Genomic DNA, 55,323 nt, shown 5'->3' with positions numbered 1-55,323 from the left:
CTGCCACTAACGATGCAGATGAATTGTCTCACCTTAGAGTTCAGCTAGACGGAGAAACGGAAAACTTAGATCGTGAACCAGGAGAAGGGTATATGGACGAATCCGATTTTGAAAAACTTATTCAACGTGACACAGAAAGTAAACGAAACTTATTTTTAGTAGCAAGTGTACATAATGAAATTGTCGGGTTTTCAAGATGCGAAGGTAATGACTTGAAACGATTTGCCCACAAAGTAGAGTTTGGCGTATGCATCGCAAAAGAATGTTGGGGATACGGAATTGGCAAAGAGCTTTTACAGCAGTCCATACTGTGGGCAGATAGCGCGGGCATGAAGAAAATGACGCTGAATGTGCTAGAGACCAATAAAAAAGCGATTGATTTATATACAAAGTTCGGGTTTGAAATAGAAGGGGTATTAAAAAATGACAAGCTGCTGTCAGACGGCAAGTACTATAGTACGGTGATGATGGGGAGGTTTAATGGATAAGAGAACATGGCGCTGGAAAAACAGCGCCTTGTTCTCTTATTTTTTAGTTTCACGAACCCATTTGACAATATCATCAACGACATAAGAAGGAATGTTGGCTGAAACAGCATATTCATCGGGCGTGCTTTTTTCACCAGTTCCTTCTGTGAAAAAGTGGTTGAGCTTTGGATAAAGCTTAAAAGAAGTGTCGGAACGCTGAGATAAGCTTTGTTTCCAGCCTTCAAAATCTTCGGTCGTTACTTGATAATCACGCGCTCCTTGTAAAAAAAGCAGAGGCGTGTCCTGAGATTTTGCGACTTCTGCAGGGTGCCAGTGAGCTAAGTCATACCAAAAATAAGGCGAGCCAAGCAGGAATTCTTTTGGCGGCTGAGCTGGTGAAAAGCTTGGGTCTTGTAAAATGGCAAACTGCTGCTGGAAAAAAGCAAGCTGTTCTTTCGGAAGCTGATTCAGCGATACAAGATAGGCAAATTGTTCAAGCATTAACTCTGGAAGTGTGCGGCTCGGTGCCGCAAGCAAAATAGAACCGCGCACGCTTTTATCCGGCGTGTGATTTAAAATTCTGGGCATCATCATGCCGCCTTGACTGTGTCCTAGCATAAAAATATTGCGGCTGTCGATGCCTTTTTGTTTCGCCATTGCTTTGACTGCGAGTACTGCATCATCCGTTGTTTCATCATCAACGTTTATTTTACTTTCACCGGACATCTTAGCTGTATGTTCGTATGTACGCTTATTGTAGCGTAAAACGGCGATTCCTTGAGAAGCCAGTCCTGAAGCCAGATCTCGAAACGGCTTTAAGCTCATAAACGTTTCATCTTGATCAGAAGGCCCTGATCCGTGAACTAATATGACAACGGGTACATTTTGGTGTTTTGAACGTGTTGGAAGAGTAAGCGTTGCTGGAAGTCCGTAAGGTGCTTTGCCGATTGAAAGCTGTTTTTCACTGTAGTTCTTAGGGGTGTCATAAGGCGGTGTGGAAAATGAAAACTGGCGCTCCTCCGGTACGATTCGCCAATCATCAATTTGACGATTTTGACTAAATCGAACGGTTAAAGTAGCTGATACGTGTTCAAATTCAATGGGCACTTCTATATTTCGATGAACGGTATTGACTTCACCTTGTACAGACGTACCAATCTTTTTTACAGAACCAAACTGAGCCGTTAGAGCTGACCACCATGTTTTTAGGTTGTTTTCACTCATTTTGGACTGCAGGCTGCGGGAAAAGTAGCGCTTAGCTTCTTTTGTTTTGCCGTTGGCCACATTCTTTAAAAATGCGTTTGCTCGTTTGACTTCAATTTTTGCTGAGTGATGAGCAGCATTTGCCGCTGCTTCAGCTTGAACAGGTGAAGTAGACACAGGGAGTACTTGAAGCCCGAGTGCTAAAGAAACAGCGAGTGGAAAGGCAGCTTTTATTTTTTTCATACATCATCCTCCTTGGCAATTCTTGTACTCTATCAGTATACCAATTTTAGGTAAAAGGAGTCATGTCATTCTAAGATAAAAAAAGCCGATGCGTTATAAATATGGTGAAATAAAGAAGTTATATTATTCGGAAAATTTAAATATCTGAAAAAGGAGGCGCTTTTATGACCTATGATCCGCATTATCATCCATATCCATCTTACCGAGTTCCCGTTTATGCAAAAAAAGGAATGGTATCCACATCTCAGCCGCTCGCAGCGCAGGCAGGCCTAGATATTTTAAAAAAAGGCGGCAATGCCATTGATGCAGCAATCGCCACAGCGGCGAGCCTTACCGTATTAGAGCCTGCGTCAAATGGAATTGGAGGAGATGCGTTTGCGCTTGTTTGGACAAATAATCAGCTGTTCGGATTGAACGCTAGCGGACCTTCTCCGCAGTCTATTTCCATTGATGCGCTGAAGGAAAAAGGATACAAAGACATCCCTAAGTACGGAATGATTCCCGTTACGGTTCCCGGGGCTCCGGCTGCTTGGGCTGCTTTATCGAAGCGATTTGGTAAACTGCCTCTTTCTCAAGTGCTGCAGCCTGCCATTCAATATGCCAAGGAAGGCTTTCCGCTAGCGCCTACTCTCGCTAAACAATGGAAACAAGCTTACGATACGTTCAAACGAATACATACAAGCGAAGAATTTGAATCGTGGTTTCAAACGTTTGCCCCAAACGGACGAGCACCAAAAGCAGGAGAAATGTGGTCATCTATTGATCATGCTCGTACGCTTCAGCTCATTGGCGAAACAGATGCAGAAGCGTTTTATAAAGGTGAGCTTGCGGATCGTATTGATGCATTCAGCAAAAAATATAGCGGCTTTTTATCCAAGGAAGATTTGGCTGCTTACGAACCGGAGTGGGTGAATCCTATTTCCGCTCACTACCGGGGGTATGATGCATGGGAAATTCCTCCGAACGGTCAAGGGCTTATCGCATTAATGGCATTAAATATCGTAAAAGGCTTTGAGTTTCAAGAAAAAGATGCCGTGGATACGTATCATAAACAAATAGAAGCGATGAAGTTTGCGTTTGCGGACGGGGAAAAATACATTACGGAAGAAGCAAAAATGAGCGTGTCTGTTAGCGAACTGCTGTCTGATACCTATGTAAGCTATCGCCGCGGCCTTATAAAAGAACATGCCCTGCAGACTGAAGCCAGAGAACCTGTCGGAAGCGGAACGGTGTATTTAGCAACGGCTGATGAAGAAGGAAACATGGTTTCGTTTATTCAAAGCAATTATATGGGCTTTGGTTCTGGAATCGTTGTGCCAGAAACGGGAATTGCCTTGCAAAACCGCGGCCGCAATTTTTCAATGGACCCTGATCACGATAACTGTCTTGCTCCTAATAAAAAAACGTTTCATACCATTATTCCAGGCTTTCTCACTAAAAATAATGAGCCCGTAGGACCGTTTGGCGTGATGGGAGGTTTTATGCAGCCGCAGGGACATATGCAAGTCGTCATGAATACGATTGACTTTCAGCTTCATCCTCAAGCTGCTTTAGACGCACCAAGATGGCAGTGGAAAAAAGATAAAACGGTGCTTGTGGAACCAGCTTTTCCCTCACACGTAGCACAAGCGCTTGAACGAAAAGGACATAAAATTGAAGTAGCTGTTGATTCAATGGCATTTGGGCGCGGACAGATTATTTGGAGAGATCCTGAAAGCGGCGTGCTATGCGGAGGAAGTGAATCACGAACCGATGGATTTGTAGCTGGATGGTAACGTTAAAAAAACACAATAGGTGAAGGAGGAAGCCCGTACTGATTAGAGTTGGGCTTTTTTCATGTCTCAACCATATGTATAAATCTCTTCAAAGAACTTAAAACTAAAACAAACATTTACGTATGTATGGATAGAGTGAACTTAGGGGTTATGTACGGGAAATTTATATTAGACGCTGCTGCGTATCTTTATAAATTAACATAAGCAATAATTGAGCATGGTGAGAACAGCCGTCTCAAGCTGCCAATTGACATGAAGGTAGGCTAACAACACTTGGTGAAAGGAGCGAAAAGGTGATGGGAAATAAAAAGTTTGAAGTGAAATTTTTACGTGTAATGCTACTTATCGCCCTGGGGATTCTCCCTTTTTTATTTAGAAAACCACCAATTAAAGATTGGCTGCTGGCCTATGTATTTAACGCCTTAACAAATGGTATTATTGATAAATTTATTGTAACCCACGGCCTTCTTCGATATCCAACTCGCTTATTGAAAAAACAGTTTAGAATTAACGTGTTGTTCGACTTTTTGCTGTATCCTATGATATCCGTCATGATTAACCAGGCTACGTATTACGATAAAGGGTTAAAAGTTTTATATAAAATTGTGATTTTTACGATCCCGATGTTTTTTATTGAATTATGGGCTGAAAAACGAACGAAGCTCATCGAGTGGAAAACAGGCTGGATGTGGTACCACACTTTTACTAGCGTAACGTTAAAATCGTATCTTAACCGAATGCTGATTGGATGGATTCGAAAAATTGAAAAGAAGCAGGAAGAAACGAAAATACAATAGCAGAGATTCTAAAAAAGACGTTAGAGAGGTGAACAAAGGTGCATATTTCTGTCCTTCTATGGCTGATTTTTCAAAATATCCATAAGAAAACGTGGAACAAAATACGCAAGCTGTATGCTGGGGTTTTATACGTGAGCTTTTTTAATATTCTCTACTACTTTTTATGTAATGATAAATTGCTTTGGGATTTTAAATCTTCTCATCTTTCATTAAAAGTACTGCGTATTTTACACCTTATGTTCATTACGCCTCTCATGATTTTGTCGTTCTTAGCTACTTATCCGTCTACACTCGCTAAGCAGGTGAAATATATTACAAAATGGGTATGTACAGCTTCGTTTGTAGAATGGGTTGGGCTCAGGTGTAAAGGGATTACATTTAGGCACGGCTGGCATTTGGGGTGGTCAGCACTTATTTACGTAATGATGCTTATCTTCTCGAGAGGGTTTCAAAAAAAGCCTTTTGCGGTCTTACTGCTCTCGGTTTTAGCAACAGTGGTTCTCAGCGTTATCTTTAAAGTTCCCGTGAGCAAACGGATGCTAAAACATCCGCTGAAACGAATATTGACTCGGCCTTTAAAAGATCATGTGACTCAAGCTGTTGCGAATAAAGTAAAGCGAAAATGCCTGCTTCTCAAGCTGTTCTCGTAAGTTCCTGCTCTCTGTGAAGAGCAGGTTTTTTAGCTTACTGGAGGAATAACGTCCGTCAGCAGCAGAATGAAAAAAATCAGGCCCACTCCCGTAAAGCTTAAAGAAGCAAGAAAATAAGCCGTCCAGCGCAAACGAAACGGATTGTGTTCAATATTGGCCCCAGACATCAACCTCATGGAATGAGTTTTATAGTGAGAATGAGCGCTGTTGCTTCCGCTGCTTGAAAACCAAAAAGTCAAAACTGAAAACAAAAGTCCGCTAAAAAACATAAGCTCAATAAAGCGGATAGACAAGAATGATGAGCACGCATAGGTTAATCCAACTTCAATAAGCAGTGTAATAACAAAAATAAGCTGAGTTCTCTTCAAAAAATCCCCCCTTTTTTTCTCTGTATCTACTTTTCATTATACGATAATTTACATGTATAAAAAGTCTCAAAAATGCTTTTATTATGATATAATGGTAATAAATGTATTGTTGAAAGGTATTCAAAATCTGTATGCATTACGATTATAAGCTCTTTTATAATGATGAGACTTACTATATACGCTGCGCTTAGCTTCAAGTGCATAGAATGAAAGTGAGGAGTGTGTATGGACTTAGGAGAGACTGTGATTGCGATACTAGCAGCGGGAGCCCTGCTGTTATACGGGACGTTAGAGCTTTGGTTTGCGCCTCGTAATTCTTCCTTTTTTAAAGGGTGGAAGCAAAAACTAGCCGTCATTTTACCGTTATACGGAGTTACATTTGGCATATGGTTCGTGTTTTTTTCGTAACAAAAAAAGGCTTACAAAAAGGAGGAATGAAAAATGGAAATCAATTCATACCTCATTCGGTTTTCATGTATGCTGATGCTCATGTTCGGAGGATTATTTATTATACGGTATGTAAAAACAGGTGACCTTTATTTAGATCAGCTTCTTGTCTTTGGAGCAGGTTTTGTTCTGTTTATCGGCTCACTTATTTGGAAAAGAAAACATCAGCAGCAAGGAAATAGAAAAGCTTGTTAATATTACAAAATTATGACAGTATAAAACAGAGAAAAAACGTAATCTCGTAATCGTACCATTGGTTACGAGCTGCTGCTGGAGGAAAAGAAAATGAATGTACCTAATTGCCCAAGCTGTCAATCACAGTATACATATGAAGATGGAAACCTGTTCGTCTGCCCGGAGTGTGCGCATGAATGGAGGCAAGATGAAAAAACAGAAAGTACGGAAGAACAGCTTACTGTAAAAGATGCAAACGGGAACCTTTTAAAAGACGGAGATTCAGTTACCGTCATCAAAGACTTAAAAGTAAAAGGAAGCTCATCGGTTGTAAAAATCGGAACGAAAGTAAAAAGCATTCGTTTAGTAGAAGGCGATCATAACATCGACTGCAAAATTGACGGATTTGGAGCGATGAGCTTAAAATCTCAGTTTGTTAAAAAAGCATAAGAATTAAAAAAAGCCAGGATGAAGATCAACTTCACTCTGGCTTTTTTCTATGTGTTTTAACTGATAAAGCGAAATATATAGACCAATTTGTCTATTTTAGAAGGAATCTAGCTAAATGTCCCGAACTTACTTAAAGTGTCTGAGGATTTGGATATTAATGGAATGGATGTCCATTTCATGAAGGCAAAAAGGAGGGAGAAATGTGAAAAAGTTTTTAGCGTTTCAAATTTTAATTGCATTAGTAATCGGAGCTGTTATCGGACACTTCTTTCCGGACTTCGGGATGGCTTTAAGACCGGTAGGGGACGGGTTTATCCGCCTCATTAAAATGATTGTGGTGCCGATTGTCTTTTCAACCATCGTCATAGGTGCTGCGGGAAGCGGCAGTATGAAACAAATGGGGAGTCTAGGGTTAAAGACGATTATTTGGTTTGAAATCATTACTACCATCGTATTAGGAATTGGGCTGCTGTTAGTGAATTTGCTAAAGCCCGGAGTAGGCCTCGATCTTTCTCATCTTGTTAAAAAAGATATCGGTGAATTGTCTCAGTACACCGATAAAGTCGTGGATTTTAAACAAATGATTTTAAACATCATTCCAACGAATATCGTAGATGTGATGGCAAAAAATGATTTGCTGGCCGTGATTTTCTTTGCTATTTTATTCGGTGTTGCCGCTTCAGGAGTTGGTAAAGCATCCGAACCTGCAATGAAATTTTTTGAATCCACGGCTAAAATTATGTTTAAATTAACGCAAATTGTTATGGTCACAGCACCTCTTGGTGTACTAGCGCTAATGGCTGCATCTGTGGGCCAATACGGTATTGCACTTCTGCTTCCAATGCTAAAGCTAATTGGAACCGTGTTTTTAGGTCTTTTTATTATTTTATTTGTTTTATTTCCTCTTGTTGGGTTTTTATTCAAATTCAACTACTTTGAAGTATTCAAAATGATTTGGGATTTGTTTCTTATTGCGTTTTCAACAACAAGTACGGAAACGGTGCTGCCACAGCTGATGGAACGGATGGAAAAGTACGGATGTCCTAAACGAGTTGTGTCGTTTGTTATTCCGTCGGGCCTGTCGTTAAACTGTGATGGATCCACGCTGTATTTATCCGTTTCATGCGTCTTTTTAGCACAGGCTTTTAACATCGATATGCCATTAACTCAGCAATTATTTATGATGCTTATACTCGTGATGACAAGTAAAGGAATTGCGGCTGTCCCGTCAGGTTCACTTGTTGTTCTTTTAGCAACAGCCAACGCAGTAGGTCTGCCGGCTGAAGGAGTGGCAATTATTGCAGGAGTGGACCGCATTATGGATATGGCCAGAACAGGAGTCAACGTTCCAGGCCACGCGATTGCCTGTATCGTCGTCTCAAAATGGGAAAAAGTATTTCGAGCCCAAACGCCCATCCCGCCCGGGTCGCACACGGAATCTCTATAAAATGAACCCCCGCTTTAGTCCATAAAGCGGGGGTTTTTGTTTACGTTTCAAAGGTGCAGACTAGAGTGGTTTGTCATAGTCAGCCCTCCACAAAAAGAGGAGCAGCCGCTTGCAAATGTTCACAAAATGTTCACTTACGAAGAAGGAATGTAAAAAGCTATACTAAGCCAAGTAAAAAACATGAAAAGGATGAGGAATGTGCCAACAACTAAAAAAGAAAGTATGTATTTTGGAATGATGATGTGCGGAGGGATGGTGCTTGTGATGACGATGTATAATATGTTAATAAATGATGTCATCGGGCATATCACGCTTGCAGAAGGTATTTTGAACTTGGTTATCACGTTTGTAGTCGCAATGGCTGTCGAAACTTTTTTCGTTGGTCCCGTAGCAAAAAAAGTAGCATTTTCACTGCCGTTTGATAAATCGAAACAGTTAAAAGTCGTGTTGATTTTGTCATCATGTATGGTGATCGGAATGGTGCTTTGCATGTCTGTATACGGGTTAATTACGATGTCACTTACAAAAGGTTTAGACGGAGAGCCGCTTCTTTCAAGCTATGCATTGATCGTTATGAAAAACTTTATCGTGGCATACCCGCTTCAGCTTCTCATCATGGGTCCTTTAGTTCGCGGACTGTTTATGAAGTTTGTGAAAAAGAATCCGGCAGCTGCTTAAGTCAAAACCCTAAGAACGCATATTTTCTTAGGGTTTTGTTATGCAAAGCTGTTTGGTAAGAAGAGAAGAAAATTCACGTAAAGCCGCCGATACAAAGGTATCTTTTCGCGTAATAAAAAAAGTGGAAACCTTTCTATACGGTTCTGGCAGCGGAGTTAACGTTAATGAATGGTCGTGATTAGATACAATGGATTTCATCATTACAGCTACGCCCATACCTGCTTTTACACACCCAATAATCGCTTCAATTGTGCCAAATTCTAATATGCGTTTTGGAAACACGCCTTCTCTTGTCAGCAGCATTTCTAACGTATGTCGATATGCGCATCCGCTGCTGAAAGCTAATAGATTCAGATCATTTAGGCTGTAAAGAGACGGAAGAGGATGGCGGCTCACAAGTACAAGCTCTTCATTTTGAATAAATAATGTGTTTACATCCGGATGTTCACAGGTGCCTGCAACGAATGCTCCTTCAAGTTTTCGTTCTAAAACCAGCTGAATAAGAACATCGGTTGTATGTGTTTCTAGGATGAAGTCTACATCAGGGTAGGCAGTGCAATAAGTAAATAGAAAAGGCGGTAAACGAAGAGCCGCAGTAGATTCAGTTGCACCTATTTTTAAAGGCCCTATCGGTGTGTGCGCACTGCTTTGCACAGTTGCCGTGGCTTCATTGGTTAAACGAAGAATTTCTTCAGCATAACGACGCAAAAGCTCTCCGCTAGAAGTTAAAGTGACGCCTTTACCGCTTCGTTGGAATAGCTGTGTACCCAGCTCAGCTTCTAATTGCTGAATTCGCATCGTGACATTCGACTGCACGTAGCTTAAGCTTTTGGCTGCCTTTGAAATATTTTTTCCTTCTGCTACCGTTGTAAAAACAAGCAAATCTTTTATATCCATAAAATCTCCTCCTTCAGCTATCATTTTTATTGATGACTTTTATCTTTATTCCTTATTTTACATGATATCGCCGCTTCTCTACACTGAAAGTAGAGGTGGAGGAGAGAAAATGAGCAGACAAAAAGCTTCTTATAAGTGGATGATTTTATTTATTGCCACTCTTTCTCAGGCATGTGCAACGTTTGTCACCTACGGGGCGGGGCCATTGGCCGCGTTTTGGCAAAGACTATATGATTTATCGCAGTTTCAAACAGGACTGCTCGTATCAGCTGTTCAAATTGGCCCGATTTTTTCCATGTTGCTTTTTGGAAACTGGATGGATCGTTATGGAGAAAGGTGGCTTGTAGGGGGAGGATCTATTTTGCTGGGGGTAAGCATGCTTTTTGCCTATAGAGCTGATCATTATATGTATTTAACAGGTGTGCTTCTCGCAGCAGGCGTGTGGTATGGAACAGCACAGCCAGGAGGAAGCAAAGCAGTGGTGAAGTGGTTTCCTTCTCATCATAGAGGCCTTGCCATGGGGATTCGGCAAACGGGGATACCGATTGGAGGCGCTGTCGCTTCAGCAGCATTACCGCTGCTGTTTCATCAATACGGGTGGCATGGGGCTGTTCTCGTACAGGCAGCGGCAGCTATCGGAGGAGGCCTTCTTTTTTTTGTGTTCTACCGAGAGCAATCATCATCGTCAGAAAAAAAAGAAACATTTACGCTTCGTCAAAAAATCAAGCGCATTTCTCAAGATAAAACGCTCTATCCGCTGTTTTTTGTAGGTGTTTCAATGATTTCTCTTCAAATCATTATCGTTGCGCACTTTATGAGCTATTTAACGAAAGCCATAAAGATGGATTTTGCTTCAGCGGGCATCCTGCTGAGCATCACACTGTTAGGCGGAATGGTGGGGAGAATTGTTTTAGCTTGGGTAAGTGATTATGTGTATAACGGAAATCGAAGAACTCCTTTGCAAGCGACGGTTTGGATGACTGCAGGACTAACAATAGTTATTTCTTATATTGGATTTAATTTGCCTTTTTGGCTACTAACTGCTTTTTGTTTTAGCCTTGGCTTTTTTGCAATTGGCTGGTTTAGTTTGTTTATCGTGTTAATAGCAGAAAAAGCGGATGATCGTTTTATTGGTTTAACGGTAAGCATTGCGTTAACGCTCAATCAATTTGCCATCGTGCTCGCACCGATTTGGTTTGGGCTCCTTGTGGATTGGCTCCGGAGCTATGCGTTGGCTTTTAGTACGGTTGCATGTTTCATTGCTTGTGGAGGAATATGGTTAAAAAAAGAGCGAGTTCATTCATTTTTAAATAAAAACGTCACTAAATGAAAAGTGATTTAGGGCTATTTATTTAAGAATAAAGAAGACCTCGTACTCTCTAAAACGTTTCAAAGCCATACTCCCGGGTACACACAACATTAATGAGGAGGAGATAGTATGGAAGCAAAAGCAAAGAATGTTGTGGGGGTATACGAAACGGAACAAGAAGCAATTCAAGCTGTAGAGAGTTTGAAAAAAGAAGGGTATACATCAGAAGAGATATCTATCATCGGCAAACATAAAAAGACCAAAAAAGTTCAGAAAGAAACGAATACAAAAGCAGAAGGGGCAGCAACTGGAGCACTTACCGGAGGTACGATAGGGAGCTTGACCGGAATATTAGCAGGTGCCGGCGCACTTGCCATACCGGGAATAGGCCCAATTGTGGCGGCTGGTCCAATTGTAGCTACATTAACAGGTGCGGCAGCTGGTGCGAGCGTAGGAGGTCTGTCTGGTATTTTAGTCGGTATGGGAATTCCAAAACAGCAGGCCGAACAATATAATGATTCACTCAAAGAAGGCAGCTTGCTTGTTTTAGTAGACAAAGAAGATTCAGATCATGATGGAAACCCGAAAGCGCCTTTAACCGGAATGATTTTATAGAACGTATGATTTATAGAAGAAATCTGCCGCAGTGCGGCAGATTTTTTTATGCGCTGATTTTGTTTAAATATATTTAACGGACAACAATATTCCATAAGAGTTAAAAATATCAAAATATGTCGTGGTGCACCGAGTGATAATATGCCTTAAATTATAATGTAATATTATTGTAATAATAATGTATTTATTGTTTTGTTTTGGAATTGGAATTTCGACGAAAGCTTTAACAATAGGATTCATGCACGAAATACATCCGTAAATTAACTGTTAATTATTATATATAGTAGAATAATTTTCTAATTTATTTTCATGAATTACTTTTTAGCAAATTATTCATGTTTGAAAGAAGGCTAAAAAGTATATTTCAAAAGTATGTTTACTTAAAAAGTTAAGCAGGATGATTAGTAGCATCATTCATTTAGCTAAATTTCGAAAGGAGCTGCTAAAAATGAGTATTCAAAAAAGTACAGATAGTTCTAGTTTAGCGGAAGTGATTGACCGAATTCTCGACAAAGGGATTGTCATCGATGCTTTTGCTCGAGTATCACTCGTAGGAATTGAAATTTTAACGATTGAAGCAAGAGTCGTTATTGCAAGCGTCGATACGTGGCTTCGCTACGCAGAAGCCGTCGGGTTATTAACCGACAAAGTAGAGGAAGAAGGGCTGCCTGGCCGAACAGAGGAGCGAGGAGCAGGGCTTAGCTTTTAAGTCTTTTAATCATTAAAAAATCCATTAAATAAATAATAATAAGAGAAAAGAGGATGGGACATGACAACAACTGATCAAAATGAAAAACAACAAAATCAGCAGCAAGAAGAAAAAACGCAAAACTCTTTAAATCTTGCCATTTTAGGAGGCGTAGTAGGAGCGGGAATTGGACTTCTTTCGAGTCCGCAAACGAGTAAAAAAGTACTCAGCCGCTTAGGACAATCAGAAATTGTACGTGCCACAGGACAAGAGTTAAGAAGAAACGCACAGGATATTCTAACGCAGCAAGCGATGGGAGCGTTAAGACAGACGGCTACAGGCTATCTTGAAAAAGACAATTTAAGCAAGCTGCTGGCACCTAAAAAGAAAAAAGAAGATGCATCAAATGAACAGGGAGATTCGCAGGAAGAAGTCAGCCAAAGCGCAGAAATGGAAACGTCTCAGTACGAAGAGCTAAAAGAAGAAAATAAAAATATGAACGACCAACTGCAGCGCATTGAAGAGATGCTAAACAAACTCATGGACGCGAAGAAGTAAGATATCCGTCCTGAAGGGGAATTTCATGGATAAAAAAGATGTGGAGAAAGCAGCCTTAAAAGCAGGAAAAAAGATCATCGATCATACGCCTGAACCTGTTAAGGAAAAGGTAGAAGAAAAGGTTAAAGAAAAAGCGAAAGAAAAATTTGTCGAAAAAACTGAAGGGAAACTGCAGGAAAAAGCAAATGAAGCGTCAGAAAAACTGCAGGAAACAAAAGAAAAAAATGCCCAAAAGGTACACGGCAAAGGGGAAGAAGCAAAAGAAAAGCTCCAAGACGTCTTATTATCAGTAAAAGATAAGCTTAGTGATATGAAAGAAGCTGGAGAAAACTTTCAAGAAAGAGTTTCTTCTTCAGACGATAAAGAGAAGTCAAAAAATAAGCGGAAAATAAAAGGCGTAAATCAGATTAAAAAAGCAACGGATATTAAAAGCTCTACTAAGATTAAAAGTTCCACTGATATTAAATCATCTACAGATTTAAAAACAATGGGATCATAAGCGAAAGGAGAAATGAGATATGTCTATTCAAAAAAGTACTAATAGTTCAAGTTTAGCAGAAGTCATTGACCGTATTTTAGATAAAGGAATTGTTATTGATGCTTTTGCAAGAGTTTCTGTTGTAGGAATTGAAATTTTAACGATTGAAGCGCGAGTGGTTATTGCCAGTGTTGATACATGGTTACGCTATGCAGAAGCAGTAGGGCTTCTTCGTGACGATGTAGAAGAAAACGGTCTTCCTGAACGTTCAAATTCAAGTGAAGGGCAGCCGCGTTTTAGTATTTAATATGAAGTGATATGGAACCTTCCTTTTTTGAGGGTGGTTCCAGATTTTAGACTTTTAGATCTAACTATTGGAGGCTACTAAAAATGGAAATTAAAAAAATTATGCAAGCCGTGAACGACTTTTTCGGTGAACACGTAGCTCCTCCTCATAAAATTACCTCGGTGGAAGCTACTGAAGATGAAGGCTGGAGAGTTATTGTTGAAGTCATTGAAGAACGAGAATACATGAAAAAATACGCAAAAGATGAAATGCTCGGAACATACGAGTGCTTTTTAAATAAAGAAAAAGAAGTCATTTCATTCAAACGACTCGACGTCAGATATAGAAGCGCCATTGGCATTGAAGCATAAAAGATAAGATGGCAGGAGGAACGTAAAAATGACCGTCTTAACAGACAAAAGGAAAAAAGGCAGTGGAGCTTTTATACAAGATGACGAGACAAAGGAAGTTCTTTCAAGAGCGCTGAGCTATTTAAAATCCGGCTATTCCATTCATTTTACAGGTCCTGCCGGAGGAGGCAAAACCTCTTTAGCACGAGCGCTTGCTAAAAAGAGAAAGCGTCCTGTAATGCTGATGCACGGGAATCACGAGCTCAACAACAAAGATTTAATTGGCGATTTTACGGGATACACGAGCAAAAAAGTAATCGACCAGTATGTTCGTTCTGTCTATAAAAAAGATGAACAAGTGAGTGAAAACTGGCAGGATGGCCGATTGCTTGAAGCTGTAAAAAATGGCTATACGCTGATTTACGACGAATTTACTCGTTCTAAGCCTGCGACGAATAATATCTTTCTATCGATATTAGAAGAAGGCGTGCTGCCGCTGTATGGAGTAAAAATGACCGATCCTTTTGTGCGCGTGCATCCCGATTTCCGTGTCATCTTCACAAGCAATCCAGCTGAGTATGCCGGCGTATATGATACGCAAGATGCGCTTCTTGACAGGTTAATTACCATGTTTATTGACTACAAAGACATCGACAGAGAGACAGCAATTTTAACGGAGAAAACGGACGTGGAAGAAGACGAAGCGCGCACAATTGTAACGCTCGTAGCAAACGTGCGACACCGTTCTGGAGACGAAAACAGCAGCGGACTTAGCCTGCGGGCTTCGCTTATGATCGCTACCCTTGCCACGCAGCAAGACATTGCTATCGATGGAAATGACGAAGATTTTCAAACGTTATGTATCGATATTTTACATCATCCGCTTACCAAATGTTTGGATGAAGAAAATGCAAAAAGTAAAGCCGAAAAAATCATTTTAGAAGAATGTAAGAATATAGACACTGAAGAAAAGTAAAGGAGCTTGAAAACATGAGTGAAACACACGAAACAGGTATTTATATTTTTAGCGCCATTCAAACGGATAAAGACGAAGAATTTGGCGCCGTGGAAGTAGAAGGAACAAAAGCTGAAACATTTTTGATTCGCTACAAAGACGCGGCCATGGTAGCAGCTGAAGTACCGATGAAAATTTATCATCCTAATCGCCAAAATTTATTAATGCATCAAAACGCAGTAGCAGCGATTATGGACAAGAACGATACGGTTATTCCAATCAGCTTTGGGAATGTATTCAAATCCAAAGAAGACGTAAAAGTTCTTTTGGAAAACCTTTATCCGCAGTTTGAAAAGCTGTTTCCAGCGATCAAAGGAAAAATTGAAGTCGGTTTAAAAGTAATCGGGAAAAAAGAATGGCTTGAGAAAAAAGTAAACGAAAATCCTGAACTTGAAAAAGTATCAGCATCTGTAAAAGGAAAATCAGAAGCAGCGGGTTATTATGAGCGTATTCAGCTTGGGGGAATGGCTCAAAAGATGTTTACTTCTCTGCAAAAAGAAGTTAAGACAGATGTGTTTTCTCCGCTCGAAGAAGCAGCGGAAGCAGCAAAAGCAAATGAGCCAACGGGCGAAAAAATGCTTTTAAACGCGTCTTTCTTAATTAACCGAGAAGATGAAGCGAAGTTTGATGAAAAAGTGAATGAAGCGCATGAAAACTGGAAAGACAAAGCCGATTTTCATTACAGCGGCCCTTGGCCTGCTTATAATTTTGTAAACATTCGCCTAAAAGTAGAAGAGAAATAACGTGCTTCACAAATTAGTAACCGCACCTATTAATCTTGTAGTGAAAATCGGCGAAAAAGTACAGGAAGAAGCTGATAAACAGCTATATGACCTTCCGACGATTCAGCAAAAACTTATTCAGCTTCAAATGATGTTTGAGCTTGGTGAAATTCCAGAAGAAGCGTTTCAAGAAAAAGAAGATGAGCTGTTAATGAGGTACGAAATCGCGAAACGCAGAGAAATTGAACAATGGGAAGAGCTAACACAAAAAAGAAATGAGGAATCCTAGATGGGAGAATTACTGTATTTATACGGTTTAATTCCAACAAAAGAAGCAGCATCCATAGAGCCGTTTCCATCTTATAAAGGGTTTGACGGAGAACATTCACTGTACCCAATAACGATTGATCAGGTGACGGCTGTAGTTTCTAAGCTAGATGCTGACACCTATTCACAAGAAGTGATTAAAGAAAAAATGGAGCAGGATATGAGCTGGCTGCAGGAAAAAGCTTTTCATCATCACGAGACGGTAGCCGCTTTGTACGAAGAATTTACGATCATTCCATTAAAATTTTGCACCCTTTATAAAAGTGAAGAAAGTCTGCAAGCAGCTATTGAGATTAACAAAGAAAAGATAGAGAATTCACTGAAGCTGCTTCGAGGAAATGAAGAGTGGAACGTGAAGATTTACTGTGATGATACGGAGCTTAAAAAAGGGATCAGCAAAACAAATGAAAGCGTGAAAGCGAAAAAAGAAGAAATTAGTCACTTATCACCAGGAAGACAGTTTTTTGAAAAGAAAAAAATAGATCAGCTGATTGAAAAAGAATTAGAACTTCACAAAAACAAAGTATGTGAAGAGATACATGACAAGCTTAAAGAATTATCGCTTTATGACTCTGTTAAAAAGAATTGGAGCAAGGACGTAACGGGCGCAGCTGAACAGATGGCGTGGAACAGCGTGTTTCTTCTCCCGTCTCTGCAGATCACTAAGTTCGTAAACGAAATAGAAGAGCTTCAGCAAAAGCTTGAAAATAAAGGCTGGAAATTTGAAGTGACGGGACCATGGCCGCCCTATCATTTCTCGAGCTTTGCGTAAAGTGAGGAATTAACATTATGTCTCTTAAACAATCCATGGAGAATAAAGATATTGCTCTTATTGATATTTTAGATGTGATTTTAGATAAAGGAGTCGCCATTAAAGGAGACTTAATCATTTCCATAGCCGGCGTCGATTTAGTGTATTTGGATTTGCGGGTGCTTATTTCTTCGGTTGAAACGCTGGTGCAAGCAAAAGAAGGAAATCGCAAACCAATCACTTCTGAACAATTTGATAAACAAAAGGAGGAATTAATGGATGCAACCGGTCAGCCAAGCAAATGGACGAATCCACTTGGATCCTGATCAAGCTGAACATGGCTTAGCGCAGCTTGTGATGACAGTTATTGAGCTATTGAGGCAAATCGTTGAACGTCATGCCATGAGGCGGGTGGAGGGTGGAACGTTGACGGATGAACAAATTGAAAACTTAGGAATTGCACTAATGAACTTAGAAGAAAAAATGGACGAGTTGAAAGAGGTGTTCGGTCTGGATGCAGAAGATTTAAATATTGATCTTGGACCGCTAGGCAGCCTGCTTTAAGCGGTCAGTAGGAGGAACAGTATGGCAGTCGAACATAATATGCAGTCAAGTACGATTGTAGATGTGCTCGAAAAGATTTTGGATAAAGGAGTTGTTATAGCGGGGGACATCACCGTAGGAATTGCAGATGTCGAGCTATTAACGATAAAGATCCGCTTGATTGTGGCTTCGGTTGATAAGGCAAAAGAAATCGGCATGGACTGGTGGGAAAATGATCCGTATCTCAGTTCAAAAGGAGCCAATAACAAAGCGCTCGAAGAAGAAAATAAAATGCTGCATGAGCGGTTAAAAACGCTTGAAGAAAAAATAGAAACGAAACGTTAAAAACTGTACGCTACTTAAAAAACGGAGGGATTTACAATGGCAACTGAAACAAAATTAGATAACACACAGGCAGAAAACAAGGAAAATAAAAATACGGAAAACGGTTCAAAAGCAAGCAAAACAACAAGCAGCGGGCCAATCAAACGAGCGGTAGCAGGAGGTATCATCGGTGCAACGATTGGATATGTATCTACCCCTGAAAATCGAAAAAGTCTTCTTGACCGCATTGATACAGACGAATTAAAAAGCAAAGCATCGGATTTAGGAACAAAGGTAAAAGAAAAATCAAAAAGCAGTGTGGGCAGCCTGAAAACATCTGCGGGAAGCTTGTTTAAAAAAGATAAAGATAAATCAAAAGATGATGAAGAAAACGTAAATTCTTCTAGTAGCGAAACAGAAGACGATAACGTTCAAGAGTACGACGAGTTAAAAGAAGAAAATCAAACTCTTCAAGATCGCTTATCACAGCTTGAAGAAAAAATGAACATGCTTGTTGAGCTTAGCCTCAATAAAAATCAAGACGAAGAAGCGGAAGATACAGATACCGACGAAGAAGAGAGCGATGAGAACGAAGAAAACGAGCAGGATGATGAAAACGAAGAAGAAACATCTAAGCCTCGTAAAAAGAATAAAAAAGAAGCTGAGCAAGAAGAGGAAGAAGAAAGTGAAAGTGACGAAGACAGCGAGGAAGAAGAGGAAGGTTCTCGCTCAAACAAAAAAAATAAAAAAGTAAAAACAGAAGAAGAAGACGAAGATGAAAGCGAAGAAGAAAAAAAGGAAGCGAAACCAAAAAAGTCAACAGCTAAAAAATCAAAAAATACAAAAGCAAAGAAAAACACGGATGAAGAAGATGATGACACAACATCTCTTTCTAGTGAAGACGATACAACAGCCTAAGGCGTAAAGGAGGAAAGAAAGACATGAGTACAGGCCCTTCTTTTTCAACTAAAGACAATACGCTTGAATACTTTGTGAAAGCTTCTAATAAACACGGCTTTTCACTTGATATTTCATTAAATGTAAACGGCGCTGTGATTTCCGGTACCATGATTTCAGCAAAAGAATACTTTGATTACTTAAGCGAAACGTTTGAAGAAGGCAGTGAAGTGGCTCAGGCGCTAAGCGAACAATTCTCTTTAGCAAGCGAAGCGAGCGAATCAAACGGAGAAGCAGAAGCCCATTTTATTCACTTGAAAAATACAAAGATTTACTGTGGAGACAGTAAATCTACTCCTTCTAAAGGCAAGATCTTTTGGAGAGGGAAAATAGCAGAAGTAGACGGGTTTTTCTTAGGAAAGATTTCTGATGCAAAGTCAACGAGTAAAAAGAGTTCATAAAAAACGGCGGGGTGATTGCCCCGCCGTTTTTTAGTGATGTGATGAGATGTGCAGATTCTTTTTTCGATACATGAGCGGAGTCATCTTCATTTCTTTTCGAAACTGATTAATAAAATAGCTTGTACTATTAAATCCTACTTGATAGGCCACGTCCGTCACATTTGCTTCTGCTTGCTGCAGCATAACTAAGCTTTGCTGAATTCGATAGTTTAATACATAGGTCAAAGGCGATTTTTTTAACATTTTCTTAAAATATCGACAGCATTCAGAACGGCTCAATTGTCCGGCTTTGGCAATATCATCGAGCGGAATCTTTTCAGCAAAGTGCAAATGAATCCAATTAAGCATTTGCTTCATCCGCTGATTTTTGATCATTTCTTTTTCATTGTATTTCAGCTGCAAACCGTTAAGAATTAAATTTTTCCACAGTATGCTGAGTTCAGAGGCAATCTCTATTTCATAGTGGTGTAGCTGCTTATGAATCCATGTGTGTATCTTATGTATAGACTCTAACACGTTATTTCCCCAGGCTTGCTTTGGACTGATGAATAAATGTGATAGATTCGTTGCATGAATGTAGGGATAAACGTAATTTGTGAAAAGTTCTTGCGGCACAAGAAAATGAGGAGAAACATTTAAACAAATGTACACGCAGCCGTATTTGTTTATATCTTCAGTCATATGAAGACATCCGCTGTTAATAAACAGTCCGTAGCCTTGTTTGACAGTCACTGTTTTTTCATTTATTTGAAAAGACGCATCACCTTTTATAACCAATACAAATTGAAGCTCATCATGCCAGTGAAGAGGGATGTAGCCGTTTATGTGATCGCCGATTGTCGTTTGATAACATGCTACTGGCAGCTCAACGGTGCGATGGGTCGTTAGCTCTTTTAAGTTTTCATCAATTTTAAAATGGGCTGCTGGCATACATGGTCACCTCAATATATTTATATTTTTTAATGCAATATGCGTATTTTCCGCCCCGTTTTTCACTTATTATAACACTATTCTTATAATAAAAGTGAGGGATGAAAGATGAACGATCTTAGCAGAAAAAAAGGGTTCTTCTTTGTAACAACTGGAGCTATATGTTGGGGGATGGGAGGAACGGTTGCTCAAAAGCTTTTTCAAGAATTTGAAATCAGTGTAGACTGGCTTGTTTCAGTACGGCTGCTCATTGCGGGTTTTTTGCTGCTAATGATTTCATGTATAAAAAATAATCGTTCTCACGTATTTGGAGTATGGAAGAACCGAAAGTCAGCTTTTCAGCTCGTCGTTTTTGCCATAGTTGGTATGCTCGCCGTTCAGTATACGTATATGGCTTCTATTAAGCATGGAAATGCAGCAGTAGCTACGCTGCTGCAGTATTTATCACCGGTGATGATTATCTTTTATTTACTTTTGCGCAAGCAGTCTATATTTACGCGACAAGACGTCATCACTGTTCTGCTGGCACTGGGGGGCTGCTTTTTTTATTAACAAACGGCTCTATTTCTCAGCTGTCTGTTCCTGTATCTGCCGTTGTTTGGGGAGTGCTGTCAGGTGTAGCAGCAGCATTTTATACGCTGTATGCCGTGCCGCTGATCAAAAAGTACAGTTCGCTTGTCATCGTTGGCTGGTCAATGGTAATTGGGGGAAGCGTAATGAGCTTTATTCATCCTCCTTGGGAAGCGTCAAGCTTATCACCAATAACCTGCGGATATATTTTATTTGTCATTATTTTTGGCACGATGCTTGCTTTTTGGTTTTATGTAGAAAGCCTGCAAAGTCTTTTACCTAAAGAAACGAGTTTGCTTGGAAGTTTAGAGCCTTTAGCCGCTGTTATTACAACCGTTGTTTGGCTGAAAGAGCCTTTTGGTTTTTATCAATGGATAGGCACAGCTTGTATTATTGGATTAGTTCTATTACTCACACAAACGAAACAAGCATCTTCTGAGACGACACTTTCAGCATAAATAGGGGCTTGCTAAAAGAAGAAGAAAACCAATGTCACTTTGCCGCCGAATCTGTAGAAACTCGTGTGACTTTTAAAATCTTTACATATTGAATAAACACTCTTTCTTTTGTAGAGACATTTAATTTAGCAAGTCTTGATGCGTCATCTCGGTTTTTAGCAGATTCTATCACAAAAGTTCCTTTGATTTTGGCTTCATCTTTTAGAACGGAATACTGTATTTCAAATCGTTTTGCTTTCGTTTTCTGCATAGTGATTGATAAGCTCCTTTGCCTGATAGATTAATGTATTGCTATGAAATAAGCTTCGATAAAAAGGAAGAAAAGAACGTAACATATACTACTAAATGAAATGCAGAGCGGCAGTGACTTTTATCACACCACAACCTAGTATTTCATCTTTTTACCAAAAAAGATAGGGTGTTTTACCGTCGCTGCTTATAAAATCTTTTATTCTTTCTGCTTGACCTAGAGTTAACTCTATGGTTTATCTTGTAGTAGTATCATTTCAAGGAGGGGCTTTATATGAAGTATCATACAATTGCTAATACTGACTTACACGTATCAAATTTAATTATGGGAAATATGCGTTTAACAGAGCTTTCTTTACAAGAAGCAGAGAAGCTAATCCGCACAGCAATGGAAGAAGAAATTAACTTTTTTGACCATGCTGACATTTACGGTCCTGATTATGTAGGACAATGCGAAGAGTATTTTGCAAACGCTATACAAATGAATTCAAGTCTTCGTGAGAAAATGGTGATTCAAAGTAAATGCGGCATTAACGCAGCGGAAAATTACTATGACTTTTCAAAGAAGCATATTATAGACTCTGTTAACGGCAGCTTAGAGCGTTTGAAAACAGATTACTTAGATCTTTTATTACTTCATCGCCCAGATCCATTAATGGATCCTGAAGAAGTAGCAGAAGCGTTTAATGAGCTTCAAAGCAGCGGAAAGGTACGTCACTTTGGTGTGTCGAACCACAACCCAGCGCAAATTCAGCTGCTTGAAAAATATATCAACCAAAAGCTTGTCGTAAACCAAGTGCAGTTCAGCATCGCACATACGCCAATCATAGACTCTGGTATTTCTTTAAATATGGGCATCGACCAAGCTGTGAACCGCGACAGCAGCGTGCTTGAATATTGCCGTTTAAATGATATAACGCTTCAAGCATGGTCGCCATTCCAAAACGGATTTTTCGAAGGACCTTTCCTCGGCGATAAAGAGAAATTTGGAAAGTTAAACGAAGTGATTGATCGCATCGCAAGTAAATATAGCGTAACGAATACAGCGATTGCCGTTGCATGGATCACAACTCATCCTGCAAATATTCAAGTAGTGCTTGGTACTACAAATATTCAGCGTATGAAAGATGCAAGTAAAGGTTCAGAAATCAAGTTAACGCGCGAAGAGTGGTACGATATTTATAAAGCCGCTGGCAACATGGTGCCTTAAGCTCTGCAGTTCTTAAAATAAAGCAGGTAACTCCGTTCGGATATGGAACGGAGTTACCTGCGTTTTACGATAAGTAACTACTGGTTAAGCTAGAAAAAGATTTAGCAGCAGCTCAATTATTTTTGTGACGCCAAGACCTAACAAAAAGGCAATAAAACCGCCAATTACAATGGTAAGCATCATGTGAGCAGTATTCATCGTATTCATCCTTTCAGGTTTAAATATATGTTGCTTGCTGCTTGTACAAAAAAACTGCAGCATAAAGAGCTCAATGAAGAAGACTATAAAAGAATAAATCCTCGAGATAACTAGAGGTCAAGACAAACTCATCATGTTTTTCTGAGAAGTTTAAGGTGTAGGAGGAAGCAGTATGACGTATACCATTTCACAAGTTGCAAAGAAATTGAACGTTACAATTTATACCATTCGCTATTATGATAAAGAAGGGCTTTTTCCATTTTTAGATCGTACAGCGTCAGGGAATCGTATTTTTAAAGAACAAGATATTGAATGGATTGATTTAATTTGCTGCTTAAAAAGCACAGGTATGCAAATCAAGGACATTCGGACGCTTATTGAAAACTGTACGCTTGAAAATGCCGTGCTTGATAAAAGTCTGCAAATGCTGATGGATCATAAAAAAGCGGTACAAAAAGAAATCGAAGAAATCCATCACAAGCTTGAGACGATTGATTATAAAATTAAGCACCTGCCGGAAATGTATGAGCGAATTGTTAACAAGCCTTCAAACTAAACAAAAAAGGAAGCGTAAAAATGATCGAAAAAGTAGTACCTCTCAATGGAGAGAATATGCAGCAGTGCATTAACTTGTATATGAATGTATTTACAAAAAAACCTTGGAATGAGCCGTGGACAGAGAAATCAGCTAGAGAAAGGCTGATTGATTTACTAAACACACCTAAATTTATGGGCTATTTATTTTATGACCAAGGAGAGTTGATTGGAATGATTGCAGGTCACGCAAAAAAATCATACAGCGGTATGACCTTTTACGTCGCCGAGCTTTGCGTCAGCGCAAGCGTGCAGGGAAAAGGGTACGGTTCAGCTATCTTAAGCCGGTTTGAGAACGAACTTCAAAGACACGATATCAACAGCTTGTATCTCTTGACGGCGACTGGAGGAGCTGCACAGGCTTTTTATGAAAGAAATGGCTATACTGTCAATGATCAGCGCGTTGTCTTGAAAAAAACGTTTGTTTAATGTTTAGCATCTACATAGAGCAGGAAGAGAGTTGCAGAGTGACTCTCTTTTTAATTAATCTTTTTATCTATTAATATGTAGAAAAAAAGGAAGTATGAACAAGAAAAATAAGATGATGGGAAGAAGCAGACAAGAAAAGGGAGATTAAAAAATCTATTTTTTTACAATGGTTAGTCTTATTATTATTTGGTTCATAAGCACATTTAAAAACAGTGCCCATTATGTGGACACTGCTTTTTCATAATAAAGTGGAAAGCTAGCTTTTGGTAAAAAATTAGTGGAAATGAAGCTGTTCATCATTATTTCTAATGATTAGCAACCGCCAAATCCTCCCCAGCAAGCACAGCCGATGATGATTAATAAAATGAATAATACGATGATTAAAGCAAAGCCACTGCCAAACCCGCCGCCGCCGTAACCGTAACCGCCATAACCACAGCCACCATAGAAGCCCATGCATTTCACCTCCAAGTTCTGAGTACATTTTTAACATATGCCTGAAATGCAAAAGTGCTCCAAAAATATCCAATGATTTCAATGAAAATAAAAAAAGGTAAGAAAATAAAATGGACACGGTACTTTTTTTACTTTCTACATAGGATGAATCATCCCAAGATCTCATATATGAGCCCCCATGTTATAACGAAGCAGGCTAATACCACTTCCTCCTTAGCCTGCGTACATAATGAAGGAGAAGCCGAAGAATTTTTCTTCGGCTTCTTATTTTTACTATGAAATAAACACGTTAGTACTTTCCGTATACCATTCTAAGTCAGGACCGCTTTTTTTGTATGTATTAGGTACTAAAAAGAAAGCAAGCTCATTTTCATATAAACCTAGTAATTTGCTTTTTTTCGTAATTCTTTTCCCTTATTTTCAGGATAGCCAAGATATTTGCCCAAGACAGCGAATAGGTAAATGCATATTCTTGGGTGAAAGCAAAAAACAAAAAAGCGGAGATTTCTCTTATGAATTCAGAAATGCATTTTTTACCTACTATGTATTCTCAAGATCATCATCAACTTCAACACGCAGATGAAAGGTTTATTGGCAGACCGTTTGGCTTTGGCGGCTACGGTTACGGTGGTTATCCTTATGGTGGCTTTGGCGGTTACGGCTATGGCTTCGGCGGCTGCTGTTAAACGTAAATAAAAGAAAAATCCCAGAAGAAGTATTTTTCACCTCATTCTTTTCTATAAAGAAGTCTGTTTTGGAGCGTAAGGCTTTATATCCATCCACAGTTAATCAGAGCATGCACCCCACTTAATATAAAAAACCATCTGGTGATTTTCCAGGTGGTTTTTGATTTTTACATAGGGAAGAAATAAAAAATAGCGGCAGAAAGGGATAAAGAAAAGATGTTAGAATCGTGCTTTTTGTTCTTTACATTACAGTAAGAAACGCTTACTATGTGAGAAAATGGAAAATGTTAATGAAGCATTCTTTTTACATAACTTTCTGTGAGAAGTAAAAGAGGGAGAGACATAACATGATCGAAAGTCATACTATTTATTTACGCCCGTTAACTGTCAGCGATGCGCATGACAGCCTTCGGTTGCAAAAGGACAATCGCGACTTTTTTGAACGGTTTTCTATGATTCGAGAGCATTCTTTTTATACGTTAGAGAGCCAAGTAGCAAAAATTCAGCGTCACGAAGAGAATAGGAAAAACGATAAAGAATACTATTTTGGTCTTTTTCAAAAAGAGAATAATAAGTTGATTGGCACCATTAGTCTTTTTCAAGTGCTGCGCGGATCTTTACAAAGCGCGTTTATCGGCTATTTTCTAGATCAGCATCATAATGGAAAAGGGTACGCAACAGAAGCTGTAAGAGCACTTGTTGGCTATGCGTTTGAAGAGTTACATCTTCACCGCATTGAAGCCGGCGTCATGCCACGTAATTTGCCTTCTCAGCGCGTACTCGAAAAAGCAGGGTTTCATAGGGAAGGAATTGCTAGAAAAAATGTAAATATTAATGGCATATGGGAAGACCATCAAGTCTTGGCTATCCTTAACCCTAATGATGAAATAGAAGAAATAAACGAGTTCTTAAAATTTTGATATACGTTTTTACATTTAAAATTTATAATGAGAATAAGAGAATAGAACAGTCTATATTTAAATAGTAGGTGACTAAGGTAATGGAAGAGAGGAACATCAATGAAAAAGCCGTTTGGGATGTATTGCAGATGGCTAGCGAAGTAGTCGGAAGCAGGACGCTGTTTGTAGGGATTTTCGACGAACAATTTTCAGTTATGAAAGCCTTTAATAAAGAAGGGGGAAGTCTTGTAGAGGATGGACTGACGCTGCCGTTAGAGCTTGCGGTATGCAACTTAGTCACGTGTGATGAACCCCTTGTTATTCCCAATACAAAACGCGATGTTAGAACATCTAATTTAGCCATCATTGATGGTGCCCGGGTAGGTTCTTATTTAGGAACACCTATTGTGCTAGAAGACGGGAGAATGTTTGGTACTTTATGCGCGGTCGATCCGGATCCTTATCAGTTTAGCGAAAGTGAAATTCAAGGGTTAAACCGGCTGGCTGGTATTTTGTCTCATATTATTTATAAAAATCAAGCGGCTGTTTTGCCGAAAATTGAAGAGAAAATTCTGCAGCTTGATAAACTGGCGCTCGTAGGGCAGCTAGCAGCAGGATTAGCCCATGAAATTCGAAACCCAATGCAGTCGGTGCGCGGCTTTATTCAATTTTTATTTAATGAAAATGAACAGGCAGAGCCTTTTCAAAAAATTGTTCTTGATGAACTGGATCGTATGAATGAACTCATTAATAACTTCTTGCTTGTCACGCAGCCAACAGCGCCTAAAAAAGAAATCGTATCGATTGTAGAAGTTATTCATGATACCGTTGCTTTCTTGAAAAGTGAAGCTGCGCTGTATAATGTCGAAATGAACGTAAGAATAGAAGGAGCCATTCCGCTTGTATCAATCGATCCTGCTCAAATGAGACAAGTGTTTATGAATCTTTTAAAAAACGCCATTGAAGCAATGGAGAAAAAGAAACGCGGCGAAGTAAATCTTATTATTAAAGAATGGGAAGGTTGGGCTCTTATTGACATTCAAGATACCGGCTCTGGCATTCCGCTATCCATTATTAATAAAGTAGGAAATCCATTTTTCTCAACAAAAGATGGAACAGGCATGGGGTTAGGGCTTTCTATTTGTAAAACGATCATCAACGAGCATAACGGTAAGCTTGCGATTGAAAGTGATGAGAACGGGACAGTGGTGACGGTTAAGCTGCCTTTGACGCTTTAAGGTAGAACAAAAAAGAAAGGAGAGCAAACACTCATCCTTTCTTTTTTTTGTGGACCTTTTTAATATGCTGAACTGTCTTCAATCCAGTATTCATAGTCTTCCGCATCTTTTTTATTTAACTTTTTGCCGTTGATGTAAATTTTGTCCCACTCGTAAATTTGTTTATCCAAATAAACGTTAAATACAATGCGTACATGCTCTTTTTCTGTATAATCGTAGCCGGTAAATTGTACAACGTGATGACGGCCTTCTTTCTTGATGTAGGTCCATTTTGGATGATCGTTGTACGTTTCAAGCGTAATTGCTTCGTCGCCGTAGCGAACTACATCTTTAATATTCGTTTTTGTTGGTAAAAGTGATAATCCCGCTCCGACTCCAAAAGTAATCACAAGCGCTAAGATGCTTAAACCAATAGCAATTCCGATGTGAGTGCCGCCTTTTATTTGCAAATAAGCTTCTTTTCGCTGCTCCGGCTGGGCTTCGGCTCGAGCTAACACGTTTTTAGCGTGCTTATAATACCAGCGGTTGGCACATAGCCCTGTAATAAGTGAAGCGCCGCCGAACACAATTGCGTCGGACCACTCTGGTATGTCTACAAAGCACAAAAGGGAAAACCAAATTACTTCAATAAGCGTTAAAATAAAAAAGTGCTTATACATTTTTCGGTATGCAAACCAAGCGCTTGTCAGAAAAAAGGCTGCCCAGTTCCACGTGTTGTTTTTAGCTGGATTGGCTGTTTTTCCCCATTTTAAATCATAATACGACGTATTCGTTCGAACTACTTTATGCTCTTCTTCAAAAGAAACGAGTTCATTTACTGCTTGTTCTTCCATTTAAAACACCTTTCATTGGTTATAATCTATCATCTAAAATGACTCTATTATTATACATTATTTCTAGTATTTTTCTATTCTTCCTTAAATTATTTTTAAAGTAAGAATATTTGCGCTGTAGATTTTTTAACAAGAACTTTCATAAAAAAAGAAAAATATGGTAGATTTGAAGAAAAAGGAGCTGCTTGAACATGAATCGTTTAAAGAAAGCTCTGCACCAATCGTGGTCAATTCATTCAAGCACGAAGTGGACGGCTGACAATCCTGCCAAAGGACAGTGCGGCGTGACAGCTCTTGTCGTTCAAGATCTAAAAGGAGGAGATATTCTAAAAACTCCGTGTAAAGAAGGCTGGCATTTCTATAACCAGCTTGATGAACAGCGCTATGATTTTACACAAGAACAATTTCGCGAGCCTCTCCATTATGCAGACATTTTGTCCAGTCGGGAAGAAGCGTTTATAGATACGAATAAAGAGCAATATGAGGCTTTAAAGAAAAACGTAATGACCTATTTCATACATAAAAATTTCCTTTAGAAAGGAACACATAAATGAAAAGTATTGAGTATTCCATTGTTGATGTATTTGCACAGAGAAAATATACGGGAAATCAGCTCGCAGTTTTTAAAGACGCAGGAAGCCTTTCAGACAAAGAGATGCAGCAAATGGCTAAAGAAATTAATTTCTCTGAAACGACGTTTATCACGTCTTCTTCTGCAAAAGGAGAATATAACGTGCGAATTTTTACGCCTAATGAAGAAGTGCCATTTGCAGGACATCCGACGCTCGGAACCGCTTATGTTATTCGAGAAGAACTAGAAGAAAAAGATACAGAGAAGCTTATTCTTCATTATAAAGCAGGTCCTACGCCCGTTACATATGATGAACAAAAAGATGTGCTGTGGATGACACAAGGTCAGCCGACGTTTGGGAAAGTGTTAGATAAAAAACAAGTGGCGGACGTGTTAAACCTTGATGAAGCTTATATCGATATGCGTTTTCCCGTTCAAGAAGTATCCACCGGCCTGCCAGTCATCCTTGTCCCGTTAACATCATTAGAAGCAGCTAAAGAGATAAACGTAGACAAAGAGAAATATTTCAAACTGATAGAAAATACAGAAGCGAAAGCGATTATGGTATTTTCACCGGAAACCTATCACCAAGATCACCACTTAAACGTACGAGATTTTGCCGACTACTACGGCGTTCCAGAAGATGCGGCAACCGGCAGCGCCAACGGCTGTTTAGCAGCATATTTAGTTAAATACCGTTATTTTAATCAGACCGTGATTGACATACGTGTAGAACAAGGATATGAAATAGAAAGACCTTCACTGCTGTATGTAAAAGCTAGTTATGACGGAGAGGCTTTTCACATTAGGGTAGGCGGAAAAGTAGAGATGATTGCGCGAGGTGAATGGATTTTGTAACAAGCCGTTCATCTGCTGTTCACAATAAGTCCTTATCCTGATAAAAACGCAATAGGACCACGGCGTTTGGTTACACTAGTAAACAGATAGATACTGAAAGAATAAATGATGGCGGCCAAAAGGCCGCCATTTTAAATGGTTGATAAAAGGAGTGGCAGAAGAAATGATTCACATTTTACTGCTGATGATTGTATTAAGTATTTTATTTGTACTTATTAGCACGCGTTATTTAGTAAAACCAATCGTCAAGCTAACAGAAGCGACAAAGCAAGTGGCAAAAGGAAAATACAACGTTGTGCTGTACGTAAAGCGCCGAGACGAAATCGGCGCGCTTGCTTCACATTTTTCCGAAATGGCTAAAAGTTTAGAGCAGCTTGAAGAGATGCGCCAAGAATTTGTATCCAACGTGTCACATGAAATTCAGTCTCCGCTGGCGTCCATTCAAGGATTTTCGAAAACGCTCCGTTCTGCTCATCTTTCAGATGAACAGAGAAATGAATATCTGTCTATTATTGAAGAAGAAAGCCGGCGCATGTCGTCGCTCAGCAAACAGCTGCTTACGCTTGCTTCACTTGATAAAGAAAGTGAGCATATCGACAAAAGCACCTTTGACGTTGCAGCTCAAATCAAGCAAGTGCTGTTTATGACGGAGTGGAGCTGGCGTGAAAAAGAGCTGGCCATTGAAATGGATCTTCCTTCAACGATGATTTCAGGCGATCAAAAACTGCTTCATCAAGTGTGGACAAATTTGATTACAAACAGCGTAAAGTTCACGAAAGAAGGAGGAACGCTGTCTCTTCGCGTTGGTATGGAAGACACGCATTGCCACGTTGAATTTCAAGATACGGGAATCGGCATGTCAAAAGAAAGCCTTCTCCATATTTTTAATCGTTTTTATAAAGAAGATAAAGCAAGAAGCCGGACGGAAGGAAGCAGCGGTCTTGGTTTAGCGATTGTAAAGCAAATTGTCGAGATGCACGGAGGCTCGATTCACGTTGAAAGTGAAAAAGGAAAAGGCAGCACCTTTCACGTTTATCTTCCGAAAATGTAATGAGCCGTTCATCTTCCATTCATTTTCTATTTTTATACTTTAAATAGAATTAAAAAAGGAGATGAAAGAAACATGTTTTTGGCTTTACGTGAATTAAAACATGCGAAGCTGCGCTACTTACTCATTGGCGTGATTATGGTGTTAATTGTATGGCTTGTACTTTTTGTATCAGGCTTAGCAAAGGGGCTTTCCTCTGACAATGCTTCAGCTGTTCAAGAAATGAAAGGAAATTACCTTGTGCTTCAAAAAGAAGCGGATCAGCGTCTGACGCGCTCTGTTTTATCCATAAACAAAACAGAAGATATTCAACAACTAAGCGGCAAGAAAAATGCTGAGCCGCTTGGTGTGATGATGACAGCCGTTATAAATGAAGGAAAAGAGAAAAAAATAGACGCCTCGTTTTTTGCCATAAGCACAAGCGGCTTTTTAGCTCCTAACGTAACAGAAGGGAAGATGATTACGGACGATGCGAAACATGAAGCCGTGGCGGACTCTTCGCTAAAAGAAGAAGGAGTAAAGCTAGGGGATACGATAAAAGATACGGCTTCAGGAAAAAGCTTTAGGATTGTTGGTTTTACAAAAAATCAGTCGTTTAGTCACGCGCCTGTTATTCATATTAATCTTACAGAGTGGAAGACAATTGAAAGCACAGGTGCTTTTAATGCAGTGGTGTTAAACATGAACGATAAAAAAGCACATGCTCTTCAAAAAAAGGAGTCTGACATTGATGTGATTAGTAAAGATGAAGCGTTAAAAGGAATTCCTGGCTATCAAGAAGAACAAGGCTCGCTTTTAATGATGGTCACGTTTCTGTTTATCATTGGAGCTTTTGTCTTAGCCGTTTTCTTCTACGTGATGACGCTTCAAAAAATGAATCAGTTTGGCGTGTTAAAAGCGATAGGAGCAAAAACAAGTTATTTAGCACGGACAATTTTATCTCAAGTGGTTGTGTTAACTTTATGCAGTCTTGCTATTAGTATTGGATTGACATACGGAGTAGCTGCCATTTTGCCTCATTCGATGCCATTTCACTTGGATTTATCGCTAATCGCAGGCTGTTCGGCGCTGTTTGTAGCTGTTTCTGTACTGAGTTCATTATTGTCGCTATATCGCGTAGCAAAAGTAGATGCGGTTGAAGCGATTGGGAGGGCTGTTTAATGAGTGAAGAAAAATTAGTTTTAGAGAGTGTTAGCAAGTCGTTTGGAGACGGAGAAAACGCTGTAGTCGTGTTAGATGACCTATCGCTGTGTGTGAAAGCAGGAGAGCTTGTGGCGATTGTCGGTCCTTCTGGTTCTGGGAAAAGTACCTTTTTATCCATTGCAGGCGCGTTGCTTTCACCGTCTAGCGGACGCGTGATTATTGACGGAGACGAGATTAATAAAATGTCTCCATCACAAATGAACAGCATTCGTCTGGAGAAAATTGGCTTTATCTTTCAATCAGCTAATTTAATTCCGTATTTAACGGTTCGCGATCAGCTTCTTCTTGTAACGGAACTAGAAGGAAATCGAAATAAAGAAGCGAAAAAAAGAGCGGATGATTTGCTTGAAGAACTAGGGCTTGCTCATCGAAAGCATCATTATCCTGAAAGTTTATCCGGAGGAGAACGTCAGCGGGCAGCGATTGCAAGGGCGTGGATGAATAACCCTGAAATTATCTTTGCAGATGAGCCGACAGCAAGTTTGGATTCAGAGCGAGGAAGAGCAGTCGTACAAATGCTCGCAGATGAAGTAAAGCTGAGGGGCAAATCAGCTGTAATGGTTACGCATGACCAAAGAATGCTGGATTTATGTGACCGCGTTGTGTGGATGGAAGATGGAAAATTAGTGGAATCAAATAGCGTGAAAGTCTAAAAAAGTGCTGCTCTTCATTGTGCATATATTTGTCGTCTCGGTTTGGCGCCTCCATACGTTCACTTCTTTATTAGTAAATCAGTTAGTTATTCATATTCCATTTCTTTAAAAAGCGTGTAGCGAAAATAAAACAACGCTATTTAGGAAAGAAGAAAATAAGACACAGGAAATGAAAAAGCAATGAAGAAATAGTAAAAAGGTGATGAAACGATGAGAAAAAGGAGTGAAAGTAATGATTAGAAAAGTCGGTCAAATTATGGTATATGTAAATGATCAAGATCAAGCGGTAAAGTTTTGGACAGAAAAAATGGGATTTCAGGTTATGTCTGAACAAAATAATGAACAAGGCATGAAGTGGATTGAGTTAGCGCCGGTAGCGGGTGCTGAAACAACTATTATCCTTCATAACAAACAGCTAATAGCAAAAATGCAGCCAGAATTAAATGTTGGGACTCCTTCGCTGCTGTTTTTTACAGAGAATGTGGATGAATTATATAAAGAGTTAACAGTAAAAGGCGTAACAGTGGGAGAAATCGTATCGATGCCTTCAGGAAAAGTCTTTAACTTCTCAGACAGTGAAGGTAACTATTTTGCGGTTATGGAAAACGCGGATCATGCATAAAGGGAAAATAAAAAGACAGCGGGAGCGTTCATTCTCGGTGTCTTACATGTAAAGCAGGATGAGTTACTCTGCATCGTTATTATAAATCAAGGAGTGATGCCCCTCATGATAAAACTAATAGGAGAAAAAGTGTTGCTAAGAGGAGCGACATCAGAAGACGTTAATGAACTTTATTATTGGAAATACGAAGAAATATCCAAGAAGCAAAAAAGTGGAACGCCCCTTACATACCAGAAGAAAGACTCACGAAAGAAGAATATATGAATTCATGGGATAAAGAGCATGAGCTTTTTCCGGGCATTCCTCGATTCCTTGCGGTCATAGTTGATGAAAAAGCGGTGGGAACCGTAAGCTGTTACTGGGTGGACAAGCATACAAACTGGCTGGAAACTGGAATTGTTATTTACAACTCAGACTATTGGAGCGGAGGATATGGAACGGAAGCTTATCGTATGTGGATTGATTTTTTATTTGAGTCTACATCGTTACATAGGCTCGGTATGTCCACATGGTCAGGCAATATCAGAATGATGAAAACAGCTGAAAAAATAGGGATGAAAGAAGAAGCAAGAATCCGAGAAGCACGTATCGTAAACGGTGAATATTTTGATAGCATCAAAATGGGCATTCTGCGAAGAGAATGGGAAAGTAAGCGTAGTAAGAGCTGTAATAGGAAAGAATACAGAGGTGAACTAAAGCATTGATCAATATAGTCTCATTATTTAAGGCTTCTTCCTTTATGAATGGAAGAAGCTTTTCTTATGTCAATCATGTCATCTGTAAGACCTAGCGTGTATAAAATTAAAAGAAGGAACGTTTATATAGGTCTGCTCAAATCAGCTACTGTGTTAAAAACATCAGGGGGGAAATGCATGCGGGCAAAGTTTAAAAAATTTACAAAAAGAAGCCTAAAAAAGGAGAAAACGCTGCAGTTTACACTAAATGTAATCGGAATATTTATGTTTATGGGGATTTTAATCAGGTGGTGGACCGTTCCGTTCGCTGTTAGTCACGATCTCCGAATTTACTATAATTCAGATTTTCAAATGAAGCTGAGTGAGTGCAAGGAATTTCTGGCGTTCGTTTTATGCGCAGCAAGCGTGTATTTTAGTTTAGTAAACGTCTACTTTTTAGGAAAAACAGGTAAAAAACTAGTCTATACTGTTCTTGTTTTACTGGCTGTTTTTAACCTCTATATGATGCTTACACTTCTTGCTGTAGCCACACATTAAAGGCGTGCATGCAGCTTAAAAGAAAGAGGTCAAACTTCCTTTCTCTTTTAAAGTGTTTTGCGATTCTGTTATGTGAAAAACAGATAGATCTTCAAACATCTTCATTAGTTGAGCTTTCATATTACTTCCACCTTTTGATATTTTCACCTGACACATATGTAAACATTATATATGTTTTTAATTTCATACAATTCTATCAAATCCATTAAAGCAGTTTTATTTTTTAAATTCAATCGAAAAGTATTTTTATTATTTTTCCATAAACTAAACGAGATAAGCTGCTATAAGGTTTAAAGAAAAAAAGAAAACTGAAATTATTTTTTACGAGTTTAATATCTTGACGAAAAAATATTTCAGGAATAAGATAGGTTACATAAAGTAACGAGTGAAAGAAAAGTTACTTTTTAAAGATTATATTTTTCCTAACAGGAGGAAGAGATATGGAAGCGATGACTTTTGTTTTATTCGGTTCAACAGGTGATTTAGCGAAACGCAAAATTTATCCTGCACTCTATAATTTATTTGTAGACGGGAAAATCCCTAAATCAATTTCTGTTGTAGGACTAGGCAGAAGGGAGATGTCCGATGCAGATTTTCAGAAAAAGGTAGAAGAATCTATTCACACTTTTTCACGTCGCATCGAAAAAGATTCATCTCTTATGAAGCATTTTCTTTCAGCTTTTCGCTACAGCCAATTGGATGCAGCGAATGCTGAAGACTATAAAAGTCTGTTAAATCTAGTAGAAGCACGAGAAGCAGAACTAAACATTCCAAGCAACCGAATGTTTTATCTCTCCGTTGCACCAGAATTCTTTGGTACGATTGCCGAGCATATTAAAGACAGTGGCTTAGGTGCTACAAAGGGTTGGAAACGGTTAATTATTGAAAAACCGTTTGGTCATGATCTAAAGTCAGCTCGACAATTAAACGAAAACTTAAGCAAAGCGTTTAAAGAAGAAGAGATTTACCGCATTGACCACTACCTTGGCAAGTCGATGGTACAAAATTTAGAAGCGCTGGAATTCGCTAATCCTATTCTTCAATCATTATGGAATAACGAACATATTGCGAATATACAAATTACAGCAAGTGAAACGGTCGGCGTAGAGGAAAGAGCAAGCTATTATGACCATTCAGGAGCCATTCGAGATATGGTCCAAAATCATATGCTGCAAATGCTGATGATGACGGCTATGCACTTACCGGCTCGCATTAGCGCTGATGATATTCGAAACGAAAAAATAAATGTGTTAAAAGCGCTTCGTCCGCTTGTAAAAGAAGATATGGATCTAGACGTTGTTCGCGGTCAATATGAGGCTGGGAAAATAAACGGGTCTTCAGTGCCGAGCTACATAAATGAGCCCGGCGTATCACCATCTTCGCAGACGGACACGTTTTTAGCAGCCAGACTATATATCGATAATTCGCTTTGGAAAGGCGTTCCTTTCTACATTCGTACAGGGAAAAGAATGGCTGAAAAAGCGACGAGAATTGTTATTGAATTCAAAGACTCATTAAAAGAGTTGTACTTAGACAAAGGAGAAACAACATCTCCAAATCTGTTAATGATTGAAATTAACCCGCATGAAAATATTACGCTGCAGTTGAACAGTAAAAACCCATTTAATCATGGTCATATTGAACCTGTACAAATTAATTTTTCAGGCCAGCAAGAAGGAGCACCGGAAGCATATGAGCGTCTTATTGCAGATGCATGTGCCGGAGATTCTACATTTTTTGCTCATTGGAAAGAAGTAGAGCTAGCTTGGGAATGGGTTCAGCCGCTTCTTGAAGCGTTTGAGGAAAATACAGTGCCGCTTCACAAATATGCTGCTGGTTCACACGGCCCTGACGCATCACATGCACTTTTAGAAAAAGACGGTTTTAAATGGTGGTTGGATGAAGAAACAGCAAGTCAATCACGCGAAGTGCAGCCAGTTTAATACAAACAAAGCGAAAGAAGGATGACACATGAGTACCAACATAGACACACTTGCAGTTAATACGATTCGCACCCTGTCAATTGATGCGGTGAACGCAGCCAATTCAGGCCACCCTGGGCTTCCGATGGGAGCTGCTCCGATGACCTATGCGCTGTGGGCGAATCACTTACAGCATAATCCGGCAAATTCAAGCTGGTTTAACCGAGATCGTTTTATCTTATCAGCCGGTCATGGCTCAAGCTTGCTGTATAGCATGCTTCATCTAAGCGGATACAATGTATCAATAGAGGATTTAAAAAGCTTCCGCAAGCTAAACAGTAAAACACCGGGTCATCCTGAATTTGGACATACGGACGGCGTAGAAGCAACAACAGGTCCTTTAGGTTAAGGAATTGCAAATGCAGTCGGAATGGCAATGGCAGAAGCCCATTTAGCAGCAAAATTTAACCAGTCAAATTTCCCTGTCATTGATCACTATACGTATACGTTAGTAGGCGATGGTGACTTAATGGAAGGCATTTCTTATGAAGCGATGTCCATGGCTGGCCATATGAAGCTTGGCAAACTTATCGCTTTATATGACTCCAACGATATTTCGTTAGACGGGGAATTAAATCTGTCGTTTAGTGAAAATATCCAGAAAAAAGCGGAATCTGCAAACTGGCAGTATTTACGTGTAGAAGATGGAAATGACGTAGATGAAGTCACAAACGCAATCGAAAAAGCGAAGCAGCACACCGAACAGCCAACGCTCATCGAAGTGAGAACAATTATTGGCTACGGAAGTCCAAAAGTAGCGGGAACAAATAAAGCACACGGCAATCCGCTTGGGGAAGAAGAAGCAAAAGCAACAAAACAAGCCTATGGCTGGGCAGCTGAAGAAAACTTCTATGTGCCAGAAGAAGTAAAAGCTCATTTTGAAAAGCTACAAGAAAAAGGGATGAAAGCAGAAGCAGAGTGGAACAAGCTATTTGCTTCTTACCAAAAAGAATACCCTATGCTCGCTGATGAATTAGAGCGTGCCATCACGGGCGAAGCGTTAATTAAAGTGAATGATATTTTAACATTTTCATTAGAAAAAGCGATTTCGACTCGTGTTGCAAGCGGAGAAGCTATTAATTATTTCACTAAATCTGTGCCATCTATTTTTGGAGGCAGCGCTGATTTATCGCATTCCACGATGACGGACATTAAAGAAGAAGGCCCTTACGCACCTGGATATTTCGGTAACCGAAATATTTATTTCGGAGTACGTGAACACGCAATGGGAGCGGCCGGTAATGGAATGGCTCTTCACGGCGGAGTGAAGCCGTTTGTCAGTACATTTTTTGTTTTTAATGATTACTTGCGTCCAGCGATTCGTTTAGCTGCACTGCAAAAACTGCCGGTCACATATGTGTTTACCCATGATTCCATAGCAGTGGGAGAAGATGGACCAACTCATGAGCCGGTTGAACATTTGGCTTCTCTTCGTGCAATTCCCGGGCTCACAGTAATCCGTCCGTCTGATGCAAACGAAACAGCAAGCGCTTGGGCTTACGCGCTTCAGCAAGCCGAAGGTCCTGTAGTCTTAGTGCTTAGCCGTCAAAACTTGCCTGTATTTGAAGAAACAAAACAAAATATCAACGATCTATCTAAAGGAGCTTACGTACTAACCGAAACAAACGATAAGCCGGAGCTGATTTTCATCGCTACAGGTTCTGAAGTAGCACTAGCGGTCAGTGCTAAAACTCAGCTAGAGCGTGAAGGTATATCTGTACGGGTTGTAGCAATGCCTAGCTGGGAGCTGTTTAACAAACAGTCAAAAGAGTATCAAGAGCGCATCTTGCCTGAGTCTGTTTCAAAACGAATCTCTCTAGAAATGGGAATTTCACTTGGCTGGGAACGCTTTGTAGGGCCAAAAGGAAAAGTGTTAGCCATTGACACATTTGGTGCTTCAGGAACGGGAGCTGATGTGATGAAGCTGTTTGGATTTACAGAAGAAAACGTAGTAGCACAAGCAAAAGAATTGCTAAAGGCTTAAATAAGAAGATAAATAGAAGGAGCTGTTCACATGAAAGTAGGATTAGTTGGTTTAGGGAAAATGGGGATTAACTTAGGACAAAACTTATTGGATCAGCGTCATGACGTTGTAGCATTTGACGTAAATTCAAACGCAGTAGAACAAATGAAAGAGTACGGTGCTTCAGGAGTATCAAGCTTGCAGGAGCTTGTTCAGTCACTAGAAACACCAAGAGTTGTATGGCTGATGGTTCCTCATACGGTTGTTGATTCTGTTATTAGTGAAGTGACGCCTCTTTTAGCTGAAGGAGATATCGTAATTGAAGCCGGAAACTCTCATTACAAAGAGTCTATTCGACGCTATAACGAGTTAAAAGAAAACAGAATCCACTTTATGGACGTTGGAACATCCGGCGGAATGGAAGGCGCTCGTAACGGAGCTTGTTATATGATTGGCGGAGATCGTGAAGCGTGGGAAATTGTTGAACCTATCTTCCGCGATACATCAGTAGAAAACGGATATCTATACGCTGGAGAAGCAGGCAGCGGACACTTTTTAAAAATGGTTCATAACGGCATTGAATACGGCATGATGGCTGCAATCGGAGAAGGATTTGAAGTTCTTGAAAAAAGCCAGTTCGACTATGATTACGAAAAAGTGGCGAGAGTATGGAACAATGGATCTGTTATTCGTTCATGGCTAATGGAATTAACAGAAAATGCATTCTCTAAAGATGCTAAGCTAGATGACATCAAAGGAGTTATGAACTCTTCTGGTGAAGGGAAATGGACGGTAGAAACTGCTCTAGACCTTCAAACAGCCACGCCGGTTATTGCGATGTCTTTACTGATGCGCTATCGCTCGCTTGAAGATGATACGTTTACAGGAAAGGTAGTTTCCGCACTTCGAAATGAGTTTGGCGGTCATGCTGTGGAAAAGAAATAACAAGTGAAATAATGGGTATAGTAAAAAAAACTAATGGAGGAATGAAAAAATGAAATTTTTTATTGATACTGCAAACCTTGACGATATTAAAAAAGCATACAAATTGGGCGTTTTATCTGGAGTCACAACAAACCCATCTCTTGTTGCAAAAGAAGGCGTAAAGTTTGAAGATCGTATTGAAGAAATTTTAAAAACCGTTCCAGAAGTAGAATCCGTTTCAGCAGAAGTGACTCCGGATGCCGAAACAGCAGAAGACATGATTGCGCAAGCAGAAGAACTAATCAAAATTAACGGCGGGGATCAAAACATTACGATTAAGCTTCCAATGACAATCGCTGGATTAGAAGCGACTCGCTACCTTGCTAAAAAAGGCGTAAAAACAAACGTAACGCTTATTTTCACTGTAAACCAAGCGCTTTTAGCAGCTCGTGCAGGTGCAACATATGTATCTCCGTTCCTTGGTCGCCTTGATGATATTTCAGAAGACGGCGTACAGCTTGTGGCTAAAATTGCCGAGTTGTTCCGCATCCAAAATATCGATTCTCAAATCATTGCGGCTTCTGTAAGACATCCGGATCACGTTACACGCGTAGCCCTTGCCGGAGCTCATATTGCAACTATTCCATATTCAGTAATCGAGCAGCTTGTTAAACATCCTTTAACCGAACAAGGAATTGAAAAATTTGCGGCTGATTGGAAAAATGCTGTTCAAAACTAAGTAAAAGATAAAGAACGTGCACATTCTAGAAAAAGAATGCACGCGTTCTCTCATAATATCCTTAAAGAGGTAAACACCATGAATACAGTAGACGCTAAGATTATTAAAACCCAATACGGTTCAGAGGTTTATGTAGATGATGTAGAGCATATTAACTTTAAAAGCTTTCATGCGCCGAAAGTTAATCAGCCGCTCTATCGCATTGAATTTGAAATTGGCTACTTTTTATTAAAAGAACACAGATATTACGAATACGAAAAGAACTATTTTTGGCTTGCAGTAAGCGAAGATTTTAGTAAGGTAATTATTCAAGAACCTGATATGGAGAGCTTATTTGGAGCTAAAAGCGAAGACGAAAGAAAGGCGACAAAAGAGCTTTTAAGTCAGTGGCTCATTCACACCGAGGCTTATAAAAAACAATTAAACCAGCATATTAATGACTGCAAAAAAAGTAATGAAACAAATAAGGGCATAACGGCTGTTTTAGAAAAGTTGCTGACTATATCAGCAGCAGATATCGAACAAGCTCCCATTGAAAAATTAGCTGCCCCACGAGCAGTTTAACTTGAAAAAGTGAATTAGCGCAGTCATAGTATGAGAGATAAAAGGTGCTTCGTTTAACACGCGAAGCACCTTTTTTATGTTGTCATAAAAAGCTGTTCCCTCCGTGAAAAATGCAGGGATTAAAATTTTGGAACATTACTTTTGTTACTTCAACAATTCAGTGAATCGGTGTGTTTTTAAGTAAGCTTAAAAAGAGAAAGGGGCTTTGAATCTTCTACTTCCTGTGAATAGTTTTGCAAAAATTAAGCATAATACGACTGCAAACTATATTTAAGGAGATGGAAAAAATGAAAAAAGGACTTATCATTGCTTCTTCAGTTCTTTTTCTTTCAGGCTTAGCTGCATGTGGAGGAAATAAAGACAATAACGCAATGGACAATACTCAAAATGACTTACGCAACACTTCTACAAACGACGGGGTTGATAACAATATCCCAATGGATAACACTGATCAGCCGACCAAGTCAGTTGAAGCAGCGCAAAATGTAGAAGATATGAAGGAAGTTGATGATGCATATGTGCTTCGCGATAATAATAATGCCTATGTAACGGTAGATTTAGCTGGAAATGACGCAGCGGACAACAATGATAACGGCAAGGTGAACACCGTAACGTATAACGGCGATACTTACCATGAAGTTTCAACTGATTTTGAGCAAAAAATTGCAGACCGCGTAAGAGAAGCCGATAATAAAATCGACAAAGTATACGTGGCGTTTGTAAACACGGGCTTAGACAATATGAACAACAACAATAACGTACCTGGCGTAGATAAAAATGACAAGATGTATCGAGATGATGAAAAAGACAACAACCGTGATCCAGAAGATATTGTAGAAGATCCAAAAGATATGATGGACCGTAACAACAAAGATCAATAACATCAAAAAGGCCTCTGAATCACCAGAGGCCTTTGGTTCATTAACTAAGTTCAAGTAAAGAAATAAAAATCGGAAGAACACAGCAAGAAACGGCTGAAATAAAATCAAGCTCGTTCTGTTTTTTTGCAGAAAGCGTGAACTCCATCAAAATAATTGTCAGGATACTCATGAAAAGCGTTGCATAAAAAAGAAAATCGCGCTGACTTTCCACTAAAAACAACACCGCATTTAAAATCAAAATAACGGCATAAAGAAACTTAAGCAGCACGTGAAGCTGCATGCTGAATTTATTCTCTTGTTTGTAGCGCAAGATATAAACAAAAAAGAAAATAAATAAAGTTAATTGCCATGAGGCAGGAAGTAACTGCTGCCATAGATTGTCCAAGAAACTCATTCCTCCTATAAAACGATGATGCATATATGTATAACATACATTTTTATTTTAAAAGTGAAGAGTATCTTTAGGCAAGAACAATTCTACTTTTTTATTCTTTTTCTTATACAGACTCTCAACGTAAAAAAAGAACGGTCGCGATGACCATTCTTTTTACTTCACTTCAATTAAAACCTTCGTACCGTCTGGAAACTCATCTACTTGATGAGAAATCCAAGACCCGGCGCCTCGGTTGTCTGAAGGCTTTACATATTCAATATCGGCGCCGCTTCCGCCTTCTTCACAAAAGGCCATCGGAAACTCATCTCGGTCGTAGCCGCTTTTAGTCGGAATGCCTTTTAAAGATTCACGGCGGTTTTCTTCAGCTCCGTCTCGGTCGATTGTACAAACAGCCGATTTTCCTTTATCGATTGCATGTTGAATGTGCGCTGCAGTTTCAGGGTAACGATCAGCAGGGAAGGTAATTACTTCATCGTAGGAGGTATTCGTTGAAGAGTTCTGCTCTAACGGATTTCCTTCAATTATAACAATAACAGCTAATACTAAAATTAAAATACCAGAAACAATTTTTTTCAATCTGTAAAACTCCTTTATAAAACGTTTATCACTTTTATTTTAAAGTAATAAGAAAAAAATGTAAAAACATATAATGGAACTAGCCAGAATCTATAAGAAAAATATAAGCTCATGTTCAGCTGCTGAACGTGAGCTTATGTCTAATGATGAGAGTGATGATGATGCGTTTCGTTTTCAGCTGGCTGCAGTGAACGTAACTCTTCTTCCGATAATTTGCCTACTGTGACTTGCTGAGTAGGAAGGATGTGTTCATTGCGCGCGTTAATATCGGTTTTAATATAATAAATACCATCTTCTTTAAAGGTTGCTTTGGCTTTATACATACTGCCGTCATAATGCGCTTTTACTGTTTCAACTTTACGGGGGGCATCTTTTTTCCACACTTTAAACTGAACGCTTTTTGCATCATCCACCGTTTTATTTTCTTGCATTACATGCACTTCTAACACCTGTGTGCTCTGTGGCTCTATATTTTCAGGAAGCATCACATGCGCAGACAGAGGCTTTGGCTGCTTGTAGAGCTTGTCTGCGTTACTGTTTACAGAGCACGCGGAAAGTAAAATCGTACTGAGTATGATCAATCCGGGCATTTTCCATTTGTTCATTGTTACTGCACCTCACATCGTTTCATGCATCATGCGTTTAAAAACCGCTTCAATGCTGGAATTTGTTTGATGACAAAGAAATCTAAAAGCCACACGATAACTAAGGACAGTCCAACTAAAGGAAAAAGGATACCAAACACCACGATTATACACGTCACAATTCGCATTGCATTTCCTTCAGGACCTTTAGGAGCCCCTATGTTTTTAGCTGGTTTTCGTTTCCACCACAGTAAGGCTCCGCTGATGGCGATACCAGCAATTCCGATACAAATAATAAGGCCCATAAGCTGATTCATAAATCCAAACTGTGTGCCTTTATGAAGGGTAATACCAAGTGCAATCAATTTGCCCATAAATCCATAGTTGCCGTACCGATAATCAGCTAAAACAGCTCCGGTATATTGATCAAGGTGAATGGTTGCTTCATCCTGAGCTCTTGGTGAAAAAACAGAGAGCGTATACAATTCTTCAATTTGATTCATTAAGCGACTCGAATCATCTAATTTTCCTATGATGTGACCATTGTGAGGATTAACGAAAATCGTATATGTATGGTCTTTTAATGAGATTCCTACTTCTGAAGAACGAGTGGAGCGATCACTGGGCTTATACGTCAACACGTCAGCGCCTGGATACTTTTCCTTTACAGCCTGTACTTGTGCTGAAGGAGATACGGACTGTGACTGAGCTTGTACATGATACAAGTCGTGGTACAGTCTTTCTTCAATTTGAGGCTTGAATAAATACATGCCTCCAGTAACAGCTAATATCAGAAGAAACGGAGTAAACACTAAACCCGCATAAAAGTGCCAGCGCCATATAGCTTTGTATAGACCTTGAGAACGCGCCGTGCTTTTTTAGTTGTACTCGTTGTTTCTTCGCGCTTTTCCTGCATCATTTTTTCCTCCTTTTTACTAACTAACGTGCTTTTATTATAGAAGGAAAGGGAGGATTAGCCATCACTCCTGAGAGTGATTGTTGGGACTTATAAGAGGAAGGTGCTAATAAAAAAACAGCTCGTGAAAGCTGTTAGTTCATTAAGCCATTTTGAAACGCATAGCTTGTCAGCTGCACGCGATTTTCTAAATGAAGCTTGCTTAAAATGTTTTTTAAATGGCTTTTTACCGTATGTTCAGAAATAAATAACTGCGCGGAGATATCGCGGTTTGACAGGCCTTTAGCCACTAATTGAAGCACTTCAAGCTCTCGTGCTGAAAGGGGAGTGTCGGGTTTTGTAATGGACGTTTCCTGAGGAAACTCTTTTAAAATTTGAAACGCAATTTCTTTTGACATAGGAACTTCATCTAAAGCGAACGCACGCAAATAATCGTACCACACTTCAGACTGCAAGTTTTTTAACAAATAGCCCTGTGCGCCTTTCTTCAGCGCATCAAATAAATCCGTAATATCGTCTGAAACCGTGATAACCACAATTTTAACGTACGGAAACCGAAGCTTAATTTGTTTAGTTGCTTCTAAACCGTCCATGACAGGCATTCCAATATCCATTAACACGATATCGGGCATTAATTTTTCGGTCAGTTCAATGGCTTCTTGCCCGTTGGTTCCTTCGCCAACAATAATAAAATCTTCATATTCTTCTAAAATATCGCGAATGCCTTCTCTCGCATGAGCATGATCATCTACAATTAAAATACGAAACGGCTGCATTTACGTAACCTCCTTTTTAATACTAACAGTCGTTTGGTTCTGTTTTCGCTGAATAGAAAAGTCCCAGTTCATATCCTTTGCACGATCTTTCATAATTTGTAAACCAAGCCCGGCCTTGAGAGATTCGGAAGTAAAACCTATACCGAAATCTGTAATTTCACAAATCCATCCGCCAGCCGTTTCACTGGCTGTAATCCAGATTTTATTTGTTTTTGCATGTTTAATGACGTTCATAGCCGCTTCTTTCACACAGGCAAACAGCTCATTTTTTTCTTTTCTCGACAGCGTTGTTTCTGCCAGTCTCCAATCTAAATTTACATCTAGTAAATGAGTATGTGTTAAATCATCGACGTATTGATGAATGCTTTCGGTCCAGCTTTCTGAAGAGTCTGAAGGAGAGTGCTTTAAATTTGTTATCGCTTGGCGCGTATCGTCATGAACATGCTGCAGGGTTTGTTTCATTCGTATAAAATCAGGATCCTGCTCTAATTTGTTTTTTCTTCCGAACTTGTTCATTTTAACAGATAGGAGAAACAGCGACTGCGCAATGCCGTCATGCAGTTCTCTCGCTAATTTTTCACGTTCAATGAGCGCTGCTTTCTTTTCTTTTTCCTGTCTTAATTCCTCCTGTATTTTTTCTAAAACAGAAAATAAATAGCGAACAAATACAAGCGTTACAAAGAAGACAAGCAGCGGAGACAGAACATTTCCCATGTCCATTGAAATATATGGAAGCAAAAAGGCATGGCGAACATACTCCCAAAGCGCGATGGTCAGAGTTGGAAGAAGCAAAATCAGCCATTTAATTTGTCTATATTTCATGGTATCCCTTCTTTCGTCCATAAAATGTGTCTATATTTTATCATTTGAGCGGAAAATTACTAGAGGAAAGAAGAGAAATCACTCTTAAGAGTGATTAGTACCACCCGTAGCTAAACGGATAAAAGTAATGGAAAAAAGTCTTATCTGCAATATCATACAAGAAAAATTTTCGAGTGAATGGTATGGTTAAAAAGCTTAGTATGTGACAAGGAGGGGTCGATTGATGACAAAAGAAATTCGCACGGCGCACGTTGACGCCGATTTGCATATTGAAGCTTACCGTTTTAAAGGGATTATGCAAAAGTTTCCTGCTCATTTTCACGAGTATTATGTGATTGGATTTATTGAAGAAGGCCAGCGTCATTTAATTTGCCAAGGCAAAGAATACATCATTAATCCAGGAGATTTGCTGCTGTTTAATCCGTATGATGTCCATAGCTGTGAACAAATAGACGGCAAAACGCTTGATTATCGCTGTATTAATGTGACGCCAGAAGTGATGAAAAAAGCTGTTTTTGACATTAACGGCAGTGAAAGTCTTCCGCGTTTTAACAGCAGCGTGGTGCAAAGAAGTGATGCTGTCTCTAGTTTAAAAGAGCTTCATTTGCAAATTTTAAATGGTGAGCATGAGTTCAAAAAAGAAGAGTTATTTTTATATTTGCTAGAAGAACTCATGCAGGATCATTCAAATCTTTCTTTTCTTTCGTCAGCCGTTGACACGTCTCATGAAATCACAACGATCTGCAGCTATTTGGAAGACACCTATACAAACAAGATCACGTTGAATGAGTTAAGTCAGCTAATTGGATGGAGCAAATACCGGCTGCTGCGCTCTTTTACAAAGCAAAAAGGAATCTCTCCATACAGCTACTTGGAAACAATACGAATCAATCAGGCTAAAAAGCTGCTAGAGCAAGGAAAAAAACCGATTGACGTATCTTTTTTGACGGGATTCAGTGATCAAAGTCATTTGACTAAATTTTTTAAGAGTCAGGTTGGGTTAACACCAAAACAATACATGCAAATTTTTGAAAGTGAAAAGAAAACAGGATGCTAATAATAGCTTAGAAGGGAGAGAAGAGCTGTGGATCATTTAGCTGCTTACATGCTGATGGCATTGGTCATGTCCATGATACCTGGTGCTGATACAATTCTTATCATGAAAAATACGCTTCATCACGGAGCAAAAGCAGGACGTTTTACCATACTCGGCATGGCTACAGGCCTCACGTTTTGGACGTTAATTGCTGTGCTTGGCTTGTCTGTTGCTATTGCTCAGTCGGTGTATCTGTTTAACACGATTAAATACATAGGGGCAGCGTACTTATTTTACTTAGGCATCAGAATATTTCTGACAAAAAATACGCTCTCATTGGAGGCCATTTCAGAAGAAACAAAAACTGTAAAGTCTTCATCTAATCGCTGCTATAAAGAATCATATATGCAAGGGGCTCTTAGTAATTTTCTTAATCCTAAAACGGTATTAGTTTATATTACGTTTATGCCACAGTTTATTAACTTGGATGCACACACAAATCAACAGCTGCTGATACTTGGTTTTATTCTGACGCTTATAGCGGTAGTGTGGTTTTTAATCTTGGTATATGTAATAGATTACGTGAAAAAATGGCTTAAAAAACCGGTATTTCAAAAAGCCTTTCAACGATGCAGCGGAGTGCTGCTGATTGGTTTTGGGATAAAAACAATAGTGTAATAGTGGTTAGTAAGCAAAAAAGAGGCTGGGATAAAAATGTATTAGTTGAAGGAAGACCCGAACGAATTTGATTCTTGATTGAGAATCAAACTCGTTCGGATTTTTTATTAGTATGGTGAACATTGCTTTCATATATTTATTCAGTTATGTCTAGCTGGTGATTGGAGGACAAGGCGAAGACTCCCGCGAAAAAAGTTGTATTGATTTGGCTATGTCTCAATCTCTTTTCTTAACGTTTAAAAACACGTAAACGAAACAATTTGTCGTGTATCCACACCAAAAATGGTCCAAAAACGTCCGTTCTACCTAAACCCTGCAACCGATCGCGGGCCTACAAAAATAGGAAAATACCAGAAGTTCGAGCCGTTTCTAAGCCATATGAACGTATTGCGGAATAGACATAGAGAAATGGCTCCTGGATCAACGGCAAATGGAGTTGCCGTTTGTTGAGCAGGAATAAATGCCGGCGGAGGGGAAGTTGGGGCTTGCTGCGGGCTAGGTGTAGGTAAACCGCCTGGTGGTCTAGGTGGACCGGGCGGGAGCTGAGGTCCAGGAAATCTTGTCGGGTACAAATAAAAATCCATGTAGTTAATGTCCATTTTTTAATCACCTCTATTTTTTATCACTATTTTATAAAGTATGAGAAAGCTGCCTAAAGGGATTGGGCAATTATAGCGTTTTTTACATAGGTCTTTTTTACGAAGAAAAGTTTGGTTCCTAAGTCCGAAGTAAATTCCTTCATGAACTCGATAAAAGCTGAATAGGATAAAACAGAGTGTGTTTTTAGAGGAGGACTTTTCATGGATAACAATCCAAAAAAGATGTTTACACCGGTTAAGACCTATCAACCTTTCCACAGTATCTATGATCCTTGCCGGCCGATAGGAGTGAAATATTATTCTACGCCGCCTCAATTATACATGGGATTTCAGCCGCCGAATCTGCAGCAGTTTTCACCGAAAGAAGCGCTAAAAAAAGGAACGCTGTGGCCGGCTTTTTGGGACTACTATGAAAATCCATACAAAGATAAGAAGAGGGATGAAGAATGAAAAATCTATCTCCGGAGTACTATCAGGATTTAGAAGAAATACAGGCTATTGATTTTGCACTGGTAGAATTAACGCTGTATTTAGATACCCATCCAAATGACCAGCAGGCTATGCAGCAGTTTAACGAATACGCGCAGCAGGCTATGCAGTTAAAAAGAAACTTTGAAACAAAGCACGGGCCGCTCCAGCAATATGGAAACAGCTATACCGACGGAAAGTGGAGCTGGGGAACAAGCCCTTGGCCATGGCAAATATAAGCAGATAAAGGCGGGAGCTATATGTGGGTGTATGAAAAGAAATTGCAGTATCCAGTGAAAGTAAGCACGTGTAATCCAACGCTTGCCAAATATTTAATGGAACAATACGGGGGAGCGGACGGAGAGCTTGCGGCAGCACTTCGGTATTTGAATCAGCGCTATACAATTCCCGATAAAGTTGTTGGACTGCTAAACGATATTGGGACAGAAGAGTTTGCTCATCTTGAAATGATTGCTACGATGATTTATAAGTTAACAAAAGATGCAACGCCGGAGCAGCTGAAGGCAGCGGGATTAGCAGAACATTATGTGAACCATGATAGTGCACTTTATTACAATAATGCTGCTGGGGTTCCGTTTACAGCTACTTATATACAGGCAAAAGGAGATCCGATTGCAGATCTTTATGAAGACATAGCTGCAGAAGAAAAAGCAAGAGCTACATATCAATGGTTAATTGATATATCAGATGATCCTGATTTAAACGACAGCTTAAGATTTTTACGAGAAAGAGAGATTGTTCACTCACAGCGGTTCCGCGAGGCGGTTGAGATTTTAAAAGATGACAGAGACAGGAAGAAAATCTTTTAACTAGCAGAAAAACATCCCCCTTGGCGAATGCAAACGAAAGGAGGGATGTTTTTTATTGTGGCTGCGTTGATTATGCGCTAGAACTGCAGTGACAAGAAACAACCTTTAATTTCCCTTCAACATCTTTCCAAACTCGTGTAAAGCTGTATTCGCCTCCGATCGATTCACCGGTTGCCAGCGCCCCATTTAACGCTACTTTTGTAACGGTAACGGCAAGTTCTTGAAACAGTTTAATTTCTTGTTCCAACACTTCGATTCCCGCTATATCAAGACTTTTCGAACGATGAGCATTTATATCTTGCTCTTTTGACAACCATTCCCCAAGATGATTCACAAAAATAAGTTCATCTGAAAGTAATTCTTCTAATAGCTCTACGTTATTAGAAAGCATGGCTGAACGAAGCATTTCTTCGTATTCTATAACTCTTGCTTGGTTCATTTTTTATCCTCCTTTACGCCTTGTGTAACTCTTTTCTATTTCCACGTTGCTTTTCCTTTAAACTTCTGTCCTTAACAAAATATGTTAATTTATGTTAATAGAGGGGGTGAGTGGACTAATTTTCTGTAAGCACAAAAGATTCTGAAAGACTCGGTTAATTACCTTTAAATGGTATAAAATTAGAATGAAAGAACCTTTTCTTTCCACTTTTCCAGTTATCTTTTTACTATTAAGATGCAGTTTTTTATACTTGTAATTGTAGCGGAATGAACGTTCATTCCGCTTTTTTGGAAAGAGGTGATAAAGTGGAATCTACTCCAACAAAACAAAAAGCGATTTTTTCTGCTTCGCTTCTGCTGTTTGCAGAAAGAGGATTTGATGCAACAACGATGCCAATGATTGCAGAGAATGCCAAAGTAGGAGCAGGAACAATTTATCGCTACTTTAAAAATAAAGAAAGTCTTGTAAATGAATTATTTCAGCAGCATGTGAACGAGTTTTTACAGTGCATTGAAAGCGGTCTGGCAAACGAAAGAGATGGATACCGAGATGGGTTTCATCATATCTTTGAAGGTATGGTGACATTTACTAAAAACCATCCTCGTGCTCTTGGATTTATTAAAACTCATAGTCAAGGAGCTTTTTTAACGGAAGAGAGCCGCTTAGCATATCAAAAGCTGGTGGAATTTGTTTGCACGTTCTTCAGAGAAGGACAAAAGCAAGGTGTGATTAGAAATCTTCCTGAAAATGCGCTAATTGCTATTTTATTTGGAAGTTTCATGGAAGTATATGAAATGATTGAAAATGACTACTTATCTTTAACTGACTCTCTTCTTACCGGTGTAGAAGAGAGTCTGTGGGCAGCACTTAGCAGACAATCATGAAACTTAACAAGTGAAAGAGGGATAACATGACAATTAAAGAAATGCCTCAGCCAAAAACGTTTGGAGAGCTTAAAAATTTACCGTTATTAAACACAGATAAACCAGTTCAAGCTTTGATGAAAATTGCGGGTGAATTAGGAGAAATCTTTAAATTCGAAGCGCCTGGCCGTGTAACGCGTTACTTATCAAGTCAGCGTCTAATTAAAGAAGCATGCGATGAATCACGCTTTGATAAAAACTTAAGTCAAGCGCTTAAATTTGTACGTGATTTTGCAGGAGACGGGTTATTTACAAGCTGGACGCACGAAAAAAATTGGAAAAAAGCGCATAATATCTTACTTCCAAGCTTCAGTCAGCAGGCAATGAAAGGCTATCATGCGATGATGGTCGATATCGCCGTGCAGCTTATTCAAAAGTGGGAGCGTCTAAATGCAGATGAGCATATTGAAGTACCGGAAGATATGACGCGCTTAACGCTTGATACAATCGGTCTTTGCGGCTTTAACTACCGCTTTAACAGCTTTTATCGAGATCAGCCTCATCCGTTTATTACAAGCATGGTGCGTGCACTAGATGAAGCGATGAACAAGCTGCAGCGAGCAAATCCGGATGATCCAGCTTACGATGAAAATAAGCGTCAGTTTCAAGAAGATATCAAGGTGATGAACGATCTAGTAGATAAAATTATTGCAGACCGTAAAGCAAGCGGTGAACAAAGCGATGATTTATTAACGCATATGCTAAACGGAAAAGACCCAGAAACAGGCGAACCGCTTGATGACGAAAATATTCGCTATCAAATTATTACGTTCTTAATTGCGGGACATGAAACAACAAGCGGTCTTTTATCATTTGCGCTGTATTTCTTAGTCAAAAACCCACATGTATTACGAAAAGCAGCAGAAGAAGCAGCACGAGTTCTAGTAGATCCTGTTCCAAGCTACAAACAAGTCAAACAGCTTAAATATGTAGGCATGGTCTTAAACGAAGCGCTGCGCTTATGGCCGACGGCTCCTGCGTTTTCCCTATATGCAAAAGAAGATACGGTGCTTGGAGGAGAATATCCTTTAGAAAAAGGCGATGAACTGATGGTTCTGATTCCTCAGCTTCACCGTGATAAAACGATTTGGGGAGACGATGTAGAAGAGTTCCGTCCAGAGCGTTTTGAAAACCCAAGCGCAATTCCGCAGCATGCGTTTAAACCGTTTGGAAACGGTCAGCGTGCGTGTATCGGTCAGCAGTTCGCTCTTCATGAAGCAACGCTTGTACTTGGTATGATGCTAAAACATTTTGATTTTGAAGATTATACAAACTACGAGCTGGATATTAAAGAAACCTTAACGTTAAAACCTGAAGGCTTTGTTGTAAAAGCAAAATCGAAAAAAATTCCGCTTGGCGGCATTCCTTCACCTAGCACTGAACAGTCTGCTAAAAAAGTACGCAAAAAGGTAGAAAATGCTCATAATACGCCGCTGCTTGTGCTATACGGTTCGAACATGGGAACAGCTGAAGGAACGGCGCGTGACTTAGCTGATATTGCGATGAGCAAAGGATTCGCACCGCAAGTCGCAACGCTTGATTCCCACGCAGGAAATCTTCCGCGTGAAGGAGCTGTTTTAATTGTAACGGCTTCTTATAACGGACACCCGCCTGATAACGCAAAGCAATTTGTCGAGTGGTTAGACCAAGCGTCTGCTGATGAAGTAAAAGGCGTTCGCTACTCCGTATTTGGATGCGGCGATAAAAACTGGGCTACTACGTATCAAAAAGTGCCTGCTTTTATCGATGAAACGCTTGCCGCTAAAGGGGCAGAAAACATAGCTGAACGCGGTGAAGCAGATGCAAGCGACGACTTTGAAGGCACATATGAAGAATGGCGTGAACATATGTGGAATGATGTAGCAGCCTACTTTAACTTAGACATTGAAAACAGTGAAGATAATAAATTTACGCTTTCACTTCAATTTGTCGACAGCGCCGCAGACATGCCGCTTGCGAAAATGCACGGTGCGTTTTCAGCGAACGTCGTAGCAAGCAAAGAACTTCAACAGCCAGGCAGTGAACGAAGCACGCGACACCTTGAAATTGAACTTCCAAAAGAAGCTTCTTATCAAGAAGGAGATCATTTAGGTGTTATTCCTCGCAACTATGAAGGAATAGTAAACCGTGTAACAGCAAGGTTCGGCCTAGATGAATCACAGCAAATCCGTCTGGAAGCAGAAGAAGAAAAATTAGCGCATTTGCCACTCGGTAAAACAGTATCAGTAGAAGAGCTTCTGCAATACGTGGAGCTTCAAGATCCTGTTACGCGCACGCAGCTTCGCGCAATGGCTGCTAAAACGGTCTGTCCGCCGCATAAAGTAGAGCTTGAAGCCTTGCTTGAAAAGCAAGCCTACAAAGAACAAGTGCTGGCAAAACGTTTAACAATGCTTGAACTTCTTGAAAAATATCCGGCGTGTGAAATGGAATTCAGCGAATTTATCGCCTTTCTGCCAAGCATACGCCCGCGCTATTACTCAATTTCTTCATCACCTCGTGTCGATGAAAAACAAGCAAGCATCACGGTCAGCGTTGTCTCAGGAGAAGCGTGGAGCGGATATGGAGAATATAAAGGAATTGCGTCGAACTATCTTGCCGAGCTGCAAGAAGGAGATACGATTACGTGCTTTATTTCCACACCGCAGTCAGGATTTACGCTGCCAAAAGACCCTGAAACGCCACTTATCATGGTCGGACCGGGAACAGGCGTTGCACCGTTTAGAGGCTTTGTGCAGGCTCGCAAGCAGTTAAAAGAACAAGGACAGTCACTTGGAGAAGCTCATTTATACTTTGGCTGCCGTTCACCTCATGAAGACTATCTGTATCAAGAAGAGCTTGAAAGCGCCCAAAATGAAGGCATCATTATGCTTCATACCGCTTTTTCTCGCGTGCCAAATCAGCCGAAAACATACGTTCAGCACGTGATGGAACAAGACGGCAAGAAATTGATTGAACTTCTTGATCAAGGAGCGCACTTCTATATTTGCGGAGACGGAAGCCAAATGGCACCTGACGTTGAAGCAACGCTTATGAAAAGCTATGCTGAAGTTCATGAAGTGAGTGAAGCAGACGCTCGCTTATGGCTGCAGCAGCTAGAAGAAAAGGGCCGATACGCAAAAGACGTGTGGGCTGGGTAAATTAAAAAGAGGCTAGGATACAAGTAGTTTAGTTGGTTGAAGGAAGATCCGAACGATGAATCGTTCGGATCTTTTTATTGATATGGTGAACGTAGATTTCATCTATTTAGTGGCTTCTAGTTAGTGGCTTCTAGCGGTTGATTAGAGGGCAAGGCTCACCGGCCGCCCGTGGAAAGCGAAGTCTTGCACGGAAATCAACCGCGGTGCCTAAAGCGATTTATACGAGTTCATTTCTCCCATTTATTCGTCTTTTGTCCCCACTTCATTTTTATAGCGCCTTAACGTTTCTTCTGCGTGACAGCAGATTTTTTCAATTAGCTCTTGAGGTTCTTCAATAAAAGCATGAGCCCCTAAGGTGTAGAAAAAAGAAGCCATGTAGTTTAATTCATTTCCATCAGTTATTGTATCGATATAGCCATTTCCATCACGCGCCACCTTCACATGATTTTCAAGCCACGGAACGCCTTTACACTGACGAACGCCTTCATGCGTCAAGGTTACTTTTAACGAAATCGGCTGTGAGTTTACCGATTCTGTTTCAAGCCATTCCTTTAACGTAAGAGACATATTTTCGTCTTTTTCTAAAACCTTTAACGAGTGAATACGATCCGCTCGAAACAATAATACTTTTTGCTTATCGTAAGAATAGGCAGGGCAGTACCATAAACCGTTATGAGCATAAATCCCAAGGGGTTTGACTTCTTTTCTTGTTTGACCCGCCTTTGAATCATAAAGAAATTCAATATATTTTCCTGCAAGGCTTGCTTCTAGCAGCTCTTTTAAATAAGGAGTATCTAGGTTTCTTTTAGGATTCCAAAACGCAATATGAGCACTCATTTTATCTACTTTTTTCTTTGTTTCCTCAGACAGGTACACATAAAATTTTTGAAGAGCCCCATGAATTTCTGCATCAAACGGAAGGTCATGATAATACTGCAGAGCTTGATAAGCAAAAAAGATAGAAATAGCTTCTTCTTCCGTAAACAAAATAGGAGGAAGAATACGATTTTTTAACACTCTGTAACCGCCGCTCCGTCCTTTTTCACTGTAAAGAGGCAGTCCTAATTCACTTAAGTCCAGTAAATAGCGCTGGACGGTCCGCACGGAAAGACCAAATTCCTCCGCTAGTTCTTTTGCCGTAAACGTTCTTTTTGTATTAATAAACATGAGCATATCAACAAGCCGTCTAGACTTGGCCATTTATTTTCACCTTTTTCTTTTAATATGACAAAAAGTGTCGTATTAAGATGATATCATACAGAAACAGTAAAGTTGAAAGGAGAAAAGGGAATGAAGAAAAAAATCGTCGTATATATTGCGGCAAGCTTAGACGGGTATATTGCAAGAGAAAACGGAGAGATTGACTGGCTGGAAAGCGTAGAAGGAGAGGGAGACAATGGCTACGAAGCGTTTTATCAAACGTGTGATGCGGTCGTTATGGGAAAAGCTACGTACGATCACGTGCTGAAGCTCACACCTGAGTTTCCGTACCTCCATAAAAAATGCTACGTGTTTAGCCGCTCAGCTCAAGGAAAAGATCAGTATGCAGAGTTTATAAACGAAAGCGTGGCGTCATTTCTCAACAACCTCAGTCAAGAAACTAAAAAAATATGGCTGGTGGGAGGCGCTGATATTCTCGCTGATTTCTTAAAAGCAAAGAGAGTGGATGAATTTATTATATCGGTCATTCCCGTTTTGCTTGGGGCTGGTATTCCGCTGTTTAAACGAGGAATTCCCGAAATGAACTTGAAGCTTACCGATATAAAACAGTACGGGCAAATTGCCCAGCTTTATTATGAAAAAGAATAAGCTTTTCGTAATAAAAACTCTTTCTGTAGTGTCAGTGTGCTCATCGTGTATTTAACATCCAGCTATTGTTATTTTAGGGACAGTGACATCAAGAGCGTCCTTTTTTCATAGTATATTTTGGGGTGAAAAAATGCCAAGAGTAAATTATCGAGATTCAGACGTTGCTTTAATGGCAAGGATGATGAGAGCAGAAGCTGAAGGCGAAGGAAAACAAGGAATGCTGTATGTTGGAAATGTCATTGTAAATCGTCTTAAAGCAAACTGTTTAGATTTCAAGAATTTAAGATCCGTTCCGCAAGTTATTTATCAGGTGCAAGGAGGCAACTATTCGTTCGAGGCTGTTCAAAAAGGAAACGTATTTTATCAAAGAGCAAGAGGTGTTGAAAAAAGGTTAGCCAAAAAGAATTTGGATTATTGGAGAGAACA

The 55,323-nt window shown here is 39.7% G+C and carries 66 protein-coding genes and 5 pseudogenes (2 of these 71 running past the window's edge); 55 read left to right on the top strand and 16 right to left on the bottom strand.

The window, feature by feature from the left end:
* Positions 1–488: the 3' portion of a GNAT family N-acetyltransferase gene (locus Q5794_RS17245; RefSeq protein ID WP_374989226.1), read on the top strand. The gene continues 58 nt to the left of window position 1, outside the view; only the last 488 of its 546 coding nucleotides appear in the window; its start codon lies beyond the left edge, outside the window; its stop codon occupies positions 486–488.
* A gap of 36 nt (positions 489–524) precedes the next feature.
* On the opposite strand, the gene Q5794_RS17240 is transcribed toward Q5794_RS17245, so the two are convergent.
* A complete protein-coding gene (locus tag Q5794_RS17240; RefSeq protein ID WP_374988189.1) occupies positions 525–1,913 on the bottom strand; it encodes an alpha/beta fold hydrolase in 1,389 nt (462 codons plus the stop codon).
* 164 nt (positions 1,914–2,077) lie between these two features.
* Here Q5794_RS17240 and ggt point away from each other — a divergent pair, with 164 nt between their 5' ends.
* The 3 genes from ggt to Q5794_RS17225 all read left to right on the top strand — a co-directional run bounded on the left by ggt (position 2,078) and on the right by Q5794_RS17225 (position 5,135).
* Positions 2,078–3,688, top strand: a complete 1,611-nt coding sequence (ggt, locus tag Q5794_RS17235) for a gamma-glutamyltransferase (RefSeq protein ID WP_374988188.1) — start codon at positions 2,078–2,080, stop codon at positions 3,686–3,688.
* Positions 3,689–3,984: 296 nt separating this feature from the next.
* Positions 3,985–4,485 carry a CBO0543 family protein gene (locus Q5794_RS17230; protein ID WP_374988187.1) on the top strand — a complete coding sequence of 167 codons (501 nt, stop codon included), beginning with the start codon at positions 3,985–3,987 and terminating at the stop codon, positions 4,483–4,485.
* 38 nt (positions 4,486–4,523) lie between these two features.
* Positions 4,524–5,135, top strand: a complete 612-nt coding sequence (locus Q5794_RS17225) for a CBO0543 family protein (protein WP_214986025.1) — start codon at positions 4,524–4,526, stop codon at positions 5,133–5,135.
* A 29-nt stretch (positions 5,136–5,164) separates the two neighbouring features.
* Here Q5794_RS17225 and Q5794_RS17220 read toward each other — a convergent pair whose 3' ends face one another.
* The gene (locus Q5794_RS17220) at positions 5,165–5,503 is read right to left on the bottom strand and encodes a hypothetical protein (RefSeq protein WP_214986023.1); all 339 of its coding nucleotides are present in this window, start codon (positions 5,501–5,503) and stop codon (positions 5,165–5,167) included.
* A gap of 225 nt (positions 5,504–5,728) precedes the next feature.
* On the opposite strand from Q5794_RS17220, the gene Q5794_RS17215 reads away from it, so the two are divergent.
* The 5 genes from Q5794_RS17215 (at position 5,729) to Q5794_RS17195 (ending at position 8,699) form a co-directional block, all read left to right on the top strand.
* A complete protein-coding gene (locus Q5794_RS17215) occupies positions 5,729–5,911 on the top strand; it encodes a hypothetical protein (protein WP_214986021.1) in 183 nt (60 codons plus the stop codon).
* Between the two features lie 33 nt (positions 5,912–5,944).
* Positions 5,945–6,145 carry a hypothetical protein gene (locus Q5794_RS17210; RefSeq protein ID WP_098382841.1) on the top strand — a complete coding sequence of 67 codons (201 nt, stop codon included), beginning with the start codon at positions 5,945–5,947 and terminating at the stop codon, positions 6,143–6,145.
* Between the two features lie 90 nt (positions 6,146–6,235).
* Positions 6,236–6,574, top strand: coding sequence for a zinc ribbon domain-containing protein YjdM (locus Q5794_RS17205; protein ID WP_028409337.1), 339 nt, complete (start codon positions 6,236–6,238; stop codon positions 6,572–6,574).
* Positions 6,575–6,776: 202 nt separating this feature from the next.
* A complete protein-coding gene (gene gltP / locus Q5794_RS17200) occupies positions 6,777–8,021 on the top strand; it encodes a dicarboxylate/amino acid:cation symporter (RefSeq protein WP_214986019.1) in 1,245 nt (414 codons plus the stop codon).
* 198 nt (positions 8,022–8,219) lie between these two features.
* Positions 8,220–8,699, top strand: coding sequence for a DUF2798 domain-containing protein (locus tag Q5794_RS17195; RefSeq protein ID WP_374988186.1), 480 nt, complete (start codon positions 8,220–8,222; stop codon positions 8,697–8,699).
* 27 nt (positions 8,700–8,726) lie between these two features.
* Here Q5794_RS17195 and Q5794_RS17190 read toward each other — a convergent pair whose 3' ends face one another.
* Complete coding sequence (locus Q5794_RS17190) at positions 8,727–9,596, bottom strand: LysR family transcriptional regulator (protein ID WP_374988185.1); 870 nt, start codon at positions 9,594–9,596, stop codon at positions 8,727–8,729.
* A gap of 109 nt (positions 9,597–9,705) precedes the next feature.
* Here Q5794_RS17190 and Q5794_RS17185 point away from each other — a divergent pair, with 109 nt between their 5' ends.
* The 16 genes from Q5794_RS17185 (at position 9,706) to gvpU (ending at position 18,920) form a co-directional block, all read left to right on the top strand.
* Positions 9,706–10,926 (top strand): MFS transporter, encoded by a 1,221-nt coding sequence (locus Q5794_RS17185; RefSeq protein WP_328245393.1) that lies wholly within the window; start codon positions 9,706–9,708, stop codon positions 10,924–10,926.
* Between the two features lie 108 nt (positions 10,927–11,034).
* A complete protein-coding gene (locus tag Q5794_RS17180; RefSeq protein ID WP_214986011.1) occupies positions 11,035–11,520 on the top strand; it encodes a general stress protein in 486 nt (161 codons plus the stop codon).
* 448 nt (positions 11,521–11,968) lie between these two features.
* On the top strand, positions 11,969–12,229 hold the full coding sequence (gvpA, locus tag Q5794_RS17175) for a gas vesicle structural protein GvpA (RefSeq protein WP_013058000.1): 261 nt from the start codon (positions 11,969–11,971) through the stop codon (positions 12,227–12,229).
* Between the two features lie 60 nt (positions 12,230–12,289).
* Positions 12,290–12,766, top strand: a complete 477-nt coding sequence (gvpT, locus tag Q5794_RS17170) for a GvpT/GvpP family gas vesicle accessory protein (RefSeq protein WP_214986009.1) — start codon at positions 12,290–12,292, stop codon at positions 12,764–12,766.
* Positions 12,767–12,791: 25 nt separating this feature from the next.
* Positions 12,792–13,265, top strand: coding sequence for a gas vesicle protein GvpQ (gene gvpQ, locus Q5794_RS17165; RefSeq protein WP_374988184.1), 474 nt, complete (start codon positions 12,792–12,794; stop codon positions 13,263–13,265).
* Between the two features lie 19 nt (positions 13,266–13,284).
* Positions 13,285–13,551 carry a gas vesicle structural protein GvpA gene (gene gvpJ / locus Q5794_RS17160; RefSeq protein ID WP_013057997.1) on the top strand — a complete coding sequence of 89 codons (267 nt, stop codon included), beginning with the start codon at positions 13,285–13,287 and terminating at the stop codon, positions 13,549–13,551.
* Positions 13,552–13,634: 83 nt separating this feature from the next.
* The gene (gene gvpO / locus Q5794_RS17155; protein ID WP_013057996.1) at positions 13,635–13,901 is read left to right on the top strand and encodes a gas vesicle protein GvpO; all 267 of its coding nucleotides are present in this window, start codon (positions 13,635–13,637) and stop codon (positions 13,899–13,901) included.
* Positions 13,902–13,929: 28 nt separating this feature from the next.
* Positions 13,930–14,856 (top strand): gas vesicle protein GvpN, encoded by a 927-nt coding sequence (gvpN, locus tag Q5794_RS17150; RefSeq protein WP_268575632.1) that lies wholly within the window; start codon positions 13,930–13,932, stop codon positions 14,854–14,856.
* A gap of 14 nt (positions 14,857–14,870) precedes the next feature.
* Positions 14,871–15,638, top strand: coding sequence for a GvpL/GvpF family gas vesicle protein (locus Q5794_RS17145; protein ID WP_374988183.1), 768 nt, complete (start codon positions 14,871–14,873; stop codon positions 15,636–15,638).
* A gap of 1 nt (position 15,639) precedes the next feature.
* Positions 15,640–15,906, top strand: coding sequence for a gas vesicle protein GvpG (locus Q5794_RS17140; RefSeq protein ID WP_013057993.1), 267 nt, complete (start codon positions 15,640–15,642; stop codon positions 15,904–15,906).
* On the top strand, positions 15,907–16,716 hold the full coding sequence (locus Q5794_RS17135) for a GvpL/GvpF family gas vesicle protein (RefSeq protein WP_074895119.1): 810 nt from the start codon (positions 15,907–15,909) through the stop codon (positions 16,714–16,716).
* A gap of 17 nt (positions 16,717–16,733) precedes the next feature.
* Complete coding sequence (locus Q5794_RS17130; RefSeq protein ID WP_013057991.1) at positions 16,734–17,021, top strand: gas vesicle protein; 288 nt, start codon at positions 16,734–16,736, stop codon at positions 17,019–17,021.
* A complete protein-coding gene (locus tag Q5794_RS17125) occupies positions 16,975–17,259 on the top strand; it encodes a gas vesicle protein K (RefSeq protein WP_057244333.1) in 285 nt (94 codons plus the stop codon). Before Q5794_RS17130 ends, Q5794_RS17125 begins: the two co-directional genes overlap by 47 nt.
* Positions 17,260–17,280: 21 nt before the next feature.
* Positions 17,281–17,583 (top strand): gas vesicle protein, encoded by a 303-nt coding sequence (gene gvpJ / locus Q5794_RS17120; RefSeq protein ID WP_013057989.1) that lies wholly within the window; start codon positions 17,281–17,283, stop codon positions 17,581–17,583.
* Positions 17,584–17,619: 36 nt separating this feature from the next.
* Positions 17,620–18,480: a GvpT/GvpP family gas vesicle accessory protein gene (gene gvpT / locus Q5794_RS17115; protein ID WP_374988182.1), complete on the top strand. Its 861-nt coding sequence runs from the start codon at positions 17,620–17,622 to the stop codon at positions 18,478–18,480.
* Between the two features lie 23 nt (positions 18,481–18,503).
* The gene (gvpU, locus tag Q5794_RS17110; protein WP_013057987.1) at positions 18,504–18,920 is read left to right on the top strand and encodes a gas vesicle accessory protein GvpU; all 417 of its coding nucleotides are present in this window, start codon (positions 18,504–18,506) and stop codon (positions 18,918–18,920) included.
* A gap of 30 nt (positions 18,921–18,950) precedes the next feature.
* Here the strand turns inward: gvpU and Q5794_RS17105 are convergent, their stop codons facing one another.
* Positions 18,951–19,850, bottom strand: a complete 900-nt coding sequence (locus Q5794_RS17105; protein ID WP_374988181.1) for an AraC family transcriptional regulator — start codon at positions 19,848–19,850, stop codon at positions 18,951–18,953.
* Between the two features lie 108 nt (positions 19,851–19,958).
* On the opposite strand from Q5794_RS17105, the pseudogene Q5794_RS17100 reads away from it, so the two are divergent.
* Positions 19,959–20,878, top strand: a pseudogene (locus tag Q5794_RS17100) (DMT family transporter).
* Positions 20,879–20,912: 34 nt separating this feature from the next.
* Here Q5794_RS17100 and Q5794_RS17095 read toward each other — a convergent pair.
* Complete coding sequence (locus tag Q5794_RS17095; protein WP_214985996.1) at positions 20,913–21,128, bottom strand: hypothetical protein; 216 nt, start codon at positions 21,126–21,128, stop codon at positions 20,913–20,915.
* A 273-nt stretch (positions 21,129–21,401) separates the two neighbouring features.
* Between Q5794_RS17095 and Q5794_RS17090 the strand changes: the two genes are divergently transcribed.
* The 3 genes from Q5794_RS17090 (at position 21,402) to Q5794_RS17080 (ending at position 23,558) form a co-directional block, all read left to right on the top strand.
* Positions 21,402–22,337, top strand: coding sequence for an aldo/keto reductase family oxidoreductase (locus Q5794_RS17090; RefSeq protein ID WP_230183359.1), 936 nt, complete (start codon positions 21,402–21,404; stop codon positions 22,335–22,337).
* A gap of 370 nt (positions 22,338–22,707) precedes the next feature.
* Entirely contained in the window at positions 22,708–23,091 is a 384-nt protein-coding gene (locus tag Q5794_RS17085) for a MerR family transcriptional regulator (protein WP_025751010.1), read from the top strand.
* 20 nt (positions 23,092–23,111) lie between these two features.
* Positions 23,112–23,558 carry a GNAT family N-acetyltransferase gene (locus tag Q5794_RS17080; RefSeq protein ID WP_214985992.1) on the top strand — a complete coding sequence of 149 codons (447 nt, stop codon included), beginning with the start codon at positions 23,112–23,114 and terminating at the stop codon, positions 23,556–23,558.
* Between the two features lie 312 nt (positions 23,559–23,870).
* Here Q5794_RS17080 and Q5794_RS17075 read toward each other — a convergent pair whose 3' ends face one another.
* Positions 23,871–24,014 (bottom strand): YjcZ family sporulation protein, encoded by a 144-nt coding sequence (locus Q5794_RS17075; RefSeq protein ID WP_075421040.1) that lies wholly within the window; start codon positions 24,012–24,014, stop codon positions 23,871–23,873.
* 512 nt (positions 24,015–24,526) lie between these two features.
* On the opposite strand from Q5794_RS17075, the gene Q5794_RS17070 reads away from it, so the two are divergent.
* From Q5794_RS17070 to Q5794_RS17060, 3 genes are all read left to right on the top strand, one after another.
* A complete protein-coding gene (locus tag Q5794_RS17070) occupies positions 24,527–24,700 on the top strand; it encodes a hypothetical protein (RefSeq protein WP_214985990.1) in 174 nt (57 codons plus the stop codon).
* Between the two features lie 347 nt (positions 24,701–25,047).
* On the top strand, positions 25,048–25,620 hold the full coding sequence (locus Q5794_RS17065) for a GNAT family N-acetyltransferase (protein ID WP_192994398.1): 573 nt from the start codon (positions 25,048–25,050) through the stop codon (positions 25,618–25,620).
* A gap of 80 nt (positions 25,621–25,700) precedes the next feature.
* Positions 25,701–26,837 (top strand): GAF domain-containing sensor histidine kinase, encoded by a 1,137-nt coding sequence (locus Q5794_RS17060; protein WP_057234974.1) that lies wholly within the window; start codon positions 25,701–25,703, stop codon positions 26,835–26,837.
* A gap of 59 nt (positions 26,838–26,896) precedes the next feature.
* Here Q5794_RS17060 and Q5794_RS17055 read toward each other — a convergent pair whose 3' ends face one another.
* On the bottom strand, positions 26,897–27,670 hold the full coding sequence (locus Q5794_RS17055; RefSeq protein ID WP_214985989.1) for a DUF2628 domain-containing protein: 774 nt from the start codon (positions 27,668–27,670) through the stop codon (positions 26,897–26,899).
* Between the two features lie 191 nt (positions 27,671–27,861).
* On the opposite strand from Q5794_RS17055, the gene Q5794_RS17050 reads away from it, so the two are divergent.
* From Q5794_RS17050 to Q5794_RS16985, 14 genes and pseudogenes are all read left to right on the top strand, one after another.
* Positions 27,862–28,206: a hypothetical protein gene (locus Q5794_RS17050; protein WP_214985987.1), complete on the top strand. Its 345-nt coding sequence runs from the start codon at positions 27,862–27,864 to the stop codon at positions 28,204–28,206.
* A 14-nt stretch (positions 28,207–28,220) separates the two neighbouring features.
* The gene (locus Q5794_RS17045; RefSeq protein WP_214985985.1) at positions 28,221–29,099 is read left to right on the top strand and encodes a PhzF family phenazine biosynthesis protein; all 879 of its coding nucleotides are present in this window, start codon (positions 28,221–28,223) and stop codon (positions 29,097–29,099) included.
* A gap of 172 nt (positions 29,100–29,271) precedes the next feature.
* A pseudogene (locus Q5794_RS17040) lies at positions 29,272–30,150 on the top strand (sensor histidine kinase); the annotation flags it as partial.
* A gap of 72 nt (positions 30,151–30,222) precedes the next feature.
* Positions 30,223–31,308 carry an ABC transporter permease gene (locus Q5794_RS17035; RefSeq protein WP_374988180.1) on the top strand — a complete coding sequence of 362 codons (1,086 nt, stop codon included), beginning with the start codon at positions 30,223–30,225 and terminating at the stop codon, positions 31,306–31,308.
* A complete protein-coding gene (locus Q5794_RS17030; RefSeq protein WP_374988179.1) occupies positions 31,308–32,003 on the top strand; it encodes an ABC transporter ATP-binding protein in 696 nt (231 codons plus the stop codon). Before Q5794_RS17035 ends, Q5794_RS17030 begins: the two co-directional genes overlap by 1 nt.
* Positions 32,004–32,235: 232 nt before the next feature.
* Complete coding sequence (locus tag Q5794_RS17025; RefSeq protein WP_214985980.1) at positions 32,236–32,625, top strand: VOC family protein; 390 nt, start codon at positions 32,236–32,238, stop codon at positions 32,623–32,625.
* 105 nt (positions 32,626–32,730) lie between these two features.
* Positions 32,731–33,329 (top strand): annotated as a pseudogene (locus Q5794_RS17020) (GNAT family N-acetyltransferase).
* A 168-nt stretch (positions 33,330–33,497) separates the two neighbouring features.
* Positions 33,498–33,857 (top strand): hypothetical protein, encoded by a 360-nt coding sequence (locus tag Q5794_RS17015; protein ID WP_214985978.1) that lies wholly within the window; start codon positions 33,498–33,500, stop codon positions 33,855–33,857.
* A gap of 440 nt (positions 33,858–34,297) precedes the next feature.
* On the top strand, positions 34,298–35,800 hold the full coding sequence (zwf, locus tag Q5794_RS17010; protein ID WP_214985976.1) for a glucose-6-phosphate dehydrogenase: 1,503 nt from the start codon (positions 34,298–34,300) through the stop codon (positions 35,798–35,800).
* A 28-nt stretch (positions 35,801–35,828) separates the two neighbouring features.
* Positions 35,829–37,823 (top strand): annotated as a pseudogene (gene tkt, locus Q5794_RS17005) (transketolase).
* Between the two features lie 30 nt (positions 37,824–37,853).
* Positions 37,854–38,747 carry a phosphogluconate dehydrogenase (NAD(+)-dependent, decarboxylating) gene (gene gnd, locus Q5794_RS17000; RefSeq protein WP_192994374.1) on the top strand — a complete coding sequence of 298 codons (894 nt, stop codon included), beginning with the start codon at positions 37,854–37,856 and terminating at the stop codon, positions 38,745–38,747.
* A 49-nt stretch (positions 38,748–38,796) separates the two neighbouring features.
* A complete protein-coding gene (gene fsa / locus Q5794_RS16995; RefSeq protein WP_129710569.1) occupies positions 38,797–39,465 on the top strand; it encodes a fructose-6-phosphate aldolase in 669 nt (222 codons plus the stop codon).
* A gap of 78 nt (positions 39,466–39,543) precedes the next feature.
* Positions 39,544–40,029, top strand: coding sequence for a hypothetical protein (locus Q5794_RS16990; protein ID WP_214985972.1), 486 nt, complete (start codon positions 39,544–39,546; stop codon positions 40,027–40,029).
* A gap of 287 nt (positions 40,030–40,316) precedes the next feature.
* A complete protein-coding gene (locus Q5794_RS16985; RefSeq protein ID WP_075421022.1) occupies positions 40,317–40,910 on the top strand; it encodes a hypothetical protein in 594 nt (197 codons plus the stop codon).
* Positions 40,911–40,950: 40 nt separating this feature from the next.
* Here Q5794_RS16985 and Q5794_RS16980 read toward each other — a convergent pair whose 3' ends face one another.
* The 6 genes from Q5794_RS16980 to Q5794_RS16955 form a co-directional block, all read right to left on the bottom strand.
* Entirely contained in the window at positions 40,951–41,304 is a 354-nt protein-coding gene (locus Q5794_RS16980) for a DUF1516 family protein (RefSeq protein WP_223272376.1), read from the bottom strand.
* A gap of 153 nt (positions 41,305–41,457) precedes the next feature.
* Positions 41,458–41,880 (bottom strand): NucA/NucB deoxyribonuclease domain-containing protein, encoded by a 423-nt coding sequence (locus tag Q5794_RS16975; RefSeq protein ID WP_214985967.1) that lies wholly within the window; start codon positions 41,878–41,880, stop codon positions 41,458–41,460.
* A gap of 140 nt (positions 41,881–42,020) precedes the next feature.
* Positions 42,021–42,485: a FixH family protein gene (locus tag Q5794_RS16970; protein ID WP_214985965.1), complete on the bottom strand. Its 465-nt coding sequence runs from the start codon at positions 42,483–42,485 to the stop codon at positions 42,021–42,023.
* A 29-nt stretch (positions 42,486–42,514) separates the two neighbouring features.
* A complete protein-coding gene (locus Q5794_RS16965) occupies positions 42,515–43,306 on the bottom strand; it encodes a PepSY domain-containing protein (protein WP_214986176.1) in 792 nt (263 codons plus the stop codon).
* A 208-nt stretch (positions 43,307–43,514) separates the two neighbouring features.
* A complete protein-coding gene (locus Q5794_RS16960) occupies positions 43,515–44,156 on the bottom strand; it encodes a response regulator transcription factor (RefSeq protein WP_053487482.1) in 642 nt (213 codons plus the stop codon).
* Positions 44,157–44,978 carry a sensor histidine kinase gene (locus Q5794_RS16955; RefSeq protein WP_374988178.1) on the bottom strand — a complete coding sequence of 274 codons (822 nt, stop codon included), beginning with the start codon at positions 44,976–44,978 and terminating at the stop codon, positions 44,157–44,159. It abuts the gene before it with no gap.
* A gap of 223 nt (positions 44,979–45,201) precedes the next feature.
* Here Q5794_RS16955 and Q5794_RS16950 point away from each other — a divergent pair, with 223 nt between their 5' ends.
* Both Q5794_RS16950 and Q5794_RS16945 read left to right on the top strand, forming a co-directional pair.
* Positions 45,202–46,035 (top strand): AraC family transcriptional regulator, encoded by an 834-nt coding sequence (locus tag Q5794_RS16950; RefSeq protein ID WP_214985962.1) that lies wholly within the window; start codon positions 45,202–45,204, stop codon positions 46,033–46,035.
* A gap of 27 nt (positions 46,036–46,062) precedes the next feature.
* Positions 46,063–46,692: a LysE family translocator gene (locus tag Q5794_RS16945; protein ID WP_214985959.1), complete on the top strand. Its 630-nt coding sequence runs from the start codon at positions 46,063–46,065 to the stop codon at positions 46,690–46,692.
* 236 nt (positions 46,693–46,928) lie between these two features.
* Here Q5794_RS16945 and Q5794_RS16940 read toward each other — a convergent pair.
* Positions 46,929–47,291, bottom strand: a pseudogene (locus Q5794_RS16940) (transporter).
* Positions 47,292–47,492: 201 nt separating this feature from the next.
* On the opposite strand from Q5794_RS16940, the gene Q5794_RS16935 reads away from it, so the two are divergent.
* From Q5794_RS16935 to cotJC, 3 genes are read left to right on the top strand one after another with little or no spacing between them, the layout of a single operon-like run.
* Entirely contained in the window at positions 47,493–47,741 is a 249-nt protein-coding gene (locus Q5794_RS16935; RefSeq protein WP_013057939.1) for a spore coat associated protein CotJA, read from the top strand.
* Positions 47,738–47,998 (top strand): spore coat protein CotJB, encoded by a 261-nt coding sequence (locus Q5794_RS16930; RefSeq protein ID WP_192994357.1) that lies wholly within the window; start codon positions 47,738–47,740, stop codon positions 47,996–47,998. The genes Q5794_RS16935 and Q5794_RS16930 overlap by 4 nt, the downstream gene beginning before the upstream one ends.
* Positions 47,999–48,019: 21 nt before the next feature.
* Entirely contained in the window at positions 48,020–48,589 is a 570-nt protein-coding gene (gene cotJC, locus Q5794_RS16925; protein WP_013083974.1) for a spore coat protein CotJC, read from the top strand.
* Between the two features lie 70 nt (positions 48,590–48,659).
* Here cotJC and Q5794_RS16920 read toward each other — a convergent pair whose 3' ends face one another.
* Positions 48,660–49,028 carry a nuclear transport factor 2 family protein gene (locus Q5794_RS16920; protein WP_192994355.1) on the bottom strand — a complete coding sequence of 123 codons (369 nt, stop codon included), beginning with the start codon at positions 49,026–49,028 and terminating at the stop codon, positions 48,660–48,662.
* A gap of 305 nt (positions 49,029–49,333) precedes the next feature.
* Between Q5794_RS16920 and Q5794_RS16915 the strand changes: the two genes are divergently transcribed.
* Both Q5794_RS16915 and Q5794_RS16910 read left to right on the top strand, forming a co-directional pair.
* Positions 49,334–49,912, top strand: a complete 579-nt coding sequence (locus Q5794_RS16915) for a TetR/AcrR family transcriptional regulator (protein ID WP_214985955.1) — start codon at positions 49,334–49,336, stop codon at positions 49,910–49,912.
* A 26-nt stretch (positions 49,913–49,938) separates the two neighbouring features.
* Positions 49,939–53,088 carry a bifunctional cytochrome P450/NADPH--P450 reductase gene (locus Q5794_RS16910; protein WP_251033994.1) on the top strand — a complete coding sequence of 1,050 codons (3,150 nt, stop codon included), beginning with the start codon at positions 49,939–49,941 and terminating at the stop codon, positions 53,086–53,088.
* Between the two features lie 240 nt (positions 53,089–53,328).
* Here the strand turns inward: Q5794_RS16910 and Q5794_RS16905 are convergent, their stop codons facing one another.
* Positions 53,329–54,288 (bottom strand): YafY family protein, encoded by a 960-nt coding sequence (locus Q5794_RS16905; protein ID WP_214985953.1) that lies wholly within the window; start codon positions 54,286–54,288, stop codon positions 53,329–53,331.
* A 90-nt stretch (positions 54,289–54,378) separates the two neighbouring features.
* Between Q5794_RS16905 and Q5794_RS16900 the strand changes: the two genes are divergently transcribed.
* Together Q5794_RS16900 and Q5794_RS16895 are read left to right on the top strand one after the other, a co-directional pair.
* The gene (locus tag Q5794_RS16900) at positions 54,379–54,897 is read left to right on the top strand and encodes a dihydrofolate reductase family protein (RefSeq protein WP_192994347.1); all 519 of its coding nucleotides are present in this window, start codon (positions 54,379–54,381) and stop codon (positions 54,895–54,897) included.
* A 130-nt stretch (positions 54,898–55,027) separates the two neighbouring features.
* Positions 55,028–55,323, top strand: partial view of a cell wall hydrolase gene (locus tag Q5794_RS16895; RefSeq protein WP_013083968.1) — the 5' portion only. The gene runs 145 nt beyond the window's last position; 296 of the gene's 441 nt are visible here — the first part of the coding sequence; its start codon is at positions 55,028–55,030; its stop codon lies beyond the right edge, outside the window.

The organism is Priestia megaterium, from assembly GCF_041941685.1.
Classification (GTDB): domain Bacteria; phylum Bacillota; class Bacilli; order Bacillales; family Bacillaceae_H; genus Priestia; species Priestia megaterium_C.
This window is presented reverse-complemented; position numbering and strand designations above follow the sequence as displayed.

Excerpts from the sequence above, each read along its gene's own strand:
- Q5794_RS17240 (WP_374988189.1), bottom strand. The coding sequence starts at position 1,913 with ATGAAAAAAATAAAAGCTGCCTTTCCACTCGCTGTTTCTTTAGCACTC.
- ggt (WP_374988188.1), top strand. The coding sequence starts at position 2,078 with ATGACCTATGATCCGCATTATCATCCATATCCATCTTACCGAGTTCCC.
- Q5794_RS17230 (WP_374988187.1), top strand. The coding sequence starts at position 3,985 with ATGGGAAATAAAAAGTTTGAAGTGAAATTTTTACGTGTAATGCTACTT.
- Q5794_RS17215 (WP_214986021.1), top strand. The coding sequence starts at position 5,729 with ATGGACTTAGGAGAGACTGTGATTGCGATACTAGCAGCGGGAGCCCTG.
- Q5794_RS17210 (WP_098382841.1), top strand. The coding sequence starts at position 5,945 with ATGGAAATCAATTCATACCTCATTCGGTTTTCATGTATGCTGATGCTC.
- Q5794_RS17205 (WP_028409337.1), top strand. The coding sequence starts at position 6,236 with ATGAATGTACCTAATTGCCCAAGCTGTCAATCACAGTATACATATGAA.
- Q5794_RS17190 (WP_374988185.1), bottom strand. The coding sequence starts at position 9,596 with ATGGATATAAAAGATTTGCTTGTTTTTACAACGGTAGCAGAAGGAAAA.
- Q5794_RS17185 (WP_328245393.1), top strand. The coding sequence starts at position 9,706 with ATGAGCAGACAAAAAGCTTCTTATAAGTGGATGATTTTATTTATTGCC.
- Q5794_RS17180 (WP_214986011.1), top strand. The coding sequence starts at position 11,035 with ATGGAAGCAAAAGCAAAGAATGTTGTGGGGGTATACGAAACGGAACAA.
- gvpA (WP_013058000.1), top strand. The coding sequence starts at position 11,969 with ATGAGTATTCAAAAAAGTACAGATAGTTCTAGTTTAGCGGAAGTGATT.
- gvpT (WP_214986009.1), top strand. The coding sequence starts at position 12,290 with ATGACAACAACTGATCAAAATGAAAAACAACAAAATCAGCAGCAAGAA.
- gvpQ (WP_374988184.1), top strand. The coding sequence starts at position 12,792 with ATGGATAAAAAAGATGTGGAGAAAGCAGCCTTAAAAGCAGGAAAAAAG.
- gvpJ (WP_013057997.1), top strand. The coding sequence starts at position 13,285 with ATGTCTATTCAAAAAAGTACTAATAGTTCAAGTTTAGCAGAAGTCATT.
- gvpO (WP_013057996.1), top strand. The coding sequence starts at position 13,635 with ATGGAAATTAAAAAAATTATGCAAGCCGTGAACGACTTTTTCGGTGAA.
- gvpN (WP_268575632.1), top strand. The coding sequence starts at position 13,930 with ATGACCGTCTTAACAGACAAAAGGAAAAAAGGCAGTGGAGCTTTTATA.
- Q5794_RS17145 (WP_374988183.1), top strand. The coding sequence starts at position 14,871 with ATGAGTGAAACACACGAAACAGGTATTTATATTTTTAGCGCCATTCAA.
- Q5794_RS17135 (WP_074895119.1), top strand. The coding sequence starts at position 15,907 with ATGGGAGAATTACTGTATTTATACGGTTTAATTCCAACAAAAGAAGCA.
- Q5794_RS17130 (WP_013057991.1), top strand. The coding sequence starts at position 16,734 with ATGTCTCTTAAACAATCCATGGAGAATAAAGATATTGCTCTTATTGAT.
- Q5794_RS17125 (WP_057244333.1), top strand. The coding sequence starts at position 16,975 with ATGCAACCGGTCAGCCAAGCAAATGGACGAATCCACTTGGATCCTGAT.
- gvpJ (WP_013057989.1), top strand. The coding sequence starts at position 17,281 with ATGGCAGTCGAACATAATATGCAGTCAAGTACGATTGTAGATGTGCTC.
- gvpT (WP_374988182.1), top strand. The coding sequence starts at position 17,620 with ATGGCAACTGAAACAAAATTAGATAACACACAGGCAGAAAACAAGGAA.
- gvpU (WP_013057987.1), top strand. The coding sequence starts at position 18,504 with ATGAGTACAGGCCCTTCTTTTTCAACTAAAGACAATACGCTTGAATAC.
- Q5794_RS17105 (WP_374988181.1), bottom strand. The coding sequence starts at position 19,850 with ATGCCAGCAGCCCATTTTAAAATTGATGAAAACTTAAAAGAGCTAACG.
- Q5794_RS17095 (WP_214985996.1), bottom strand. The coding sequence starts at position 21,128 with ATGCAGAAAACGAAAGCAAAACGATTTGAAATACAGTATTCCGTTCTA.
- Q5794_RS17090 (WP_230183359.1), top strand. The coding sequence starts at position 21,402 with ATGAAGTATCATACAATTGCTAATACTGACTTACACGTATCAAATTTA.
- Q5794_RS17085 (WP_025751010.1), top strand. The coding sequence starts at position 22,708 with ATGACGTATACCATTTCACAAGTTGCAAAGAAATTGAACGTTACAATT.
- Q5794_RS17080 (WP_214985992.1), top strand. The coding sequence starts at position 23,112 with ATGATCGAAAAAGTAGTACCTCTCAATGGAGAGAATATGCAGCAGTGC.
- Q5794_RS17075 (WP_075421040.1), bottom strand. The coding sequence starts at position 24,014 with ATGGGCTTCTATGGTGGCTGTGGTTATGGCGGTTACGGTTACGGCGGC.
- Q5794_RS17070 (WP_214985990.1), top strand. The coding sequence starts at position 24,527 with ATGAATTCAGAAATGCATTTTTTACCTACTATGTATTCTCAAGATCAT.
- Q5794_RS17065 (WP_192994398.1), top strand. The coding sequence starts at position 25,048 with ATGATCGAAAGTCATACTATTTATTTACGCCCGTTAACTGTCAGCGAT.
- Q5794_RS17060 (WP_057234974.1), top strand. The coding sequence starts at position 25,701 with ATGGAAGAGAGGAACATCAATGAAAAAGCCGTTTGGGATGTATTGCAG.
- Q5794_RS17055 (WP_214985989.1), bottom strand. The coding sequence starts at position 27,670 with ATGGAAGAACAAGCAGTAAATGAACTCGTTTCTTTTGAAGAAGAGCAT.
- Q5794_RS17050 (WP_214985987.1), top strand. The coding sequence starts at position 27,862 with ATGAATCGTTTAAAGAAAGCTCTGCACCAATCGTGGTCAATTCATTCA.
- Q5794_RS17045 (WP_214985985.1), top strand. The coding sequence starts at position 28,221 with ATGAAAAGTATTGAGTATTCCATTGTTGATGTATTTGCACAGAGAAAA.
- Q5794_RS17035 (WP_374988180.1), top strand. The coding sequence starts at position 30,223 with ATGTTTTTGGCTTTACGTGAATTAAAACATGCGAAGCTGCGCTACTTA.
- Q5794_RS17030 (WP_374988179.1), top strand. The coding sequence starts at position 31,308 with ATGAGTGAAGAAAAATTAGTTTTAGAGAGTGTTAGCAAGTCGTTTGGA.
- Q5794_RS17025 (WP_214985980.1), top strand. The coding sequence starts at position 32,236 with ATGATTAGAAAAGTCGGTCAAATTATGGTATATGTAAATGATCAAGAT.
- Q5794_RS17015 (WP_214985978.1), top strand. The coding sequence starts at position 33,498 with ATGCGGGCAAAGTTTAAAAAATTTACAAAAAGAAGCCTAAAAAAGGAG.
- zwf (WP_214985976.1), top strand. The coding sequence starts at position 34,298 with ATGGAAGCGATGACTTTTGTTTTATTCGGTTCAACAGGTGATTTAGCG.
- gnd (WP_192994374.1), top strand. The coding sequence starts at position 37,854 with ATGAAAGTAGGATTAGTTGGTTTAGGGAAAATGGGGATTAACTTAGGA.
- fsa (WP_129710569.1), top strand. The coding sequence starts at position 38,797 with ATGAAATTTTTTATTGATACTGCAAACCTTGACGATATTAAAAAAGCA.
- Q5794_RS16990 (WP_214985972.1), top strand. The coding sequence starts at position 39,544 with ATGAATACAGTAGACGCTAAGATTATTAAAACCCAATACGGTTCAGAG.
- Q5794_RS16985 (WP_075421022.1), top strand. The coding sequence starts at position 40,317 with ATGAAAAAAGGACTTATCATTGCTTCTTCAGTTCTTTTTCTTTCAGGC.
- Q5794_RS16980 (WP_223272376.1), bottom strand. The coding sequence starts at position 41,304 with ATGAGTTTCTTGGACAATCTATGGCAGCAGTTACTTCCTGCCTCATGG.
- Q5794_RS16970 (WP_214985965.1), bottom strand. The coding sequence starts at position 42,485 with ATGAACAAATGGAAAATGCCCGGATTGATCATACTCAGTACGATTTTA.
- Q5794_RS16960 (WP_053487482.1), bottom strand. The coding sequence starts at position 44,156 with ATGCAGCCGTTTCGTATTTTAATTGTAGATGATCATGCTCATGCGAGA.
- Q5794_RS16955 (WP_374988178.1), bottom strand. The coding sequence starts at position 44,978 with ATGAAATATAGACAAATTAAATGGCTGATTTTGCTTCTTCCAACTCTG.
- Q5794_RS16950 (WP_214985962.1), top strand. The coding sequence starts at position 45,202 with ATGACAAAAGAAATTCGCACGGCGCACGTTGACGCCGATTTGCATATT.
- Q5794_RS16935 (WP_013057939.1), top strand. The coding sequence starts at position 47,493 with ATGGATAACAATCCAAAAAAGATGTTTACACCGGTTAAGACCTATCAA.
- Q5794_RS16930 (WP_192994357.1), top strand. The coding sequence starts at position 47,738 with ATGAAAAATCTATCTCCGGAGTACTATCAGGATTTAGAAGAAATACAG.
- cotJC (WP_013083974.1), top strand. The coding sequence starts at position 48,020 with ATGTGGGTGTATGAAAAGAAATTGCAGTATCCAGTGAAAGTAAGCACG.
- Q5794_RS16920 (WP_192994355.1), bottom strand. The coding sequence starts at position 49,028 with ATGAACCAAGCAAGAGTTATAGAATACGAAGAAATGCTTCGTTCAGCC.
- Q5794_RS16910 (WP_251033994.1), top strand. The coding sequence starts at position 49,939 with ATGACAATTAAAGAAATGCCTCAGCCAAAAACGTTTGGAGAGCTTAAA.
- Q5794_RS16905 (WP_214985953.1), bottom strand. The coding sequence starts at position 54,288 with ATGGCCAAGTCTAGACGGCTTGTTGATATGCTCATGTTTATTAATACA.
- Q5794_RS16900 (WP_192994347.1), top strand. The coding sequence starts at position 54,379 with ATGAAGAAAAAAATCGTCGTATATATTGCGGCAAGCTTAGACGGGTAT.